Genomic DNA, 56,218 nt, shown 5'->3' on the forward strand with positions numbered 1-56,218 from the left:
GGGCTCGGCTTCCTCGCCGACCTGCTCTCGAAGCCGGTGCTGGTCGGCTACATGGCCGGGATCGCCGGGTTGATGATCTTCTCCCAGACGGGTCGCGGCACCGCTGCCGACATCCCCGAGGGTGGACCGTTGGCCGAGACGTGGTGGCTGGTGCAGCACCCGTCGGAGATCCACGGTCCGACCCTCGCGGTGTGCCTCGGCACGCTCGCGCTGCTGCTGCTGGGCGCCCGGCTCTGGCCCACCGGGCCGGTGCCGCTGGCGGGCATGCTCGCCGCGGCGGTCACCGTGAGCCTCACCGGGTTGTCCGAGGACGGGGTGGGCGTCGTCGGCACGCTGTCGTTCGCGCTGCCGGAAATCGGCCTGCCCGCCGTCTCCTCGCTGGGCTCCTGGGCGCTGCTCACGACGGCCCTGGCGATCGCCGTCGTCGGCTTCACCGACAACGTGATCGACGCCCGGGCGTTCGGGGCCCGGCACGGTGACCAGATCGACGCGCGGCGCGAGCTCCTGGCGCTGGGTGCCTGCAACGTCGCCGCCGGGTTGGTGCACGGGTTCCCGGTCAGCAGCTCCGGAAGCCGTACGGCGATCGTCGACGCCGTCGGCGGGAGGTCGCGCTGGGCCGGTCTGTCCGCGCTCGGCGCCGCACTCGTCCTCGTCGTGGCGCTGCGCCCCGTGCTCGCCAGCTTCCCCGACGCGGCGCTGGCGGCGGTCGTCGTCTACGCCGGCCTGCGGCTGATCGACGTCGGGGAGTTCGTGCGGATCGCCCGCTACCGGCGCACGGAGCTGCTCATCGCCCTCGCCACGACCTTCGGCGTGCTGGTCCTCGGCGTGCTGCAGGGCGTGCTGGTCGCGGTCAGCCTGTCGCTGATCGACGTGTTCCGCCGGGTGGCCCGGCCCCACGACGCGGTCGAGGGACTCGTCCCCGACCTGGCCGGGATGCACGACGTCGACGACTACGACGACGCCGAGGCCGTGCCCGGGCTGCTCGTCTACCGCTACGACGCCCCGCTGTTCTTCGCCAACGCCGAGAACTTCCTCACCCGCGTCCGCGAGTCGGTGACGGCGTACGACCCGGAGTGGGTGGTGCTCAACTTCGAGGCCATGGGCGAGGTCGACCTCACCGGCGCGGACGCGCTCGAGACGCTGCGCGCCGAGCTCGAGGACGAGGGCATCGTGCTGGGGCTGGCCCGGCTCAAGCAGGACCAGCGCGACGTGCTGCAGCCGAGCGGGGTGCTCGACCGGATCGGCGCCGAGCACGTGTTCCCGACCCTGCCCACCGCCCTCGACGCCTTCCGGGCGGCCACCGGTCGGGACTGACGTCCGGCTGCTACGCCTCCCCCAGCAGCTCCCCGAACAGCTCGACGTACTGGATGAGGTGCCGGTCGGCGAGGTAGCGGTCACGCACCCGGAGGTGGGCCGCCCGGCCCATGACCTCGCACCGGGCGGGGTCGGCCAGCAGCGACGACAGTGCTGCCGCCAGCTCGGAGGTGTCGCGCGGGTCGTCGAGGAGCAGCCCACTGACCCCGTGCTCGACCTGGTCCTGGATGCCGCCGATGGCGGAGGCCACCACCGGCCGGCTCTTCCACATCGGCTCGGTGACCGTGAGGCCGAACCCCTCGGCGAGGCTCTTCTGGACCACCACGGTCGACCACCGCTGGAGCGCGTTGACGGTGCGTGCGTTGAGGTCGACGTCGTCCATCGGCACCGAGACCAGGTGACTGCGCTTGCGCGCCGCCGTCGGCAGGGAGTGCCACAGCGACCGGCACTCGGCCAGCACCTCGGCCGCCTCCGGGTCGTCGGCCACCCCGGTCACCTCCGGGCCGGCGAGCACCAGGTGCACGTCCGGCGGGAGCTGGTCGAGGTTGGTGGCGAACCCGTCCAGCACGCCGGCCATGTCCTTGAGCCGGTCCCAGCGACTGACCTGCAGCACGACCCTCGCGTCCACGGGCAGCGGGCCACCCTGGACCACCAGGCCCGCACGGTGCACCAGGGCCCGGACCTCGTCGTCCCGGAGGTCGACGTTCTTGGGGCTGAACGGGTCGAGCGACGGCGGGATCACCCGCAGCCACGCGCGGTCCACCCAGTCGGGGGCGAACTGCGTGCGCGAGAAGACGCAGGCGTGCGCGGGCTCGACGAGGTCGCGGAGGAAGCCCCATGCCTCGCGCGTCCACGCGTTGTGCTCGTCGAACCCGATGTGGCAGCGCCAGACCACCCACGCGCCGCGGGCGCGGAGCGGAGCGGCGAGCCCGGCGGTCTGGGGGTCGTGCAGGAGGACCACGTCGCCCGGCTGGACGAGGTCGACGATCTCCTGGGCCTGCCGCGCCAGCGTGGCGTCGTACGTCGCGCGCGAGGCGGCGTCGAGCGCACCCGGGGCCCCGGCGACGCCGTGCAGCCGGTTGTGGATCCGCTTGGTGACGGCGAAGAAGTCGGGGTCCCCCGCCACGACCAGCCACCGGATGTCGATCCCCGTCCCGGCCGCGTAGGCGACCAGCCCCTGCAGCATCTCCGCGACCCCGCCGCCGCGCGCCGTCGAGTTGACGTTCCACACCGTCCGCCCGGCGAGCATCCGTCGGGCCGCGCCGACGTGGTGGTCGAGCCGCTCGATGCGGTCCGGCGGGAGCAGCGAGTGCAGGCGGGTGAGCGGGACCGGGACGACCCGGACCTCCTGGACGCCCCCGACGAGGGTCACGGCGTGCGCCGCGGCCGGGGCAGCTCGATCGGGCCGCCCACCCGGATCTCGAGACCCGGCGCCGTGCGCCGGGCGACGTCGAGGGCCTCGTCCATGCGGCGGATCACGCGTGCGCGCGCCGCGTGGTCGCACGGCGGCACGAACGGCTCCACGAGCTCGACGGCGCGGGCCGAGGCGCGGGCCCGCCGCGCGGCGGCCCGGACCCGCTGCGCGAGGTCGGGCACGTCCGCGACGAGGACCCGCACCGGGTCGGGCGGGCGGGGGGCTGGCGCGTGGGGGGCTGGCGCGTGGGGCATCGCAGGGTTCCTCCTGGGGTCTGTCCTCCGAGTCTGGATCCGGCGTCGTCCGGGCCGACAGGGCACTAGGTCCCCCCTCCCGGCACCCGGGGAGAGGCCCTTCGGCCCTGCCCGCCCGCACGGCCGCGAGGCGACGATCGAGGTGAAGGAGCGGCCCCTGCCGGGCACGCCCGCGCCCGGGGTCCCGCCCTTGGAGAGGAGACCCCCATGACCACCTCGACGGCTCCGCCCGCCTACCCCGTGCACGTCGACGCAGACCTCGATCCCGGCCTGAGCCGAGGCCTCTGGCTGGTGAAGTGGCTGCTCGCGATCCCCCACTACGTCGTGCTCGCCTTCCTGTGGCTGGCCTTCGCCGTGCTGAGCGTGGTCGCGTTCTTCGCCATCCTGTTCACCGGCCGCTACCCACACGCGATCTTCGACTTCAACGTCGGCGTCATGCGCTGGAGCTGGCGCGTCGCCTACTACGCGTACGCCGCACTCGGCACCGACCGCTACCCGCCGTTCACCCTCGCCGAGGTGCCGGACTACCCCGCGCACCTCTCCGTGGACTACCCCGAGCGGCTCTCCCGCGGCCTCGTGCTGGTCAAGTGGTGGCTGCTGGCCATCCCCCACTACCTGATCCTGGCCCTGTTCGCCGGCGGGGTCGCGTACGGCGTGCAGGGGGCCGACGACGACACCTGGATCAGCATCAGCCTGATCGGCGTCCTCGTCCTGGTCGCCGGGGTCGTGCTGCTCTTCACCGGTCGCTACCCGCAACAGGTCTTCGACCTCGTCCTGGGTCTCAACAGATGGGTGCTGCGGGTGGCGGGCTACGTCTCGCTGATGACCGACCAGTACCCGCCCTTCCGCCTCGACATGGGAGGCCACGACACGCCCGGCGCAGTGCTCCCGGCCCCGACCGCGCCGCCGATCGCGCCGCCGACCGCGCCGCCAGCCGCGCACCTGACCGCGCAGCCGATCGCACCGCCGACCTCGCAGCCGACTGACCAGCAGGCCCCCCTGCCCCCGTCGCCGTACGCACCGCCACCCCCTGGCCCCGGTGGCCGCACCGGCTGGACGGCCGGCCGCATCGTCTCCGTGACGGTGGGGTCCCTGCTCGTGCTCATGGGGCTCGCCTTCGCCGGCGCCGGCGGCACGCTGGCCCTGGCCGACGCGACCGAGCGTGACGACGGCTTCCTGATGACGCCCTCGACGTCGCTCGTCAGCGGCACCCACGCCATCGTCTCCGAGGACGCGGACGTCGACACCGAGGGAACCCCCTCGTGGGTGCCGTCGGTGTGGCTCGGCGACGTTCGCATCCACGCCCGGGCGGACACGAGCACCCCGCTCTTCGTGGGCGTCGCCGCGACGTCGGACGTCGACGGCTACCTCGGCGACGTCTCGCGCGACACCCTGCGCGACTTCCGCGTCGGCCGGGCCGTCCTGCGGACCACCGATGGAGGAGCGCCCGCGACGCCACCGACCGACCAGACGTTCTGGGTCGCGCAGGCCACCGGCACCGACGCCACGCTGACCTGGGACCTCGAGGACGGCGACTGGACCATCGTGCTGATGCGGGCGGACGGCACGACCGGCGTGTCGGCCGACGTCTCCACCGGGGCCGAGCTGCCCATCCTCGACGCCGTGGTCGCGGTCCTCTTCGTCCTCGCCGGCCTGTTCCTGCTGGCCGGCGCCCTGCTCATCGCCATCCCGGTCCGATCCGCAACAAGGAGACAGCAATGAAGGCAGCAGTCGTGCCCAGCCTGGGCGCGCCCCTCGAGATCCGCGACGTCCCGGTCCCCGAGCCCGGCCCCGGCCAGGTGCTCGTCCGCATCGAGACCTGCGGGTTGTGCCACACCGACATCCACGCCGCGCGCGGCGAGTGGCCCGTCCAGCCCAAGGACCTGCTGGTCCCCGGCCACGAGGGCGTCGGCACGATCGAGGCGGTCGGTCCCGGCGACGACGAGCTGCCGGTGCAGGTCGGCCAGCGCGTCGCCCTCCCGTGGCTCGGTCACGCCTGCGGCCACTGCCGCTCCTGCGTCGCCGGCTGGGAGACCTACTGCACCGCTCCGTCCTACATGGGCTACACGATGGACGGCAGCTACGCCGAGCACGCCGTCGCGTGGGCCAGCCACGTCGTGCCGGTGCCGGACTCCGTCTCCTCGCGCGACGCGTCACCGCTGACGTGCGCCGGAGTGACGACGTACAAGGGGCTCAAGGTCGCCGCGCCGCAGCCGGGCGAGACCGCGATGGTGGTCGGCATCGGCGGGCTCGGGCACCTCGGCCTGCAGTACGCCCGCATCTTCGGTTCCCGCACCATCGCGGTCGACGTCCACGACGACAAGCTGCAGCTGGCCAAGGACCTCGGGGCCGACCACGTCGTCGACGGCCGCGGCGACCAGCAGGCGGAGATCGAGGCGCTCGGGGGCGTCGACGTCGCCCTGGTCACGGTGCCGTCCCCGGCCGCCATGCGCGCCGCCCACGCCGCCCTCAACCCCAACGGTCGCCTGGTCCTGGTCGGCCTCCCAGCGGACAACCGCCTCGAGCTCCCGGTCTTCGAGACCGTGCTCAAGGGCATCTCGGTGATCGGGTCGCTGGTCGGCACCCGCAACGACCTGGCCGACTGCTTCGACCTGCACTCACGCGGGCTGACCCGCGTCGTGACGGAGGGCCGTCGGCTCGAGGACGTGAACGCCTGCTTCGACGAGGTGCTCGCGGGCGAGGTGCCCGCCCGCCTGGTGTTCGAGATGTAGGTGCCCTCTGCGACGGCCGGCTGGTCGGCTTCCTCGACGAGCACCTGGGAACGCCGGCGGCTGGGCTCCCCGGGTAGGAGTCGAACCTACGTCGCTAGTCCTGATTCAAAGTCAGGCGGGCCCTACCGGCAGACCAACCGGGGAATGTGACGCCAAGCCTAGGGCCCGCCTCGGGCGGGGCTGCCGAAGACCCATGCCCGGGACGTCATGAGAACCTCCGCCCCGGAGCGGCAATTCTCATGACGTCATGGCGTGCGCAGCGGCCCGGCAGACCGATCTTCACGACTCCTCCACACGGATCGGGGCCATCCCTGATGCCGGGGGTCGGTCGGGGCCGCTAGCGTGAGGCGCGTGACGGGGGAATTCATGGGGCGCCCGCCGGTCATCTCGACCGCGGGGCTCACCAAGCACTACGGGACGGTCCACGCGTTGACCGACCTCACGGTCGACGTCGGCGCGGGTGTGACGGGACTGGTCGGCGCCAACGGAGCCGGCAAGTCGACGCTCATCAAGATCCTGCTCGGGCTGCTCGAGCCGACCGGCGGGCACGCGAGCGTGCTCGGCCACGACATCGAGCACGAGAGCCAGGACATCCGGCGGCTCGTGGGCTACATGCCCGAGCACGACTGCCTGCCGCCCGACGTGAGCGCGAGCGACTTCGTCGTGCACATGGCGCGGATGTCGGGCCTCGGGGCATCGGCGGCGCGCGAGCGTTCGGCCGACGTGCTGCGCCACGTCGGCCTCGACGAGGAGCGCTACCGGCCGATGGGCGGCTACTCCACCGGCATGAAGCAGCGCGCCAAGCTCGCCCAGGCGCTCGCCCACGACCCCCGCCTGGTCTTCCTCGACGAGCCGACCAACGGCCTCGACCCGGCTGCGCGCACCGACATGCTGCGCCTCGTGCAGCGCATCGGCAGCGACTTCGGCATCGCCGTGCTCGTCACCTCCCACCTGCTCGGCGAGCTCGAGCAGGTCAGCGACCACGTCATCGTGCTCGACGGCGGCCACCTGCTGCGGAGCAGCGCGACCGGCGAGTTCCTGCAGCGCACCGGCAGCCTGCTGGTCGAGGTCGTCGGCACCGAGACCGAGCGCGACCGGCTCGGCGAGGCGCTCGCCCAGCGCGGGCTCACCTGCCGCCCCCGCGGGGCGATGGTCGCGATCGACCCACCGCCACCCGAGCTCGCCGAGGGCGGGGCCGTCCACGACCTGATCCGCGACGTCGCCGCCGACCTCGGCCTGGGCCTGATGCGGCTCCAGCCCGACCGGCACCACCTCGAGGACGTCTTCCTCGAAGGAGGCACCCGTGTCTGACCTCTCCCCCGGCGCCGGCCGTCCCGGTGTCATCCACGACCTCGGCTACCGCCACTTCGACGGCGTGCGCGAGGACACCCCGGCGATCGCGCGCACCCTCTTCGTCACCGGCCTGCGTCACGCCTACGGCCTCGGCCGATCCGGCAAGTCCAAGGTGATGCCGTTCATCCTGCTGGCGATGTCGCTGCTGCCGGCCACCATCGTCGTCGGCGTGGTCGTCCTCACCGGCCTCGGCGAGCTCCCGGTGTCCTACGCCGACTACACCAACCAGACGCAGCTGCTCGTCAGCCTCTTCGCGGCCTCGCAGGCGCCGGTGCTGTTCTCCCGCGACCTGCGCCACCGCTCGATCGTGCTCTACCTCGCCCGCCCGCTGCCGGCGCCGGTCTTCGCGGTGGTGCGGTGGCTCTCGCTCACCCTCGCCATCTTCCTGTTCACCGCGATCCCGACCGTCGTGCTCTTCGCCGGCGCCATGCTGTCCGGCCTCGACAAGAGCGACCAGACGACCGCGGTGCTCAAGGCGGTCGTCCTGCAGGCGCTGCTCGCGATGATGATCGCCGGCGTCAGCGGGCTGATCTCCTCGGTCTCCCTGCGTCGCGGCTTCGCCGTCGTCGGCTCGGTGATGGCACTCATCGTCCTCACCGGCATCGTCACCGTGATGCAGAACATCGCCTACTACGAGGGCGACAGCGAGACCGTCTCGGTCGGCGTCGGGCTGCTGTCGCCCTGGTCGCTCCACAACGGCCTGGCCAACGCCTGGGACGCCGGGGTCGCCACCCCGGTCCCGGTCGACGGCGCCTGGGTGCCGGCGTACGTCATCGTGGCGGTGCTGCTCGTCGCCGCCTGCCTGCTCGGGCTGGTCGCCCGCTTCCGGAAGGTGGGGTCGCGATGAGCACCCTGGTCCTCGACTCGGCCTCGCGCTGGTTCGGCAACGTCGTCGCGGTCAACGACGTCTCGCTGACCATCGGCCCCGGCGTGACCGGCCTGCTCGGCCCCAACGGCGCCGGCAAGACCACGCTGATGGCGATGATGTCGGGCTTCCTCGCCCCGTCCGCCGGCCACGTCACCCTCGACGGCAAGCCGGTCTGGCGCAACACCGAGACCTACCGCCAGATCGGTCTCGTGCCCGAGCGGGAGCTGAGCTTCGGCTACCTCACCGGGCGCCAGTTCGTCCGCGCCAACGCCGACCTGCACCGCCTCCCCGACGCGTCCGCCGCCACCGAGCGGATCCTCCAGGTCGTCGACATGGTCGAGCCGGCCAGCCGCCGCCTCGACACCTACTCCAAGGGCATGCGGCAGCGGATCAAGATCGCCGCGGCGCTGGTCCACGACCCCGCCGTCCTGCTGCTCGACGAGCCCTTCAACGGCGTCGACCCGCGGCAGCGGATGCACCTGATGGACCTCCTGCGGCGTCTCGGCGACGAGGGCCGCACGGTGCTCTTCAGCTCCCACATCCTCGAGGAGGTCGAGCGGCTCGCCCGCCACATCGAGGTCGTCGTCTCCGGCCGCCACGCCGCCTCCGGCGACTTCGGCGCGATCCGTCGGCTGATGACGGACCGGCCGGTGCAGTACGCCGTCCAGTCGAGCGACAACCGCACCCTCGCGGCCGCGCTGATGGCCCAGGAGTCCGTCCGGGCCGTCAGCCTGCTCGGCGACCACCTCGACGTCCAGGTCGGCGACCTCGGCCGCTTCGCGGTGGACCTCCCCGGGCTGGCCCGGCAGCACGACGTGACCCTGTTCGAGCTCTCCCCCAGCGACGAGTCGCTGGAGAGCGTCTTCGCCTACCTGGTGGCCCGATGATCAAGGACCCCTCATGAACGGGACCATTGCCAAGCTCGCCCTGCAGGCACTGCTGGGCCGACGCCGCTTCTTCCTCCTGCTGGCCTTCCCGGTGCTGCTCATCGGGCTCGTCGCACTGGTGACCGCGCTGGTCGACGGCGAGGCCGCCTACGAGGTCCTGCCCAACCTCGGCTACCCGCTCATCCTGCCGCTGGTGGCGATCCTCGCGGCGTCCTCGGTGCTCGGCCCCGAGGTCGACGACGGTTCGATCGTCTACCTGCTGTCCAAGCCGGTGAACCGCTACGGCATCGCGTTCAGCAAGTGGCTGGTGGCCCTCGGCGCCACGCTGGCGGCCGGTGCGCTGCCGATCCTGGTCGCCGCGCTCGTCACAGGCGACAGCACCCGGGCGACCGCATTGTTCGTCGGCGCCGTCGTCGCCGGGACGGCGTACTCCGCGCTCTTCCTCGCGATCTCGGCCGTCACCCGGCACGCCGTCATCGCGTCGCTGATGTTCGTGCTGATCTGGGAGAGCCTGCTCGGCAACCTCTTCAGCGGCATCGCCTGGCTCAGCATCGGCCAGTGGGGCCTGCGCATCGGCCACGAGATCTCCGCCGAGCTGCCCGACCCCGCCAACCTGGGCTATGCGATCGTCGTCAGCCTGGCCGTGACGGTCGTCGGGGTATGGTTCGCCGGCGACCGGTTGCGCTCGTTCTCGCTCCGCGGCGAGGACTGACGGCGTCAGCCTCGCGTCGAGCCGGCGGCCGCACGCACCCGGGCCGCGAGGTCGCCGCTGTCCACAGCCATGCCGTGGGTGGACAGCACCAGGTCGGCCGACCGGGACCGCGCCCGCCACGGGCGGGGCGTCCTCGGCGTCCGCGTCACCACGGCCGGGGCGGCGGGTACGACGTGCACCTCGCTGGTGCGCGGCACCACCTCCGCGACGTCGGAGAGCGGCAGCTCGCTGCGGAGGCCGAGATGCTCGTCGACGACCCTGGTCGGCGTGAGCCACGTGCCGCCGGCACGGAAGCGGCCGAGCAGCGCGAGCACCGGGAACCCGAGGAAGTAGGCGGCGGGCACGACGGCCAGCAGGGGCCACAGCCAGTTCTCCGCCACCGCCCCGACGACGCCCATCACGGCGAACCAGCCGCCGAGCAGGGCGAGCACGGCCAGGCCGAGGACCCGGGCACGATCGGTGGCGCGCGGGAGGAACTGCGCGCGTTCCCCCTCCCACGTGACCTCGCGCGCGACCGGAGCGGTCGGGCGGTCCGGCAGCCGGGTGGCCAAGGAGAGCAGCACGACCGTGCCGAGGACGACCGGCAGCGCCGCCCACGTCCGGCCGAACGCCGTGTCGGCACGCCCGAGCAGCGCCACGCCCACCCCGAGCGCGCCGAGCCCCGCCAGCACCGCCAGCGCGGTGGCGACCGGCCCAGGAGCCGTGCGGGCGCTCAGCTGAACCACCCGCCCACCGTCTCGACGGCCGAGCCGACGCCGTCGGCGATCGCGTCGCCGGTGTCCTCGAGGGCGTCGACACCGGCGTCGAAGGCGGCGCCGACGTCGGGGCCGTTCTCGAAGAGTGAGTCGATCGCACCGTCGGCGAAGATGGCGACCCCGGCGCCGACCGCGGTGCCGACGACGGCGCCGACCGCAGTGCCGACCCCGGGCACGACCGACCCGAACGCCGCGCCCATCGCTGCTCCTGTCGCGGCACTCGCCCCGACACCGGCGGCGATGCCGAGCGCGGTGGACGCGCCCTGGGACACCGCGATCTGCGTCGTGGACTCCCCCTCCACGTGGTCGTTGTAGGCACCCAGGCCGAAGCCGAGCGGTCCCAGGATCTTCCCGGCCCGCCCGAGGTAGCGCAGGGCGCGGGAGTCGTCGAGGTGCCGCGACTGGGCCAGCAGGTCTTCGGCCTCGTCCAGCTTGCCGGCGATCGCCAGTCGGTCGGCTTCCAGCCGCGCGTGGTCGAGGGTCTGGAAGAAGAACCACTTCCGCTTCAGGTAGCGCTCGGGGTGCGCCTGCAGATCGTCGATCATCCGGCCCGCCTCGTCGAGCAGCGCCTGGGCTCGGGTGTGCAGGGTCGACTGTCGCGACGCGATGTGGACGCCGATCGCACCGGCCGCTGCGTCACCGAGGATGTCACCGGTCGTCAGCAGCCAGGCGGCGTGCTGCCCGACGGTGTAGGCGTCCTGGAGCTCGCGGCACGCCGCGGCGTACACCCGGTCGATCCGCGCTGCCTCGGTCGCCGCGTCGTTGTAGGCCTCGATCAGCTTCTGGTGGGCGTCGTACACCGCAACCCGGCCGTTGTGCGCCTCGACCTCTGCTGGTGTGCCGACGAAGTCGTCCGGCGGGCGGGTAGGTCCAGCTCCGGGGTCCTGGACGACGAACCCGGTCACGGTCAAGCCGGCACCCGTGGCGGTCGTTCGCACGTCGGCCATCATGTCCTGGCAGCGTCGCAGCTTGGTGGCGAACGCGTCCAGGTCGCCGGCCATGTCCTTGGCCGCTGCCTCGAGGTCGTCGACCTTGCCGCGCGCGCGAGACATCACGCCGACGAACTCGTCGCCGGCCTCGGAGCTCCACGACCCCTCGGCGCTGCGCCGGGCCTCGTTGGCGCGGTCGGCCGCCTCCCCGACCTTGACCGCGAGCCGGTCCCGGAGCCAGTCCGCCACGCCCTCGATGCTGCCCGGCGAACCCAGGATCTCGGTGTCGACACTCACTGCATCGCCCTCCGGATCTCGTCCATCGACGCGGAGGCCTCGGCGTCGGCGCGCTGGTAGTAGCGCCGGCACTGGCGCACACTCTCCGCGGCGCCGGACAGGGCGACCGAGACGTTGCCGGCGCTGTCGACGACCTGCCCGAGCATGCTGGCGATCACGGCGGACATCGGCCCGGCGTCGACCCCGCTCGGGACGCTGCCGCCCAAGGCCTCCAGCCCGGCGGCGCCGCGGTCGAGCCCCTCCGCGATGCTGTCGAGGACCGAGAGGTCGACGTCGATGCCGCTCATGACGCCGCCTCGGTGCCGTCGGCGTCGCGCAGGCCGGGGTCGACGTCGAGGAACAGCAGGTCGTAGGGCGTCTCGTCGTGGATCCGCTGCAGGGCCTTGACGTCGCAGAGCACCCAGCTGTTGTCGGGCAGGTAGAAGCGGTGGAGCCGGTCGATGGCCGAGTAGGTGTAGAGGGCCGTGCGGCCGTCCTCGACCCGGTGCATCAGCACCCGGCGGGTGGCCGGGTCGGGCTCGTCGGTCGTCGGGACGTAGACGACCGGCGGGAGGGTGGGCCGGGCGGCGTCGGCGGGTGGCGTCGACACGTCGTACATCGCGGAGGTCTCCTGCCGTGCGGGGATGACGCCCTCATCCTGCCCAGCGGTGCCGGACCTCAATCCACCGCCCCGGAAATCGCTCCCAGCCGGTCGTGGCACCACCGGGCGAGGCCGGCGGCGGCGTGCCCGGTGCGACTGCAGTCGACGACGACCTCGTCGTCGACTGCGCCGCGCCGTCCGCGGCGCCACGGCCGCGGGCAGGGCCGCTGCTCGGCGGGCCGGTCGAGCCGCAGCACCAACCTCGACCCCCGCGCGGTCACTCCGACCACGGCCTCCCGCGGGCACCACACCCGCCCCCACGGCGAGTCGTGCACCACCTGGTCCGCGGTCAGCCGCAGCGTCTCGCGGCTGCGCCGACCGGCGACGGTCAGGCCGACACGGACCAGGAACCATGCCCCTGCCACGCCCACCGCCACGGCCGGCACGACCAGGTCACCGCCAGCGCCAAGGCCCAGCGCGGCCAGCCAGACGCCCAGCACGCCAAGGCCGAGATCGAGCAGGGTGGCGTGCGACCAGTCGCCCCGCCAGGCACGGAGCACCCAGGAGTCCTCCGCCTCCCCGCGCTCGAGCACCGGGAGCCGACGCGTCCCCGCCCGGACGACGGCCAGCACCAACGTGGCGGCGGCAGCGCACGCGGTGTAGACACCGAGCGCCCGCACGAAGGGGACGTCGCCGAGCGCCGTCAACGCGCCCCAGGCCAGCAGGCCGCCGAGCACGGCGAGTGCCACGTCGAGGGCGACGTCGCCCCACTTGTCCCGCCCGCGATAGGGCGAGACCGGCGGCTTCATGCGGCGATCGTAGGCCTCTGTGTGCCGCCAGCCGCTACCGTCGGGTCGTGGACCTCCCCGTGATGCCTCCGGTGCAGCCGATGCTCGCCAAGAGCGTGAGCGGCGTCCCCGACCCCGCGAAGCATGGTGGCCTGAGCTTCGAGCCGAAGTGGGACGGCTTCCGCTGCCTGGTCTTCAAGGACGGCGACGAGGTCGAGCTCGCGAGCCGCAACACCAAGCCGCTCACCCGCTACTTCCCGGAGGTCGTGGAGGCCTGCCGCCGTCAGTTGCCCGAGCGCATCGTGCTCGACGGGGAGATCTTCGTCGGCCTGCAGGGGCCTGATGGCTGGCGGCTCGAGTTCGAGACCCTGCAGGAGCGCATCCACCCGGCCGCGAGCCGCGTCGACAGGCTCGCCGCCGAGACGCCCGCGGGGTTCGTCGCCTTCGACCTGCTCGCGCTGGGCGACGAGTCGTTCATGGACCGTCCCCTCTCCGAGCGCCGCGCCGCCCTCGTGGAGGCGCTGGGCCACCTCGACGGCTCAGGTCCGTGCTTCCTGACGCGCACCACCGAGGACCCCGCAGAGGCCGAGCGCTGGTTCGAGGAGTTCGAGGGCGCGGGGCTCGACGGCGTGGTCGCCAAGCCGCTCGGGTCGTCGTACGAGCCCAACAAGCGCACCATGCTCAAGATCAAGCACGAGCGCACCGCCGACGTCGTCCTCGCCGGCTACCGCGAGCACAAGACGTCCACGCCCGAGGCGCCGCTCGTCGGCTCGCTGCTCCTCGGGCTGTACGACGACGACGGCGAGCTGCAGCACATCGGCGTCTCGGCCAGCTTCACCGCCGCGCGCCGCGCCGAGCTGTGGCACGAGCTGCAGCCGCTGGTCTGCGACATCACCGACCACCCGTGGGGCCGGTGGAACGAGTTCCTCACCGCCAACCCGGACCGCGTCCCCGGCACCCAGAGCCGCTGGAGCGCCGGCAAGGACCTCGGCTTCACCGCGCTGCGCCCCGAGCGGGTGCTGGAGGTGAAGTACGACCACATGGAGGGTCGTAGGTTCCGGCACACCGCCCACTTCAAGCGGTGGCGCCCCGACCGCGACCCGGAGAGCTGCGGCTATTCCCAGCTCGACGAGCCCGCGGGCTACGACCTCACTAGAATCCTCAGTACCGACCCCGGAGGCGAGTCATGAGCACCCCCAGCCCTGAGAACATCCCCAGCAACGACGACTCGATCCACGACGGGCAGGGCACCTACGACGTGGTGCTCCTCGTCGAGCAGGCCCTCACGCCCGCAGACGCCAAGCAGGTCCGCTCGCTCCACACCGAGATCGAGGACCCCGTCGTCTACCACGTCCTGCTGCCGCTCGAGGACGCCGCGGCCCGCATCGAGGCCTCGCTCGGCACGCTCGGCGCCGGCGATCTGATGGCCGCCCCGGCGCTGGCGATGAACGACGTCGACATCGAGGCGCTGCGCCGCGAGTGCGAGGAGCACTCCTCCTCCGACCTGCACAAGACCCTGCTCGCCATGCACGACGCCGGTGGCACCGCCCAGGGCAAGGTCACGTCCGAGCCGCCGGTCGACGCGCTGGCCGCGCTGGTCGCGGCGGTCGACGCCCGCGAGGCCATCATCCTGACCCGCTCCCACGTGGTGGCGGAGTTCTTCCACGTCGACTGGACCTCCCGCGCCCGCCGCAAGCTCGGCGTGCCGGTGCTCCACCTCATCGAGCACGAGAACTTCGACGAGCAGGCCTCCGGCTCCGGCGAGGGCGTCAGCGGCCTCTGACGCGGCGTACGACGGCCCGGCGGATGATCGCGGCCGCCTCCCGGCCGCCGACGGCGGGCGCGGGCGCGCTGCGTGCCTGCTCGAGGTCGCGGCGCAGCTGCTGCACGGTCGCCCGCTGGGCGTCGCGCGCCTGCCGGGCGGCGAGGGTGGACTCGGCCTTGGTGTGGTCGAAGGTGAGCGCGACGGCATCGGCGTAGCGCGTGCGGTAGTCCTCGTGGATCTCGTCGAGCCGCGCGAGCGTGTCGTGGTCGTGCGGGGTCGTGGTGAGCACGCCGAGCAGCTGCCAGACCTCCTCGGCCATGTCGCGCAGCCAGTCGGGCGTGCGGACGTCGTCCCAGGTGAGCTGCGACTTCCGCATCGACGGCTCGATGAAGTCGTCGACCGCGTGGTGCTCGGTGGACCCGAGGTCCGTGTTGAGCTCGAGCTCGAGCTGCTGCTGCACGGGCACCAGCGCCGAGCGCCAGTCCGCCAGCAGGTCGACGTACCTCACGAAGGAGCGCTTCGACCCGCGCCCGGCCTGCTCGGTGAGCAGCGCGGCGTGCACCCAGCCGGCGACGTTGGAGGTCTCCTTGGTGAGGCGGAGGTCCTCGGACTGGCTGGAGAGGTAGGCGATGTCGCGGGAGCCGACCACCTCGGCGGGGTGGCGCAGCGCGGTCAGCCAGCGCAGGTCGGCGCCGAGCTCGGCGCTGACCACCTCCCAGACCTGGGCGAACCAGAACGCGTGCGGGTCCTTGACGACGATCTGCGAGGCATCGAGCTGGCCTGCGAGCCACTCGTGGAGCTCCGCCGTCGGCGCGCCCGTCTCGACGTGGCGCGCGACGATGTCGACGGCCGCGGGACGGCTGTCGATGTTGAAGAGCGCGAGCTCCTTGAGGTGCCGCTTGTGGAAGTCGATGACCCACTGCGGCTCGTAGAACCCGCGCGGGTTGGTCTCCGAGGCCTCGACCTCGGGCTGCGGCACGTGGAGGCCGAGCCGCTTCAGCGTGCCGGCGAGGGAGCTGGTGCCGCTGCGACCGGACCCGGAGACCAGGACCAGCGGGGTGGACGAGGTCGGCATGCGGGTCACCCTAGCGGCCGGTGCCGCTCCCCCTAGGATCGTGGCGACCCGCTCCCGGACAGGACTGAGGACCACGTGGCACTGACCGACAGGCTCGGCGGGAAGGTGCGCTCCGCGATGCGCCGGACGCGTGGCGACGGTCCGCTGGACGTCGTCTACGTCCTCTTCAACGCCGACGGCATGGGTGGCACCGCCCGGTCCGGCATCGAGCAGGCCAACGCGCTGGTCGGGCTCGGCGAGGGGCACCGCGTGCGCATCCTCAGCGTCACGCGCAGCGGCGACGCGACCCACTACCCGCTGGCCGGTGGCGTCGACGTCACCTACCTCGTCGACGTACGCCCGGAGCGTCCCGTCGCGATCGCCGGGGACCACCCGGCCGAGCTGGGGCAGCGGGAGTCGACGATCGTGCCGCGCAGCTGGGACGCGCTCTACAACGGCCTCACCGACGCGACGATGCGCGAGGCGCTCGGCAGCATCGATGCCGACGTGCTCGTCACCACCACTCCCGAGCTGCTGGCCGCCGTCGCCCAGCTCGCACCGGCCGACGTCGCGCTGCTGCACCAGGAGCACCGCGCGTCCTCCAGCCGGGTCAACGACCTCGGCGCGCTGCTGCAGTTCGCGCCGCGCGCCGACGTCGTGGTGTCGCTGACCGAGTCGATGTCGCGCTGGCTGGCGGGGCGTCTCGGCGGCGCGGCGCCCGAGCTCCAGGTGATCCCCAACCCGCTCCCCTCCCGCCCGCAGGACCGTTCCTCGCTCGACCAGCGGACGTTCGTGACGGCCGGGCGGCTCGCGCCGGAGAAGCAGTTCGAGCACGTCGTCGACGCCTTCTGGCGCATCCACGAGCAGGTCCCGGGCTGGACGCTCACGATCTGGGGCGACGGGCCGCGCGCCGACAACCTCGCCGCGCAGGTGCGCAAGCTCGGTCTCGAGGACCGCGTGCACCTGCCCGGCTCGACCGACGACCTGGCCGCCGAGTGGGCCCGCACCAGCGTCGCCGTCCTCGCCTCCCGCGGCGAGGGCTACCCGCTCGTGCTGCAGGAGGCGATGTCGGCGGGCGTGCCGCCGGTGTCGTACGACTGCCCGTCCGGCCCGCGCGAGATGATCACCCACGACGTCGACGGGCTCCTCGTGCCCCCGGGGTCCAAGGCGGCGCTGGCCGCGGCGATGCTCCGGATCGCGACCGACGACGACCTGCGGGCACGTCTGGGCGCCGCCGCGCTCGAGCGCTCGCACCGCTGGGACGGCGAGGTGCTGGCCCGCCAGTGGGTCGAGACCTTCCGCACCGCCGTCGCCCGCCGCGCCGACCCGCTCGCCCCGCGCCGGGTGCTGCACGGCCTGCGGCCGGGGCCGCTCGGCGACCTGCCCGAGACCACGGGAGCCGCGGGCGTCACCCCCGCCCAGGCGCGTACGACGTCGCTGCGGGCGCTGACCTCCGCGGCCGCCGCGACCGGCGACGGCTGGTTCGTGCTGCCGGCCCGCGGGCTCGACCCGCACCCGGTGGTCGTCGTCCCGTCCTCACGGCGCGACGCCTTCCTGTCCGCGCTGGCCGCCGGCTCCGTGCCCGACTGGCTGTCGGTGCGGGAGCCGGCCGAGCGAGGCTGGCCCGAGCGCCGCGGCACGGTCACGGTGATGACGTCCGAGCTGGCTCGCACCCGGACCGCCACGCTCCTCCTCGAGCCGTGGCCGATGCGCGGCGGCCACGACGGCGTGCTCGGCGAGGGCGTCGAGGTCGGCGTGCAGTTCTGGGAGGAGTCGCCCGACGGCGACCTGCTCGCACCCGGTCCCAACCGCTGGGGCGACCGCGTGCCGGCCGGAACGCCTCGCACGACGATCCGCGTCGAGGACGTCGAGGTCCCGACCCTCGAGGTCATGGCGCTGCCGACGATCGACGACGTCCGCTTCGACGTCGACGTCGTCTACACCTGGGTCGACGGCGACGACGAGGCGTGGCTCGCCGCCCGCGACGAGCGGATCCGCGAGCTCGGCGGCACCCCGAGCGACCGCGCCGGCGGTGCGTCTCGCTACCGCAGCCGCGACGAGCTGCGCTACTCGATGCGCAGCATCCACCTCTTCGCGCCGTGGGTGCGGCGCATCCACCTCGTGACCGCCGGACAGGTGCCGTCGTGGCTCGACACGACGCACGACCGCGTCAGGGTGGTCGACCACCGCGAGATCCTTCCCGGGTCGGCGCTGCCGACCTTCAGCTCGCACGCGATCGAGACCCGGCTCCACGCCGTGCCCGACCTCGCCGACCACTTCGTCTACGTCAACGACGACGTCTTCCTCGGCCGCCCGCGACGCCCCGAGCACTTCTTCGCCCCCGGTGGGCAGTACGCCGCCTTCGTCGCCGACCACCGCGCCGTCGGGCTGCCGGGCACCGACGACCGGCCCTACCTGACCGCCGCGCAGAACAACCGCCGCGTGCTCGCCGAGGCCTTCGGGGTGACGCTGACCCACACGATGATGCACAGCCCGCACCCGCAGCGGCGTACGACGCTGGAGGAGATCGCGGCCCGCTTCCCCGAGGAGGTCGAGCGCACCACCCACGCGCCGTTCCGCTCCGAGACCGACCTGTCGATGCTGTCGTCGTTCGCGCAGAGCTACGGGCTCGTCACCGGCCAGGCGTTCCGCGCCGACGCCCACCACGGCTACGTCGACCTCGGCCACCAGCAGCTGCCCGTGCAGCTCAAGCAGATGCTCAGGCGCGACCGCGACTTCTTCTGCATCGCCGACAACCTCCTCGCCGCCTTCGACGAGGAGCGCGCCGACGCGCTGCTCCACGACTTCCTCGAGCAGTACTTCCCGGTCCCGGCCCCCTGGGAACTCGGATGAGCGGTGCGTGAGACACGTTCTCGGTCCCCGGAACCTGCGTCATCCACCGCTGCCCGTGCGAGCGGTGCGTGAGACACGGTCTGGGCCGTCAGAACCTGCGTCACACACCGCTCAGGTGCCGTCGATCCGGTTGCCGTCGGCGTCCCAGTGCTCGGCCACCTTCTTCGACGGCTGCACGCGAGGCGGCTCGCCGGGCATCTTGGGGTGGTCGGGCGGGTAGTTGAGCTCGACCGGGTGCTCCTCCCACAGGTCGAGCAGCGGCTGGAGCGAGTGGTGGACGTCGTCGATGGTGGCCCAGGGGTCGCCGTCGACGGCGAGCCGCGACGGCACCGAGAACAGGTTGAGGTCCGCCGGCGAGGTGAGCGAGGCCAGCTCGTCCCACCCGAGCGGCGTCGACACGGGCGCGCCCGGGAGCGGTCGCAGCGAGTAGGCCGAGGCGATCGTGCGGTCGCGGGTGTTCTGGTTGAAGTCGACGAAGATCCGCTCCCCGCGCTCCTCCTTCCACCACGCCGTCGTGACCCCGTCGTCGCGCTTCTCCAGCTCGCGGCCGAAGGCGATCGCGGCGTGGCGCACCTCGCCGAAGTCCCAGCGCGGCTCGATCCGGACGTAGACATGGATCCCGCGGTTGCCCGACGTCTTGGCGAACCCGGTCATCCCGAGGTCGGCGAGCAGCTCGCGTGCGACCCCGGCCACCCGTACGGCGTCGGCGAACGTCGTGCCCGGCTGCGGGTCGAGGTCGATGCGCAGCTCGTCGGGGTGGTCCACGTCCGTGCGGCGCACCGGCCACGGGTGGAAGGTCAGCGCACCCATCTGCGCGCACCACACGGGCACCGCGATCTCGGTCGGGCAGATCTCCTCGGCCGTGCGACCGGACGGGAAGGTGATCTCGACGGACTCGAGGTAGTCGGGGGCGCCCTTGGGGACCCGCTTCTGGTAGAACGCGTCGGCGTTGCGGTCCTGCGGCCCGGTCGCGAGCTTCATGCCTTCGCGGACGCCGGAGGTCCAGCGCTCGAGCGCCGTCGGCCGGTCGCGCAGGGCGCGCATCAGGCCGTCCTCGACGCTGGTGACGTACTCCGCCACCATCAGCTTCGTCACCGCGGGCGTGCGGTCGGTCGCCTCGTAGATCACGCGGTCGGGCGAGGAGATCCTGACCTCGCGCTCCCCCGCCCGGACGTACGCCTCCGACGCCTTCGCCATGTCACGACCCTAGCCGGGGTGGCCGCTGGAGCGCCTCCGTAAACTGGCGGCATGGCCTACGACGTGCAGAAGACCGATGAGCAGTGGCGCGAGGAGCTCACCCCCGAGGAGTACGCCGTGCTCCGCCAGGCCGGCACCGAGCGAGCGTTCACCGGTGAGTACACCGACACCGAGACCCAGGGCACCTACTCCTGCAAGGCCTGCGGGTCGGAGCTGTTCACCAGCGACACGAAGTTCCACTCCGGCTGCGGCTGGCCGAGCTTCTACCAGCCGATGACCGACACGGTGGAGTACATCGAGGACACCTCCCACGGCATGAAGCGCGTGGAGGTCCGCTGCGCGAAGTGCGGCTCGCACCTCGGCCACGTCTTCCCCGACGGCTTCGGCACGCCCACCGGCGACCGCTACTGCATCAACTCGATCAGCATCACGCTCAACGAGAAGCAGTAGTCAGCCCTTGACCGGGACCAGAGCCGAGCTGACCCGCACCAGCCCGTCGCCGTACGTCGCGTCGGCCCACTCCTGCACCGTGCCGTCGTCGTAGACGACCTGTGCGTCGAGCGAGTCGGGCGAGAGCGAGCCGCTGGTCAGCAGCTGCTCGCCGAGCGCGGCCTGCAGCTCCTGGCTGACCGCGTTGAGGTCGGCGTCGGTGCGCTCGACGGTGGTCACACAGAGCATCCCGCCCCAGGTCTCGCGCAGCTTCTCCTCAGCACCCCGGGGGTCCTCGGTCACGGCGACGTTGATGGTGTTGCCGGTGAGCCACGCGGAGGCGTACGACGGCAGCGCGGAGGCCGCGGCCAGCGTGGCGTCCAGGTCCTCCGGCGTCGCCTTCGCCGTGTCGGTCGTGGTCGGCTCCTCGCACGCGGCCGCGAGCGGCTGCACCTCGGGCTCGGCCATCGTGTCGTAGAGCGCGGCAGGGATGGAGTCGGTGACGGTGAACGTGGAGCCGTCGTAGGTGCCGGTCAGGGCGTAGGAGCCCCAGCGCACGCCCGAGGCCTCCTCGGAGCCCACGTCGCCCCAGTCGAAGTCGGCGAGCCCCGGGCCACCGCACTGGGGCGGGTAGGACTCGGCGACGCCGGCCAGGCACATCTCCGGGCCGTCGCCGTCGTCGAGCACCATCACCAGGCCGCTGGTGCGCACCTCCCCGTCGGGCACGGGCGTCGGAGCCTCCCCCGCCTCCCCCGACGACGCGTCGGCGGCCGCGTCCGACCCGGACGGGTCGACGGCCTTCATCTCCGCCTCGGTGGAGCAGGCGGTGGCGACGCCCAGGACGGTCAGCACGGCAGCAGCGGCGAGGATCCTCATGATGCTCCGACGCTACTGCGGTCCGAGCCGTTCCCGCGTCAGCACCAGCCGCGTCAGGGCAGGCGGTCGAGCAGCTCCTTCGGCGTGACGCGGGCGCCGGTGTAGAACGGCACCTCCTCGCGCACGTGGCGGCGGGCGTCGGAGGCACGGAGGTCGCGCATCAGGTCCACGATGCGGTGCAGCTCGTCGGCCTCGAAGGCCAGCAGCCACTCGTAGTCGCCGAGCGCGAAGGAGGCGACGGTGTTGGCGCGCACGTCGGCGTACCCGCGGGCCTGCTGGCCGTGCTGGGCGAGCATCCGGCGGCGCTCGGCGTCGTCGAGGAGGTACCACTCGTAGGACCGGACGAACGGGTAGACGCACACGTGGGCCCGGGGCTCCTCGTCGGCGAGGAACGCCGGGATGTGCGACTTGTTGAACTCCGCCGGACGGTGCAGCGCCATCTGCGACCAGACCGGGTCGAGGCGACGACCGAAGGCGGTGCGCCGGAACGCGTTGTAGGCGCCCTGCAGCTGCTGGGAGTCGGCGGCGTGCCACCACACCATGACGTCGGCGTCCGCACGCAGGCCGCTGACGTCGTAGATGCCGCGCACGACGACGTCCTGCTCGGCGAGCACCTCGAGGAGCGCCTCGAGGTCGGTCGCCTCTGCGGCGCGGTCGGCGTCGTCGCCCAGGACGTCGCGGAGCCGGAAGACCGACCACATCGTGTAGCGGATGGTGTCGTTGAGCTCCCGGGTGCGGGCGGCGTTGGTCTGCGTCTCGGCAGAGGTCGGGGTGGACTCGCTCATGGGGTCATTCTGCCCGTGTGACCGAGGCCACGGCCTGCCGGGCCGAGCCGATCACCGCGGGGATGCCGACACCGTCGTACGCCGCCCCGCAGACCGCGAGCCCCGGCTGTCCGTCGACGGCGGCACGGATCCGCGCGACCCGCTCGAGGTGGCCGACGGCGTACTGCGGCAGGGCGCCACCCCACCGCTGCACGTGGGTGTCGACGGGCCGGGCGGTGATGCCCGCGAGCGCGGCGAGGTCGGCGAGCGAGACCCGCACCAGGCCCTCGTCGCCGGCCTGGAGGGTGGCCTCCTCGCGGTGGCGTCCGAGGGAGGTGCGGAGCACCACGACGTCGGGGTCGAGGTCGCGCACCCACGCCCACTTGGCGAAGGAGAAGGTCGAGGCCTTGATGGTGCGCCGCTCGACCGGCGGCACGAGGAAGCCGGACCGGTCGAAGAGCGCGTCGGGCACGTCCTGGGCCCGGAAGGCGAGCGTGACGACGGCGACGCTGGCGGCCTCGACCGCGGCGAGCTCCGCCGCGGCGTCCGGGAGCACCTCGCCGAGGAGGCGGGCGGTGGCCGCGGCGGGCGTGGCGAGCACGACCGCGTCGGCCTCGATCGTCTCGGCGCTGGTGGTGGGGCCGACGGTCAGTGCCCAGCCGGTGGACGTACGGCGCAGGGCCCGGACGGTCGCCGAGGTGCGCACCTCGAAGCCACCGCCGTCGACGACGAGGCCGGGCAGGCGCCCCATGCCGCCGGGGAGGGAGGCGAAGACCGGGGCGGTCGAGGTGGGCACGGCCGCGGCCTGCTCGAGCAGGCTGCCGCGGCGGGCCATGGCGAGGAGCTGGGGGACGGCCGCGGCGGCGGAGATGCGACGGGCGTGGCCGGCGTACACCCCACCCAGCAGGGGCTCGACGAGCCGGTCGACGAGCTCGTCGCCCAGGCGTGCCGCCACCAGGTCGCCGACCGAGACGTCGACGTCGACGGAGGCGTCGGTCTCGGCTCCGGCGCGGGCCAGCCCCTCCGGGCTGAGGAGACCGCTGGCGGCCAGCTGGTCGAGGTCGAAGGGGACGCCCATCAGCGAGCGCGGCATCGCGCGGAGCGCGCCCCGCGACCAGACCGCCGACGTGGCGGGCGTCGGGTGCACCACTGCGGCACCGACCTCCTCGGCGAGCGCCAGGCCTTCGGGCCGGCGGGCGAGCATGGCCTCGGCGCCGACGTCGACGGTGAGCCCGGCGACCTCGGCGCTGCGCAGCTTGCCGCCGACCTGGGGGGAGCCCTCGAGGAGGAGGACGTCACGCCCGGCGGCGGCCAGTCCTCGAGCCGCGACGAGCCCGGCGACGCCTCCACCGACCACGACCGCGTCCCATCCCACGTGATCAGCCTAGGGTGCTGGTGTGGACGCCACCGTGAGCTCTGACCGGATCGCCGTCATGATCGACGCCGACAACACCAGGCCCTCCTACGCGGAGGCGTTGCTGAGCGAGGTCGCGAAGTACGGCACGCCGACGATCAAGCGCGTCTACGGCGACTGGACCAACCCGCACCTGACCCAGTGGTCCCGCAAGCTCAACAGCATGGGCCTGCGCGCCATGCACCAGAACGCCTTCACCATGGGCAAGAACTCCACCGACCTGGCCCTGGTCATCGACGCCATGGACCTGCTCTACGACGACAACGTCGAGGCGTTCGCGCTCGTCACCAGCGACAGCGACTTCACCAGCCTCGCGCACCGGCTGCGCGAGTCGGGCAAGACCGTCTACGTGCTCGGCGAGAACAAGGCACCCGACGCGCTGAAGTACGCCTGCGACAAGTTCATCGACCTCGAGGTCGTGCAGAGCGAGGAGCAGTCGAGCGACGACGAGGGTGACGACGACCGCGACGACGACCGCGACACCGGTCGTACCGACGCGGGTCTCGACGACGCCGAGGTCGCGCGGCCGCCCAGGATCAACCTGCAGAGCGCCCTGACCCGCGCCCTCAACGCCGTCTCGGACGACGAGGGCTGGGCCAGCCTCGGCGCCCTCGGCAACCAGCTCAACCGCACCCATCCCTCCTTCGACGCACGGACGTTCGGCGGCAGCGCTGCCCGGCTCAGCACGCTGGTGGCGGACCAGCCCTACCTCGAGACGTCCGGTACGGGCAACAGCATGCGCGTGCGCCGCAAGGGAACGGCGTCGACGAAGGCTCCCGGCAAGACCGCTGCCAAGACTGCCGCCAAGACCGTTGCCAAGACCGTTGCCAAGACCGCCGCCAAGACCGGCGCGAAGTCGGCCTCCACAGAGGCTGCGGCGCCTCCTGCGCAGGCACCGAGCAGGAAGCGGACCCCAGCGAAGCGGACCGCGGCGAAGAAGGCGGCCACCGACACCGTGGCACCTCCCGAGAAGGCCGCGCCCGCCAAGAAGGCCGCCCCTGTGAAGAAGACCGCGGAGAAGCCGGTCGTGCGACAGACCCAGCGCTACTGACGGGTCACGGTTGCATCACGGCTGCGCCGGGACCGGAACCGGCGCCTGTCGCGTCGGCGTCGGACGGCCATGACCCTCACCGCGACCCGCTCCCGCACCGCGGGGCTCCTCACCGGACTCGTCACCGCCCTCACCATGACGGCCCTCCTGGCCGCCTGCTCCTCCAGCGACAGCGAAAGCGGCGGCGACGCCGTCTCCGGGGAGGCGTCGAGCGAGACGTCCAGCGACTCCGGGGGCAGCTCGGCCGGCAGCTCGGCGGACACCTCGTCCGGGGCGGACCGGTCGACCTCGCAGGGCGAGGACTCCGGTGCCGCCGACGGCCCGACCACACCGGAGATGCAGCGGTCGGTCATCTCCAGCGGGACCGTCTCGCTCGCGGGCGAGGACGTCCGGGATACCCGCCGCGACGTGCAGCGCGTCGTCGACGCGCAGGGCGGTGAGATCACCGACGAGACCACCGAGACCGACTCCGAGGGCGACACCTCCTACGTGCGGATGGTCGTGCGCGTGCCGAGCGCGAAGTTCGGGGAGACGATGTCGGCGCTCGAGCAGGTCGGGGTGCTCCGCTCGTCCGACCGCGGCTCGGAGGACGTGACCACCCAGGTCATCGACAACGGCGCCCGGGTCCGCGCCCAGGAGGCCAGCCTGCGCCGGGTCGAGCTGCTGCTCGCCGACGCCCGCGACCTCAAGGACGTCATCTGGATCGAGTCCCAGCTCACCGGCCGGCAGGCCGAGCTCGACTCCCTGAAGTCGCAGCAGTCGTGGCTGGCCGACCAGACGTCGCTGTCGACCATCACCGTCGACATCTCCACCCAGCAGGTCGTCGAGGACGAGCCCGAGGAGGAGCGGCCCACGGGCTTCCTCGCCGGGCTCGACGGCGGTTCGAAGGCCCTCGGTGCGGTGGTGACGGTGCTGTCCACCGTCCTCGGCGCGCTCCTCCCCTTCGCAGCGGTCGCCCTGGTGCTCGGGCTGCCGGTCTGGCTCGTCGTACGACGCCGCCGCACTCCCGCGCCGCGGGTGGCGGCCGACAGCACCGAGTGAGCGGTGACGCCGATCAGCAGCCGTGCACGAAGTCGGTGAGCGCCGTGAGCTGACCCGGGTCCGTCGAGGGGATGACACCGTGGCCGAGGTTGAAGATGTGGCCCTTGGCGGCGCGGCCCGCCTCGATGATCTCGGCCGCCCGGGCGGTCATCACCTCGGTGGGCGCGAAGACCAGGGTCGGGTCGAGGTTGCCCTGCACGACCCGGTCGCCGACGAGCGGGATCGCCTGCTCCAGCGGCGTACGCCAGTCGACACCGACCACGTCGGCGCCGGCCTCGCCCATCAGGCCGAGCAGGTTGCTGGTGCCGACACCGAAGTGGATCCGCGGCACCCCGAGCTCGCCGGCCGCGGACAGCACCCGCTCGGAGTGCGGCATGACGGAGGCGCGGTAGTCGGCAGGCGTGAGGGCGCCGGCCCAGGAGTCGAAGAGCTGCACGGCCGACGCGCCCGCCTCGACCTGGATGCGGAGGTAGGCGGAGGCGATCCCGGCGATCTTGCGCATCAGCGCGTCCCACACGTCGGGAGCGCCGAACATCATCGCCTTGGTCTTCGCGTGCTCCTTCGACGGACCGCCCTCGACGAGGTACGACGCGACGGTGAAGGGCGCACCGGCGAAGCCGATGAGCGGGGTCGCGCCGAGCTCGGCGACGAGCTGGCGCACCGCCTGGGAGATGAACGGCACGTGCTCGGGCGTCAGGTCGGGGATCGCCTCGACGTCGGCGAGGGTGCGCACGGGTGCGGCCACGACCGGACCGACGCCCGGCTTGATGTCGAGGTCGACGCCGACCGCCTTCAGCGGCAGCACGATGTCGGAGAAGAAGATCGCCGCGTCCACGCCGTAGCGGCGCACGGGCTGGAGGGTGATCTCGGTGACCAGGTCGGCGTCCATGCAGGACTCCAGCATCCCGATGCCCTCGCGGACCTTCAGGTACTCCGGGAGCGAACGACCCGCCTGCCGCATGTACCAGACCGGGGTGTGGGACGGGACCTCCCCGCGCGCCGCCGCGAGGAAGGGGCTCTGGGCCAGTCCGGGATGGGGCGTGGGTACGGCGTCGGTCACCCGCGAATCTTCGCAGGTCAGGCGGCGTGGCGGCACATCGGCAGAGCCGGGCGCTGGCCTACTCTGACCTCATGGTGGCCCGTCACGAGACCCACCCGGGCAGTGCTGCCGCGGCTGGGCCCGCGGAGTTCCGCGCGGCTGTGGAGTCGATGCGTCGGGCCTCGCTGCGCCCGGAGGTCTTCTGCGAGGAGATGCCCGCGCCCCAGCGCATCGCGCCGTGGTCGTCGGCGCTCAGCGGTGACGTCACGGTCGACGAGGAGGACCTCGGCACCGGTCGCCTGATCCTGCTGCACGACCCCGCCGGCAACGACGCGTGGGACGGCACGTTCCGCTGCGTGGCCTACGCGCGCGCCGACATCGACCCCGAGCTCGGCGCCGACCCGATGCTCGCCGCCGTCGGCTGGTCGTGGCTGGTCGAGGCGCTCGACGCCCACGGCGCCGGCCACCACGCCGCCTCCGGCACGGTCACCTGCGTCACCACCGAGAGCTTCGGCGGGATGGCCGACGAGGACGGCTCCGCCCAGGTCGAGATCCGTGCCTCGTGGACGCCCGACGTCGACGAGGACGGCGGGCTCGACATGACCGCCCACGTCGAGGCGTGGGGCGAGCTGATGTGCACGGCCGTCGGCCTGCCCCCGGTGCCCGAGGGCGTCACGGCCATCCCCAGCCGACGCGGACAGCGCGGCACCTGACCCGATGCCCGACATCGCTGACCACTCCCCCGACGGCGGGCCCGAGCCCGACGCCGCTCCCGACGCCGTGGCCGACAACGCTCCCGACGCCGCTCCCGACGCCGCTCCCGACGTTGAACCCGAGGCGCCGCCCGCCCCGCTCCTCGAGCTGCGCGACGGCCTCCCCGACGTCGTCGACACCGACGCCGGCCTGCTCGAGGCGTGCGCCGCGCTGGCGGGCGCGACGGGACCGACCGCCATCGACGCCGAGCGGGCCTCGGGCTACCGCTACTCCAACCGCGCCTACCTCATCCAGCTGCGCCGCGAGGGCGCCGGCACGTGGCTCGTCGACCCCATCGGCATGTCGACGCTGGCACCCCTGCAGGAGGCCCTCGCCGGCTCCGAGTGGATCCTCCACGCCGCCACCCAGGACCTCCCCTGCCTGCGCGAGGTCGGCCTCACCCCGACCAGCCTGTTCGACACCGAGCTCGCCGGCCGCCTGCTGGGCTACCCCCGCGTCGGGCTGGCCACGCTGGTGGAGACGGTGCTGGGCCAGCGGATGCGCAAGGAGCACTCGGCCGCCGACTGGTCCACCCGCCCGCTGCCGGAGTCGTGGCTGGAGTACGCCGCACTCGACGTCGAGGTGCTCCTCGAGCTCCGCGAGCACATGGCCACCGAGCTCGAGCGGGCCGGCAAGACCGAGTGGGCGCGCCAGGAGTTCGAGAACCTGCTCGGCTTCGAGCCGGCCGTGCGGGTCGACGCGTGGCGTCGTACGTCCGGCGTGCACCGGCTGCGCGGTCGCCGCGCCCTCGGCGCTGCCCGCGCGCTGTGGGAGGCGCGCGACGAGATCGCCGCCGAGCGCGACGTCACACCGGGGAGGATCCTGCCCGACTCCGCGATCGTGGTCGCCGCGACGGCCATGCCCACCGACCGCCGCGCGCTGCTCGCCACCCAGGGCTTCCACGGTCGAGGCGCCAGCCGCTACGCCGCGACCTGGGTCGAGGCCCTGCGCCGGGTCCGCGAGATGGACGAGGACGACCTGCCCACCCGGGCTCCCCGCGGCGAGGGCCCCCCGCACCCGCGCACCTGGGCCGAGCGCGAACCGGTCGCCGACCGCCGATTCAAGGCCGCCCGCGAGGCGATGCTCAACCTCGCCGAGGTGCACCACCTGCCGGTGGAGAACCTGCTCACCCCCGACTACCTCCGGCGGCTGATGTGGGCGCCCCCGGCGACCCGCGAGCCGGCCGAGCTGGCCGAGGCCGTCCGTGCCCAGCTGGCGTCGTACGGCGCCCGCGCCTGGCAGGCCGAGCTGGTCACCGGCGCGCTGGTGGGCGCGATCCTCGGGGCCGAGCGGGAGTAGGGCCCCCTACTCCGACGGGGACTCCGTCGGTTCCGGGGTCTCGGTCTCGGTCTCCTCGGGGGACAGGATGGTCCGCGAGACCTCGTCGATCTGCTCCGTCGTCGTCTCGAGGTCGAGCACCCCGGGCGCGGTGACGAGCTGGTCCAGCAGCGGCGTCACGGCATCGACCAGTTCCTCGCGCTGGTCGATGAAGGGCGGCACGACCATGTAGCGGATGCTCGAGTTGAACGCGGCCGCGTTGGCGGGCTCCTGGCCGGGCGCGAGGAAGTCGTCGGAGGCGGCGACCGACGTGTTGGCCGGGACGATGTAGCCCGTCGAGGCCACGGTCGCGATGGCCTCGTCGGAGACGGCGTAGGCGATGAAGTCGGCGGCGTCGCCGGTGACCTCGGAGTCCGCGGACAGGCACAGTCCGCTGATGTCACCCACCGTGGCGCGGTCGTCGATGACGGGCATCGGCAGGACGTCGAAGTCGAGGTCCTCGGCCTCGCGCATCTCCGGCACGAGGTTGCGGAAGCCGGCGACCATCGCGAGCTCGCCGCGCTTGAACAGCTGCACCGGCGTCGCGCGCGCGAGCTGGGCGTTGGTCGGCGTGAGCGTGGCGTTGCGCAGGATGGCGAGGGTCTCGCTGAGCGCCTCGCGCGTCGAGTCGTCGCTGAAGGCGAGGGACGTGGGCGCGTCGTCGTCGTCGAAGACCTGCCCGCCACCGGAGTAGATGAAGGGCGCCAGGCCCTGCAGCGTCGGGTCGATCCAGACGCCGCGGCGGTCGCCGCGGCGCGAGGCGAACTGCGCGGCGGCGCCGAACTCCGCGAGGGTCCACCGCTCGCGGACGCCCTCGTCGTTGGCGGTCGGCACGTCGTACTCCCGACGCTCCATCTTGTCGAAGTCGACGACGTCGGTGTTGTAGTAGATGACCATCGGGGACACCGAGTAGGCCATGCACTGGAGCTCGTCGTCCATCGCGAAGGCGTCGACGGCGTCGCGCGAGAAGCGGTCCCCGAAGTCGACGCCACGCTCGTCGAGCAGCAGGCTCACCGGCTGGAGCGCCTCGGCGTCGACGAGCTGGTCGAGGTCGATGCGCGAGGTGAGGAACGCGTCCGGGGCGTTGCCGGCGAGCACGTCCTCGAGCGCCGACTCGTGGTCGGGCCACGACTGCAGGGTGACCTTGCGGGTCGTGGACTCGGCGTTGAAGGAGTCCACGACGCTCTGGAAGGCCGCGACCTCCTCCTCGGTGCCGTAGGCGCCGAAGGTGACCTCGCGCGGCTTCTCGGTCGGCTTGCCGGACTGACCGGCGCTCGGCGACGGGGTCGGCTGCGGGTCGGGCTCGGCGTCCCCGGTGCACGCAGCCGTCGTCAGCGCGACCGTGAGGGCCGTCGCGAGCAGGGCACTGCGGCGCAAGGAGGAGCGAGACACGGCCAGACCCTATCGGGAGAGACCACGCCGAGCCTCCACGACGGACGTGAAGATCGTCTCGTCGAGCGCGGCCCCCTCCCGTCGTACGGCGCCGCGCTCGAGGCGGACCAGTCGGTCGAGGCGGACCTCGCTGGGCCGGCCCTGGGAGTCCCAGCCGCCGGTGCCGACGTCCATCCAGTACCGACCCCACCGGGCCTCGTCCTCGGCGTCGCGGTCGTGGTCCTGGCTGCTGAGCATCAGCCCGACCCAGCCGTCGTCCGGCCCGTCCCCCGCGGTGTCGAGGACCAGCACGGGCCGGTCCTTGCCCTGGCTCGGGTCGTCCTCGTAGGGCACCCACGCCCACACGACCTCGCCGGGGTCGGGCTCGCCGTCGATCTCGGGGGCGTACGACGACCCGGCCGCGGTGCCGCCCGGGGGCGTGCTCCCGGTGCTGCTCGGGGTCGAGGTGCCGGAGAAGAACGCGCTGATGCGCTTGGCGATGCTCACCCGGCGAGCCTAGTGGCGGACCGGGCGGGTGAGTGAGTGCGCCGGACCGGGAGCGCCTCACGGCGCGTGGCCGCTCGTAGCGGCTTATTTTGGGACCCGGGGCTGCCACAGCCCGGCGCACTCACGGACATTTTAACGCCTCAGGCGAGCGTGTCCCTGATTTCCACCTGTCCGGCTGCCTCGAGCTGCTCCGACAGGGCGAGCATCCGGGTGATCTCCTGGTGCGTGGCGCTGCCGAGGGTCGCGCGACCGGCCGCGACGATGCGGGCGAAGGCGGCGGCGCGGAAGAGGGTGACCGCGAAGTCGCCCCGGGTGATCCCGCGCAGCACCTCGTCGACCATCCGGCGCAGCTCGTCGGGACCGGGCGGGTCGGCCACCCCGGCGACGACGCGGGCGACGTCGACGCGGCGCTGCCCGGCCTCGTAGTCGACGGCGACCCGGTCGGGGTCGGCGTGCACCCAAGAGCGCAGCAGGAACAGCCGCCACAGGCTTCCCGCGAGCGAGTCGGCGGGGGCACCCGACCACACCTCGGCCAGCGTCTCGAGCCCCTCGGTCTCGGCGAGGTGGACCACGCGCTCGGCGAGCTCGGGGTCGTCGGACGCGCGGGCGCCGCGCACGAGCACGGTCGCGGCGAGGTCACCGGCCTCGCGCACCTGCGCGGGGTCGGCGCCGCCCACGATGTCGGCGAAGAACCCGTCGCCGGGCGTCATCGGGCGGTGGTGCTGGCGGCCGGTCACCGCTCCACCCTAGGTCGAGTGCACAGCCTGGTGGCGACCACTACCGCGAGCGCACTCAACCGGTGCGCGCCATCACCTTGCGGATCCGCTGGTCGCTGACCTTCGTGGCCGTGCCGAGCTGCTGGGCGAAGAGCGAGACGCGGTACTCCTCCAGCAGCCACCGCGCGTCGCGCAGGTGCTGCGGCACGGGCTGCCCGTCGGGGACCGCAGCGACGGCGTGCAGCCACGCCTCCTGCAGGCCGGCGAGCTGGTCCATCAGCTGGCGGTCACGGGCGACCTGGCCGTCGAGCCGCTCGCGGCGGTGGGTCACGGCGGAGAGGTAGCGCGGATAGTCACGCAGCCGACGGACGCCCGCCTCCCCCACGAAGCCGGGCGCCATCAGGCGGCCGACCTGCGCGCGCATGTCGGTCAGGGCCGGGAGGGTCGCCAGGTCGGCGCGCCCGGAGATCGCCTTGTCGGTGGTGCGCCAGGCCTCCAGCACCCGCATCACGTCGTGCACTGCAGGCCCCAGCCCCGACGCGACCGCCTCGCGGGAGGCGGTCACCACGTCGTCGTACGCCGCCTCGTCCCGCACGGTCGGCCGCTGGTCGACGACCTCGCCGACGATGCCGGCGCGCAGGTCGTCGAGGAGGTCGACCACCGACGGGTACGGCGACCCGACGAGGGCCAGCTTGGCGCGCTGGTCGAGGCCCGCGGCGGCGAGCACCTCGTCCACCGGGGCGGCCGGACCGAGCGCGAGGAGCACCAGACGACGTACGCCGAGGCGGTGCTGCGCGGCGGCCTCGTCGGCCGTCGCGAGCACCTGCAGGCCGACGGTCGTCCCCTCATCGACGAGGGCCGGGAAGCCCCGGACCTCGTGGCCGGCGCGGCGCTGGACGAAGGACTCCTCGACGGTGCCGAAGGTCCACGCGGTCTGGCCCGTCGCGGTGACGCCCGAGTCGGACGCGACGTCGGCCATCGCCTGCTCGAAGGTCGGCCGCAGCGGCTCCTTGAGTGCGTCGAGGTCCTTGCCGCGACCGGCCTCGGCGCCCTCCTCGGTGACGACCCGGTAGGTCGGGCGGAGGTGGGCCGGCACCTTGGACCAGTCCCACGCCTCGCGCGGGACGACCAGGCTCCGGGTGCTCCGCGCGAAGCGCTCGAGGGCGTCCAGCAGCGGCTCCGCCCCGGGCGGGGTCGCGGCGAGGAACTCGCGGGCGGTGTTGGGCGCGGGCACCATCGCGACGCGGAGGTTCTTGGGCAGCGAGCGGATCAGCTCGGTGACCAGCTCCTCGCGCAGGCCGGGCACCAGCCAGGAGAAGTCGTCGGCCTCGATGCGGTTGAGGGTCGCGACCGGGACGTCGATGGTCAGGCCGTCGTCGGCGGCACCGGGCTCGAAGTGGTAGCTGATCGGGAAGGTCAGCCCCGCCTCGTCCGAGTCCTGCCACGCCATGGGGAAGTCGGTGGCCCGGACGTCGTCGGCCGTGTCGTGGGTGAGCATCGCGGGGTCGAACGTGAGCAGGTCGGGCTTCTTCTGCCGTGCGCGCTTCCACCACTGGTCGAAGTGCTGCCCGCTCACGACGTCGGCGCCGACGCGGGCGTCGTAGAACTCGAAGAGCGTCTCCTCGTCGACGACGATGTCGCGGCGCCGGGCGCGGTGCTCGAGCTCCTCGGCCTCCTCGAGGAGGCGGGTGTTCTCGGCGAGGAACCGGTGCCGGGAGTCCCATTCACGCTGGACGAGGGCGTGGCGGATGAAGAGCTCGCGGGCCAGCGGCGCGTCGATGCGGCCGTACTGCACGAGGCGGTCGGCGACCAGCGGGACGCCGTAGAGGGTGACCCGCTCGCGCGCCATCACCGCGGCGCGCTTGCGCGACCAGTGCGGCTCGGAGTAGCTGCGCTTGACCAGGTGCGCACCGAGACGCTCGGCCCACTCGGCCTTGATGGCGGCGTTCTGCCGGGCCCACAGCCGCGAGGTCTCGACGAGCTCGGCGCTCATCAGGAAGTCGGGGTTGCGCCCCTTGAGGACGCTGCCGGGGAAGACCGCGAAGCGGGCGTTGCGGGCGCCGAGGTACTCGCGCATCGGACGCCGCTCCCCCGGCTTCCCCTTCTCGCGCTCCTCGAGCGCGCCGACGTGGCTGAGCAGGCCGGAGAGGAGGGCCTGGTGGATGCCGTCCTCGTCAGGGGTGTCGGACGGCTGGCCGACGTGGAGCTTCATCTCCTTGGCGACCTGGCGCAGCTGGGACTCGTAGTCCTGCCACTCGCGGATGCGCAGGTAGTTGAGGTGCTCGCGCTTGCACATCCGCCGGAAGGCGCTCGACGAGAGCTCCTTCTGCTGCTGCTTGAGGTGGCGCCACAGGTTGAGCCAGGTGAGGAAGTCGCTGGTCTCGTGCTTGAAGCGGGCGTGCAGCTGGTCGGCCTGCGCCCGCTGCTCCTCCGGTCGTTCGCGCGGGTCCTGGATGGACAGGGCGGCGGCGATGACGAGGACGTCGCGCAGGCAGCCGAGGCGCTCGGCCTCGAGGATCATCCGGCCGAGCCGCGGGTCGATCGGGAGCCGGGCGAGGCGCCTGCCGACGTCGGTGAGGCGGACGCCCGGACGGGACGTCATGGACTTCCCGGGTTCGGACCGACGATTCTCATGACGTCCGGGGTCGGGGGCGGTCGTCACCGCCCCGAGCTCCTCCAGCAGGTCGGTGCCGGCCTTGACGTTGCGGCGGTCGGGCGGCTCGACGAAGGGGAAGCGGGCGATGTCGCCGAGCCGGAGGGAGGCCATCTGGAGGATGACGCTGGCGAGGTTGGTGCGGAGGATCTCCGGGTCGGTGAACTCCGGCCGTGCCTCGAAGTCCTCCTCGGAGTAGAGCCGGATCGCGATGCCCTCGGACACGCGGCCGCAGCGCCCGGACCGCTGGTTGGCCGAGGCCTGGCTGATCGGCTCGATCGGCAGGCGCTGCACCTTGGTGCGCACCGAGTAGCGGCTGATCCGCGCCACGCCGGTGTCGACGACGTACCGGATGCCGGGCACCGTCAGCGACGTCTCGGCGACGTTGGTGGCCAGCACGACGCGGCGCACCAGCGAGGAGTGGCTGGAGAAGACCTTGTGCTGGTCGGCCGCGCTGAGGCGGGAGTAGAGCGGCACGACCTCGAGCCGGTCGCCCCGTCCCGATGCGCCCTTCAGCGCGTCGAACGCGTCGGCCGTGTCGCGGATCTCCCGCTCGCCCGGCAGGAAGACCAGCACGTCACCGGGTCCCTCGGCCGACAGCTCGCGCACGGCGTCGAGGATCGCCTCGGTCTGGTCGCGCTGGACCGGCTCTCCCTCCTCGTCGTTCTCGGGCAGCTCGAGGAGCGGGCGGTAGCGGACCTCGACGGGATACGTACGTCCCGAGACCTCCACCACGGGCGCCTTGAAGTGGGCGGCGAAGCGGTCGACGTCGATCGTCGCGCTGGTGATGATGACCTTGAGGTCGGGCCGGCGCGGCAGCAGGCGCCTGAGGTAGCCCAGCAGGAAGTCGATGTTGAGGCTGCGCTCGTGGGCCTCGTCGATGATGATCGTGTCGTACTTGCGCAGGTCGCGGTCGCGCTGCAGCTCCGCGAGCAGGATGCCGTCGGTCATCAGCTTGACCCGGCTGGCGCGGCTGGTGCGGTCGGTGAAGCGGACCTGGTAGCCCACGACGTCGCCGAGCTCGGTGCCCAGCTCCTCGGCGATCCGCTCCGCCACGGACCGGGCGGCGATGCGCCGCGGCTGGGTGTGGCCGATCAGCTTGCCGCCGTCGGCCGACCCGAGGCCGCGGCCCAGCTCGAGGCAGATCTTCGGCAGCTGGGTGGTCTTGCCCGACCCGGTCTCGCCGGCGACGATGACGACCTGGTGGTCACGGATGGCAGCGGCGATGTCTTCGCGGCGCGCGGAGACCGGGAGCTCGGCCGGGTAGGTGATCTTCACAACGGGCGCCATTCTCGCCCACCGCGGCAACCGGGTTTCCGCTGGCCGGGTCAGGAGGCCGGGTCAGGAGGCCGAGCCCTCGTCGTCCTCGGGCGCGGTGGTGGGCGGCAGCTGGCCCGGTACGCCGCGGGGACCGCCGTGCATCCCGCCACGACCACCCGGACCGCGGTCGTCGTCGCGCTGCACCCAGCCGCCGCGGTCGCCCGGTCCGTCGTCGGTCACGGCCTGGACGGTCGCCAGCCCGAGGCCGCCGACGATGATCCCGGCGAGGGCCGAGGCGATCAGCGCACCGAGGCTGTAGGCGCGCTGACCGTCCGACTGCCGGGCGGCCCGGAACCGCTCCCGGAACCCGCGGCGTCCCGACCCGGTCGCGACGGGTGCGTCGGCCGCGTCGGCCGTGTCCTCGGACGGCGGCGGTGTGGGCAGCGCGGCCTGCGCGCCCGCGGGCCGCACGGGCTGGGTCTCGTCGTGGTCCCCGGGACGGGGCGTGTCGTCGCTCATGGACCGAGCGTGCGCCTCGCACCTGTGCGGGGGCTGTGGGCGACCCCAGAGGCAGCCCAGAGAGACCACAGAAAAGTTCGTGCCGAGGATGTCGAGGAGCCGCGCGCGGCTCCGTCCCCGGGGTGGACGCGGCCACAATGGGCCGCACCTGACAAGGAGCACCGACATGCCGAAGTACCTGATCCTCAAGCACTACCGCGGCACCCCCGCCACCGTGAACGACGTCCCGATGGACCAGTGGGCTCCCGAGGAGGTCGACGCGCACATGCAGTTCATGACCGATTTCGGCACGCGGCTGGAGGAGAGCGGCGAGTACGTCGACGCCCAGGCGCTGTCGCCCGAGGGCGCGTGGGTGCGGGCCGACGACCAGCGCCAGCCGGCCACCGACGGCCCGTTCGCCGAGACCAAGGACCTCATCGCCGGGTGGTACGTCGTCGACGTCGACGGCTGGGACCGCGCCGTCGAGCTCGCCGGCGAGCTGTCGCTGGCCCCGGGCAAGGACGGCAAGCCGATCCACGAGTGGCTCGAGGTGCGTCCCTTCTACGGCGCGCCGTCGGCCACCGGGGACTGACCGCGGTCGTGGCCCACCCCTTCGACGGCGCGTCACTGCGACCGCTCGTGCCGGCGGTCATCGGGGTCCTCGTCCGTCGCGGAGCCGACTTCGCGACGGCCGAGGACGCCGTGCAGGAGGCGCTGGTCGAGGCGTGGCGCACCTTCGGCGCCCCCGGCTCCGTCGACCGCGCGGAGCCGCCGCGCGACCTCAAGGGCTGGCTGGTCACCGTCGCCTGGCGGCGCTTCCTCGACGTCGTACGCTCCGAGACCGCGCGGCAGCGGCGCGAGCTCGCCGTCGAGCTCGAGCCGGAGCCGGGTCCGACCGGGACGGCCGACGACACGCTGCAGGTGTTCTTCCTGTGCGCCCACCCGGCGCTGACACCCACGTCCGCGGTCGCGCTGACCCTGCGTGCGGTGGCGGGCCTGACCACGCGGCAGGTCGCCGAGGCCTACCTCGTCCCCGAGGCCACGATGGCGCAGCGGATCAGCCGCGCGAAGCGGACGGTGGCCGGCGAGCCGTTCGACACGCTGGGTGACCTCGCGACCGTGCGGCGGGTGCTCTACCTCGTCTTCAACGAGGGCTACTCCGGCGACGTCGACCTCGCTGCCGAGGCGATCCGGCTGACCCGCCAGCTCGCCGCGCTCGCCGGCCCCGACGGCCAGGACCCCGAGACAGCCGGGCTGCTCGCGCTCATGCTGCTCCACCACGCGCGGCGCCCCGCGCGCCGGCGTGACGACGGGACGCTCGTCCCGCTCGCCGACCAGGACCGCTCACAGTGGGACACCGCACTCATCGAGGAGGGCGTCGCGGTCCTGCAGGCCGCGCTCGCGCGGCAGCGCCGCGGCGAGTACCAGCTCCAGGCGGCCGTCGCCGCCCTCCACGCCGACGCCCCGAGCGCGGCGGAGACCGACTGGGTACAGGTCGTGCAGTGGTACGACGAGCTGCTGGCGCTGACCGGCAGCCCGGTCGTACGGCTCAACCGGGCCGTTGCCGTGGGCGAGGCCGACGGTCCCCGGGCGGGCCTCGCGGCGCTCGCCGAGGTGGACCCCGACGTGCCCCGTCACCGCGCGGCAGCGGCGTACCTCCACGAGCGGGCGGGCGACCGCGACACCGCGGCGCGGCTCTACGCCGAGGCCGCGGAGCTCGCGATCAACCTCCCCGAGCGCACCCACCTGACCCGGGAGGCGGCCCGCCTCAACCGGGCAGCCCGCTGACAGGCGGCCCACAGCAACCGCACAGCAAGCCGCGGCAGGATGTCGCCCGTGCAGCTCACCCGCCCCGACGGCTCCCCGGTCCGCGTCCTCGTCGTCGACGACGAGGTCAACATCGCCGAGCTCCTCGCGATGGCCCTGCGCTACGAGGGGTGGGAGCTGCGGATGGCCCACAGCGGGGGCGACGCGGTCGCCGCGGCGCGTGACTTCCGACCCGACGCCGTGGTCCTCGACATCGGGCTGCCCGACTTCGACGGCCTCGAGGTGCTGCGCCGCATGCGAGCCGACGGCAGCGACGTGCCCGTCCTCTTCCTCACCGCGAAGGACGCCGTCGAGGACCGCATCGCCGGCCTCACCGCAGGAGGCGACGACTACGTCACCAAGCCGTTCTCCCTCGAGGAGGTGGTCGCGCGGCTGCGCGGGCTGATCCGGCGCGGCGGCACCGCGGCCCAGGCCGAGGCGGGCAACGTGCTGGTGGTCGGTGACCTCACCCTCGACGAGGACAGCCACGAGGTGCGGCGCGGCGACGACGAGATCACCCTGACCGCGACCGAGTTCGAGCTGCTGCGCTTCCTGATGCGCAACCCGCGGCGGGTGCTGAGCAAGGCGCAGATCCTCGACCGCGTCTGGCAGTACGACTTCGGCGGCCAGGCCAACGTCGTGGAGCTCTACATCTCCTACCTGCGCAAGAAGGTCGACGCCGGTCGTGAGCCGATGATCCACACCATGCGCGGCGCCGGGTACGTCCTGAAGCCGGCGCCGTGACCACGCTCGCCGCCCGGGCCCCGCGCACGCTGACCGCGCGACTGGTGGCCGTGGTCGTCCTGCTCGTCGCGGTGACCGCCGCGGTCATCGGCACCGCGACGGCGCTCGTGATGAAGGACTACTTCACCGACCGGCTCGATGACGAGGTGCGCGGCTCGCTCGCCCGCGAGTTCGGTCCGCCGACCGACTTCGGCCCCGGGCCGCGCGGCGACGATCGCGGACCCGGCGGCCAGCGCATCGGCACCCTGACCGCCGTCCTCCCGAGCACGACGGGCGGCCCGTACGGCGTCGTGGTCGAGGACTCCTCCCGGGGAGGCGTGGACGAGCTGCCCGTCTCGGCCGAGGTCCTCGACCGGCTCGAGGACGTGCCCGCCGACGGACGGGTGCGGGAGGTGGACCTGCCCGGGCTCGGCACCTACCGGGTCATCGCCGCCGGCGACGGCAGCACCAGGGCCGTGGCCGGCCTCCCGACCGACGAGGTCGACGAGACACTCGCCTGGCTGGTGACCATCGTCGTCGTCGTCGGGGCGGGAGCGGTGGCAGCCGCCGGCGCCGCGGGCACGGTCGTCGTACGCCGTCAGCTGGCGCCGCTGCGCGAGGTGGCCGCGACCGCGCACCGGGTCGCGGAGCTGCCGCTGGCCTCCGGCGAGATCGAGATGGCCGAGCGGGTGCCGCAGCGGCTGACCGACGAGCGCACCGAGGTGGGGCAGGTCGGCTCGGCGCTCAACGCGATGCTCGACCACGTCGAGGACTCCCTCGGCCAGCGCCACCTCAGCGAGCAGCGGGTGCGGCAGTTCGTCGCCGACGCCTCGCACGAGCTGCGTACGCCGCTGGCCACGATCGCGGGCTACACCGAGCTGGCCCGCCACCGACCCGAGACCAGCGGCACGGCACTCGCCAAGGTGGAGACCGAGTCCGCCCGGATGACTGCCCTGGTCGAGGACCTGCTGCTGCTCGCCCGCCTCGACTCCGGCCGTCCGCTGGAGCGACAGCCGGTCGACCTGTCCCGACTCCTGCTCGAGGCCGTCGACGACGTACGCGTGGTGGACGCGGAGCGGTCCTGGCGGCTCTCCCTGCCCGACGAGCCCATCACCGTCACCGGCGACGCGGCCCGGCTGCACCAGGTCGTCAGCAACCTGCTGGCCAACGCCCGCACGCACACGCCTCCGGGCAGCACCGTGACCGTCACCGCGACCGGCCACGGCTTCACCGTCCACGACGACGGCCCGGGCTTCCCTCCGGAGCTGGCGCCGCACGCGTTCGAGCGCTTCACCCGCGGCGACGCCGCCCGCACCCGCGGCGACGCCGCCCGCACCCGCGGCGGCGCGGGCCTCGGCCTGTCGCTCGTGGAGGCGATCGTCGGCGCGCACGGCGGGGCGGTGACGCTCGAGAGCCGGCCCGGTGACACGACGATCGCCGTCGCCCTGCCCCCCGCTCCTGCGTAAACGCCGGTTACGGTGCTGGCATGAGCCTGACCACCCTCACCGACAAGGTCGTCGTCATCACGGGTGCGGGGTCCGGCATCGGCCGCGCCCTCGCCATCCGCAGCGCGCGGGCCGGCGCCCTCCTCGCGCTCTCCGACCGGGACGCCGACGGCCTCGCCGAGACCGTTGGACTGGCGGAGCGGGCGGGCGCCACGACGGTCCGCCACGACGTCGTCGACGTCTCGGACCGCGCGGCGGTCGCGACCTGGGCCGCCGGCGTCGTCGAGGAGCTCGGCCGGGTGAACCTGGTGATCAACAACGCCGGCGTGAGCGCCACCGGGGACTTCACCGACCTGACCTACGACGACATGGACTGGATCGTCGGGATCAACTTCTGGGGCGTGGTCCACGGATCCAAGGAGTTCCTGCCCCACCTCATCGCGTCGGGCGACGGCGCCCTGGTCAACATCTCCTCGCTCTTCGGCCTCGTCTCCGTGCCCGGGCAGTCGGCCTACAACGCCACCAAGTACGCCGTCCGCGGGCTGACCGAGGCGATCCGCGGCGAGATGCTCGTGGCCGGGCACCCCGTCACGGTCACGTGCGTCCACCCCGGCGGCGTCCGCACCGGCATCAGCCGCCACGGGCGCAAGGCCGCCGGACTCGACGCCGCTCGCATCGACAAGCTCTTCGACACCAAGCTCGCCAGGATGTCGCCCGACCGGGCCGCGGAGATCATCCTCGACGGCGCGCTCGCCGGGAAGCCGCGCGTCCTCGTCGGCCTCGACGCCCACGTCATCCACCAGCTCGGCCGCATCCTGGGCGCGCGCTACCAGGACGTCGTCGCCCGCTGGACCGCCCGCATGCCCCTCCGCTGACCTAGGTTGGGCGGGTGAGCACGCACGATCCCGGGACCCCGATCCGTTGCGAGATGACCAAGTGGGGCGACCGGCCGCACTGGCGGTTCGACGGCGTGTTCCTCGGTGCTGACGAGCACGGCGAGTGGCTCGGCTTCCCGGCGGGCACGCACAACCAGCGACCCGGGCACCAGTTCCACTCCGCCGTCGCGGCGGTGACGCTCGTCCAGCCCGACCGCTGGCACCTCCCGACCTTCCAGGCCCCCGGCATCTGGTGCGACCTCTACATCGACGTCACCAGCCCGGCGACCTGGGACGGCCACGTCCTCCGGGCGGTCGACCTCGACCTCGACGTGATCCGCCTGCCCGACCCGCTGCCGACCGTCGAGTCCGCGCCGTGGGACGTCCACCCGGTCGGCCCGGGCGAGGTCTTCGTCGACGACGAGGACGAGTTCGCCGAGCACCAGGTGGTCTACGGCTACCCCGCCGACGTGGTCGCGAGCGCGCAGGCCAGCTGCGACGAGCTCGTCGCGGCCGTGCGGGCCGGCCTGCCGCCGTACGACGGTGCGCACGAGAAGTGGCTCACCCGTCTGACGTCCGCCTGAGCGCCCGCCGCTCGGCGCGGGTCATCGCCCGGAACGGGCCGACGAGCCGCGGCCCGGCCAGCCGGCTCTCCAGCTTGCGCGCCTCCCGCTTGAGCGGCTGGGCGACGTACTCCCCGAGGATCACGCCGGAGGCCAGCGCGATCGCGACCGAGATCGCCGTCATCAGCGCGAGGATGCCCTGGGAGACGAAGGCGCCGCCCTCGGCGAGGAACGCCAGGCCGCGGTAGATCGACAGGCCGGGCAGGAACGGGACGATCGCCGGCACCGCCACGACGAGCGGAGGCACCCGCACGCGCCCGGCGACGGCGTAGGCGACGAGGCCGATGAAGAACGCCGCCCCGCCCGCGGCGGTCGCCCGCCCGAAGCCGGCCACCGAGATGCCCTGGGAGATCAGCGCCGCGACGGCGGTGATGAGCGCGATCGGCACCACGGCACGCCGCGGGGCGTACGACGCCACGCTGAAGGCGGCCGCCGACACCGCGGCCCCGGCGAGCACCGCCGGCAGGTCGGAGATGCCCAGCGCGCCGGGCACCAGCTGGCCGAGCTCCAGGCCGACGCCCCCGGCGACCGAGATGCCGAGCGCGACGCCCGCGATGATGCCCGCGGTGGCCATCATCGCCTCGATGAGCCGGGCGCTGGAGGTCAGGTAGAAGCCGGTGAGCGCGTCCTGCACGGCGCCCATCAGGCCGATCCCGGCGAGCAGCATGATGATGTTGGCAGTGACGACGAGCGACGGGTCCACCTCGATCGGGGTGGCCGCCACCGCCGCGGCCAGCAGCGTGGCGATCGCCCCGCCCGCGACCTGGAGGTAGAAGAACGGCAGCCGTCGGCGCGCCAGCACGATCTGCACCCGGTCGATGAGGGCGGCCGCGACCGCCGCGACGACCGAGACGACCGGCCCGCCGCCGAGGAAGACGCCGACGGCTGCGGCCATCACCATCCACGCGACGGTGACCCCCCAGCGCGGCAGGGCGTGGCCCAGCGAGACGATCGTCGCCATCCGCGAGCGCGCGAGGTAGAGGTCGGCCTGGTCGGTGAGGATGTCGCGCACCAGGTGGTCCACCGCGGTGAGGTCCTCGTAGTCGATGTCGCGCTGCTGGACGTGACGCAGCATCAGGGTGGGTACGTCGTCGGGCGAGCGCTGGTGGCTCATCGAGAGGGCCGTGAAGGTCACGTCGATCTCGGCCGAGCGCAGCCCGAGGTGGTCGGCGACCGACCGCATCGTCGCGGTCACGTCCGCGGCCCCGGCGCCCGAGGACAGCAGCATCTCCCCGATGCGCAGGCAGAGGTCCATCGTCAGGTGGATCTCGCGCGCCCGCTCGGCCTCGAGCTGGGCCTCCAGCTCGGCCTGCGGATCGTCGTCGTCCGGGGTGCGTGATCGTCCGTCCAGCTGGTCCACCCGGCCATGGTGGCAAAGGCCGGATCCCACCCGGCACAGGGGTGAGCCCGCGCCGCGGGGGCGTCCCTAGACTCGAGGCATGCGCATCGACTTCCACGCGTCGCCGGAGCCGACGCTCGGGGTGGAGTGGGAGTTCGCGCTCGTCGACCGGACCAGCCGCGACCTCGTCAGCGTCGCCTCCGAGGTGCACGAGCTCGCCGGCGGTCGGCTCGACCGGCCCGAGCGGCTGCACAAGGAGCTGCTGCGCAACACCGTCGAGGTGGTCACCGGCATCTGCGACACCGTCGACGAGGCCGTCGCCGACCTGCGCGACACCCTGGCCGTCGTCCGTCCCGCGGCCGCCGAGCTCGGGGTCGACCTCCTCGGCGCCGGGTCGCACCCCTTCGCCGACTGGTCCCACCAGCAGCTCACCGAGGGCCACCGCTACGCCGAGCTCATCAACCGCACGCAGTGGTGGGGCCGGCAGATGCTGATCTGGGGCGTCCACGTGCACGTGGGGATGCCCGAGCGCGACCGGGTGATGCCGGTGCTGGCGTCGATGCTGACGACGTACCCCCACCTCCTCGCGCTGTCGGCCAGCTCCCCCATCTGGGCCGGCCAGGACACCGGATACGCGTCCAACCGGGCGCTGATGTTCCAGCAGCTCCCGACGGCCGGGCTTCCCTTCGCGTTCGACACGTGGGCCGAGTTCGAGAAGTGCATCGCCGACCAGACCACGACCGGGATCATCGACTCGATGTCCGACGTGCGCTGGGACGTGCGCCCCGCTCCGCACCTGGGCACCCTCGAGCACCGGGTGTGCGACGGCATGTCGGACCTCGGCGAGCTCGGCGCCCTCACCGCGCTCGTCCACTGCCTCGTCGTCGACCTCGACACCCGGCTCGCCGCGGGCGAGCAGCTGCCGACCCTGCCGCCGTGGCAGGTGCAGGAGAACAAGTGGCGCGCCGCCCGCTACGGCCTCGACGCGATCGTCATCCTCGACGACAGAAACCGCGAGCGGCTGGTCACCGAGGACCTCGACGACCTCCTCGAGCACCTCACCCCCGTGGCCAAGCGGCTCGGCTGCGAGGCCGAGCTGCGCACCGTCGCCGACATCCCCGTCCGCGGCGCGTCCTACCAGCGCCAGCGGGCCGTCGCCCGCGAGTCCGGCGGCGACCTCGTCGCGGTCGTCGACGCCCTCGTCGACGAGCTGGCCCACTCGCTGGAGTCCTGAGCTTCTTTCCGGGAGCGGGCCCGTCGCCCGCCCTTGTGGCGCTCGCCGGGGGACGAGAGGATGCCCGGACCTCCCGCCTCGCTCGGCGCCGAGGCCGAGACGGAGGAGCAGCCAGTGGTGGACCCGATCGACCCGACCGCGACCGGCTTCCTCCTCGCCGAGAACCGCAACATGCCGATGCACGTCGGCGGGCTCCAGCTCTTCGAGAAGCCCGAGGGCGCGGGCCGCGGCTACGTCCGCGAGATGTACGAGCAGATGCGCGGCGTCGAGCAGGTGGCGCCGCTGTTCCTCAAGCACCCGCACCGCTCCGCGCGTACGGCGGGGCAGCTGGTGTGGGTGCCCGACGAGCAGTTCGACATCGAGCACCACGTCCGCCACAGCGCGCTGCCCAAGCCCGGGCGCATCCGCGAGCTGCTGGAGCTCTGCTCGCGGCTGCACAGCACCCGCCTGGCCTGGGAGCGCCCGCTGTGGGAGGCCCACGTCATCGAGGGCCTGCGCGACGGTCGCGTGGCGATGTACACCAAGACCCACCACGCCCTCGTCGACGGCGTCTCGGCGATGCGCCTGCTGGCGAGCGTGCTGTCCACCGACCCCGACGAGCGTGACATGCCCGCTCCCTGGGCGATGCGCCCGCGTCCGCCGCGCGACGAGCCCGCGCCCACCGGGGACGCGTCACTGTCCGACGTCACCTCCGCCACCCTGCGTACGGCGCTCGCGATCGCGTCGGAGGCCGCCGGCATGCCCGGCGCGCTGGTCCGCACCCTCAACAAGAGCGTGCGCAACGAGACCTCCGCGGTCTCGCTCTACGCCCCCCGCACGATGCTCAACCAGAACATCACCGGCTCGCGCCGCTTCGCCGCCCAGGACTGGCCGGTCGAGCGGCTGCGGGCGGTCGGCAAGGCGAGCGGCACCACCATCAACGACGTGGTGCTGGCGATGGTCAGCGGCGCCATGCGGACCTACCTGCTCGACCTCGACGCACTGCCCGAGACGACCCTGATCTCGATGGTGCCGGTCGGGCTCAACGCCAAGCAGTCGCAGCTCGCCTCGGCCGACGGCGGCAACGCGGTCGGCGCGGTGATGGTGCAGCTCGGCACCCACCTGCCCGACCCGGCCGACCGGCTCGAGGCGATCCACCGCTCGATGAAGGACGGCAAGGACAGCCTCTCGGTGATGACGCCGACGCAGATCCTGGCGATGAGCGCGCTCGGGCAGGCGCCCGCCATCCTCGGCCCGTTCCTGCGGATGCAGGGCATCGTCCGCCCGCCCTACAACCTCATCGTCAGCAACGTCCCCGGCCCCCGCACCACCCACTACTGGAACGGCGCGAAGCTCACCGGCACCTACCCGCTCTCCATCCCGATCAACGGGATGGCGCTCAACATCACCTGCACCTCCTACGACGGCAAGATGTGCTTCGGCCTCACCGGCTGCCGTCGCACCGTCCCCCACCTGCAGGTCCTGCTGCAGTACCTCGACGAGGAGCTGATCGCCCTCGAGCGCGCCGCCGGCGCCTAGGCTGTCGCGCGTGCCCGACGAGCCCGTGTGGAACACCCTCCATGTCGGTGACAACCTGGACGTCCTGCCGACGCTCTCGCCGGGGTCGGTCGACGTCGTCTACACCGACCCGCCCTACAACACCGGCAACGACTTCGCCTACGCCGACCGCTTCCGCGACGGGTCGCACGCCGACCCCTACGCCGGGCGGCACGGCGCGTGGACCGCGATGATGCGCCCCCGGCTCGCGGCCGTCCGCGATGTCCTCGCCCCGCACGGGGCCGTCTTCGTCAGCATCGACGACAACGAGGTCGCCCACCTGAGGCTGCTGATGGACCAGGTCTTCGGCGAGGCCAACTTCATGGCGCAGGTCGTGGTCAACCTCAACCCCAAGGGCCGCCAGCTCGGCCGCGGGTTCGCGACCAGCCACGAGTACGTCCTGGCGTACGCGCGCCACCTCCCGGACTGCCTGGTCGACGGGTCGACGACCGAGGCCGTCGACGAGGCGGACTTCCCGCTGACCACCCCCGACGGACGCCGGTTCCGCTACCTCCCGCTGCGCAACACCAACAAGAAGTTCAACCCCGTCAGCACGCCGACGCTCCACTACCCGCTCCACGGCGACCCGGTGACAGGCCGGGTCTCGATCACCGAGTTCGACGGCAGCACCGCCCTCACGCCCGTCTTCGGCGACGGGCGTCCGGCGGTGTGGCGGTGGTCGCGGCCGCGGGTCGAGGAGCGACCCGACGACCTCGAGTGCCGGGTGATCCGCGGCCGCAGCGGGGAGCGCGCCGACATCTTCCAGCGCGACTGGCTGCACCGCGAGGGCGGGCGCCGCAAGAAGCTGCGCACCATCTGGCTGGCCGAGGAGATCGGCTCCACCGACACCGCGGTCGCCGAGCTCAAGGCGCTCGTCGGCCACGTCTTCGAGTCGCCCAAGCCGACCGGCCTCGTCCGCCGGATCCTGTCCACGCTGCCCGCCGACGCGGTCGTGCTCGACCCGTTCGCCGGCAGCGGCACCACCGGTCACGCCGTCGCGCTCGCCAACGCCGCCGACGGCGGCACCCGCCGCTGCATCAGCATCAACTCCGCCGAGCCGACCCGCGAGGCCTCCAACGCCCGGCTCGCGGGCCTGGCCACGGTCGCCGACATCACCCACGCCCGCCTCGCAGCGGTGAGCGCGAGCGTCGGCGGGGGCCTGGAGGTCCAGTATCCGCCGCCCGCCGAGACGGGATCGGGGAACGACAGCTCGCCCTGAGCGAGCCGGGACTCCCCGTTGGTCGACCGGACGCCCGTGCTCGGGGTTCCCGGAATCGCTCATCCCAATTTTCCCACCAGCCCCACGACGTCCTTTACTGTGGAGCGCGTGTCTTCCTCCACGCGTCGTACCCAGCCCTCCGCACGCCGCCCGGTGCCCGCTCGCGGGCGGGCGCTGACGCTCGCCACCGCGGGCGTGCTGGTCGCGGGCCTCGCGCTCAACGTGGGCGTCGCTCCCTCGGTCGCCGACGACGGCGAGCGCGGCGGTGACGTGCAGGGCCGCGGGCTGAGCCACGGCGCGGACAGCGGCTACCGCGGTCGCAACCAGACCTCCGACGGCAAGCCCGGTCTCGTGGTCGGCCCTCCGATCAACGCGCGCGGTCGCGCGGTGCGGGTGCTCAACGACGTCAGCTACGAGATCGCGCCCGGCGTCGTGCTGCGCGAGTGGGACCAGGTCGACGGCCGCCAGCCCATCGGGCAGGTCCGGATGAACCTCGTGACCGTCAGCCTCGACGCCCCCAACATCTCCTTCGAGGAGTTCTCCCCCACCTACGTCACCAGCCGCAAGAAGGTCAGCCAGCTCGGCGGGTGGAACGACGCGCTGACCGCCGTCAACGGCGACTTCTTCGACATCGGCAGCACCGACGCCCCGCTCGGCGTGACGGTCAACCGCGAGGAAGGCGTCCTCACCGGGTCGCGCGAGGGCTGGATCCCGGGCGTCAACTCGTCCCTGTGGTTCGACGACTCCGGTCCGCACGTCAGTCCGCTGGCCCTCGAGTGGACGATCCGCCAGCGCCGGGCGTGGACCGTCAGCGGGGTCAACCACCCGATCGTCCCGTCGGGCCAGATCGGCGTCTTCACCTCCGACTGGCACCGCACCGAGGGCTACAAGGTGACGGCCGGCAAGAAGCGCGCGCGCGAGGTCATCCTCCACAAGAACCGGGTCGTCTCCAACCGGCCCAAGCTCTCCGACGGTCGCAAGATCAAGAAGAAGGAGCGGGTGCTCATCGGCACCGGCCCCGCCGCCGCGAAGCTCAAGAACCTCAAGCGCGGCAAGAAGCTCACGATCTCCCAGCGCATGGCGGGCGGCAAGCCGACGGTCGCGATCAGCGGCGACCGCCCGCTGCTCGTCAACGGTCTCCGCACCGTCGTCAACAACACCATCGCCCACCCGCGCACGGCGGTCGGCATCGACGCCGACGGTCGCAAGCTGCTCATCCTCGTCGTCGACGGGCGCTCGGCGGCCAGCCGCGGCTACACGATGGTCGAGCTCGCCGACATCATGACCAACCTCGGCGCGGAGAACGCCATCAACCTCGACGGCGGCGGCTCCTCGGCGATGTACACCCGCACCGGCACCGGCGGCTTCGGCATCGTCAACGAGCCGTCCGACGGCAGCGAGCGTCTGGTGCCCAACTCGTTCGGCGTGGTCTACCACGGCGCGCTTCCGCCGGTGGTGCCGATCCTGCCGCCCGCCCCGACGCCCACGCCTACCCCGACGCCGACTCCCGCGCCGACGCCGACCCCCTGACGGAAGCGACCGCTCAGGCGTCGGGCGCCGCGAACACCACGACGTAGGTGACCGGCGCGAAGCACTGCACCGTGTTCTTCGGCAGCGCCGGGACGACCTGGAAGCCGGCCTCGCCGGCGTCGACGGCCACGCTCCTCGGCGGCTCGCAGCCGGTGGACACGACGGCGCCGTAGGGCGTCGCGCCGGGCGAGGTCACCTCGTCCACCGCGGTCGTGACCAGCTCGGGCAGGCCCGCCCCGAGCCCGACCACGAAGTCGGCCACGGCCTGCTCGGTGTCGAGGGCCATGGCCATCGTCGACGGCGACCCGCCGCCCTCGGTCGCCTGGACGAGGACCGCCTCGGTGACGCCGGCGGACCCGGTCGTCCGGATCGGCGCGGAGTCGGGCGGGGTCGACGTGGACGGGGTCTTCGTCGGCGACTCGGCGGGGGTCTCGCTGGGCGTCTCGCTGGAGGTCTCGGACGGGCTGGGCGTGCTCGTCGTGGCCGCCGGGTCGGTCGCCGTCCCGGCGTCGTCGTCCCCGCAGGCCGCGAGCCCGCCCGCCAGGGCGAGTGCGGCGAGGACGGCGGAGGCGGACCGGGTGCGTGCGCCCGAGCGGCGCGATGAGGTGCTCAAGGAGGTGGGCATGGAGGTGGGCATGGTGCTTCGACGATAACGACGCGCGTCCGGCTCCCCCGGAAGGCTCGCACGCGGGGCGTCGCATCGACTCCGTGCCGACGGTGCTGGCAGGCTGGCGCCATGAGTGGCCCCGAGAACCCGCCCGAGCCGGTCCGCGAGGCCGTTCGCGCGTACGCCGCCCGGCAGCCGCAGCTCGTCGCGGCCACCGCCGCGTGGGTGACCCTGGTCCGCACCCTGCTCGACGACGCGGGCATCGACTACCTCAGCGTCACGGGGCGCACCAAGAGCGTCGCGTCGTTCTCGGCCAAGGCCAACCGCACACAGGACGGCCGCCCGTTGTACGCCGACCCGCTGCAGGAGGTGACCGACCAGATCGGCGTCCGGGTGATCACCTACGTCCACAGCGACGTGGCCGCCGTCGCCGAGCTGCTCGACGAGGAGCTCGCCATCCTCGACGACCGCGACCTCGGTGAGGAGACCGCCCGGGCCGGCCGGTTCGGCTACGCCAGCCGCCACCTGCTCGTACGCACCGACGCCGAGGACGACCAGCACCCCGAGCTCGTCGACGAGCGGGCCAGCATCCAGGTGCGCACGGTGCTCCAGCACGCGTGGGCGGAGTTCGAGCACGACATCCGCTACAAGGGCAACGTCCCCGAGGACGCCGCCGCCGACCTCGACCGCCGCTTCACCCTCGCCGCGGGGCTGATCGAGCTCGCCGACCGCGAGTTCGCCACGATCCGCGAGCGCATCCAGGCGGCCGCTCCCGGGAGCTCCGTCGAGGCCGACGCCGACCACATCGTCGGTCAGGAGCTGGCCACCTTCCTGGCCGGCCACTACAGCGACGCCGGCTGGTCGCACACCGACCACTACGACTGGATCGCCGGGCTGCTCACCCAGCTCGGCATCGACAGCGTCGACGACCTGGCCGACCTGCTCACCTCCGTGGACGCCGACGCGGTGATCCGGCGGATGGGCTACCGCTACCCCGCCGGCGCCGTACGCCGCCTCGACGACGCGCTGCTGGCGATCTTCGGCGAGCAGTACGTCACCCTCGAGGGCAACAGCCACCGGGTCCCGCTGCTGCGCGCGCGTCTGGAGAAGCTCAGCACGCCCGAGGGCTGACGCGCGGCCGGGGCCCGCTGGCGCCGCGCCCCTAGGGTTGGGCCCATGCGCCGGCTGTCGTGGACCACCCTCACTCCCCTGCTGGCCGCGGTGGCACTGGCGATCGCCTGGCCCCTGCACCCCGACAGCGCCCCGGTGCTCGGGGCCCTGTCCGTCCTGCTGGTCGGGGTCGTGCTCGCGGCCGTGCACCACGCCGAGGTCGTCGCCCACCGTGTCGGAGAGCCCTACGGGTCGCTGGTGCTGGCGGTCGCGGTGACGATCATCGAGGTGGGGCTCATCGTCACGCTGATGGTCACCACCGACAAGGACACCGCCGGGCTGGCCCGCGACACCGTCTTCGCAGCGGTGATGATCACCCTCAACGGCATCGTCGGGATATCGCTGCTCGTCGGCGCGCTCAAGCACCACCTTGCGGTCTTCAACCCCGAGGGCACCGGCGCGGCGCTGGCCACCGTCATCGCGCTCGCCGTGCTGTGCCTGGTCGTCCCCTCGGTCACGACGTCCGAGCCCGGCCCGGAGTTCACCGGCGCCCAGCTGGCGTTCGCCGCGATCGCGTCGCTCGCGCTCTACGGGATGTTCGTGTTCACCCAGGCCATCCGGCACCGCGACTTCTTCCTGCCGGTCACGCAGGACGCCCACTCGCCCCTCGTGACGTCGAAGGCGGCCGAGCACGCAGCCGCAGAGCGCGCCGCCGCCGACGCCGGCTCGTTCGAGCACGACCCCGTGGACCTCGACCACGACGGGCACGCGGACCCGCCCACCGACCGGGCCGCCGTGGCCAGCCTCGGCCTGCTCGTCGTCTCCCTGGTCGCCGTCGTCGGCCTGGCCAAGATCGAGTCCCCGGCCATCGAGTCAGGCGTGGCGGCGCTCGGCTTCCCGCCCGCGGTCGTCGGCGTCGTCATCGCGCTGCTCGTGCTCGCCCCGGAGACGATCGCCGCCGTCCGGGCCGCGACCCTCAACCGCGTCCAGGTCAGCCTCAACCTCGCGCTCGGCTCGGCGATGGCGTCCATCGGCCTCACCATCCCCGCCATCGCGATCGCCAGCATCTGGCTCGACGGTCCGCTCGAGCTCGGGCTCAACCAGCTCCAGACCGTGCTGCTGCTCCTCACCGCGGCCGTCGCGATCCTCACCGTCGTACCCGGCCGGGCGAAGCCGCTGCAGGGAGGCGTGCACCTCGTGCTGCTGGCGGCGTTCCTGTTCCTCACGATCGCGCCCTGACGACCCCGCCCGGCGACACGCCGGTGACACGCCGCCGGACGCACACGAGCGGTGGCCCACCCACACCCCGGAGCGCCGGAACGTGGGTGGACCACCGCTCGGGCGGAGGTCGGGCGATCAGCCGAAGTAGGTCGCGTAGATCTCGTCGTAGGTGCCGTCCTCGCGGAGGTCCGCGAGCGTGCTGTTGATGGAGCGCAGGAGCGGGATGTTGCCGTCCTTCTTCACCGCCATGCCGTACTGCTCACCGGTGTCGAACTCCCGCGACAGCTTGAGCTTGCGGTTGTCGGAGACGAACTGGCCCGACACCGTGTTGTCGAGCATCGCCGCGTCGAGCTCGCCCGCCGCCAGCGCGGCCTGCAGGCCCGCCGCGTCGTCGTACGCCACGACCTGCGTGGACTCCGGGGCGAAGTCGCTCAGGTAGGTCTCGCCGGTGGTGTCCTTCTGCACGCCGACCCGCTTGCCCGCGAGCTCCGGGAGCTGGTCGAGGCCCGAGCCGCGCGGCGTGATGAGCGCCTGCTTGGCGTCGAAGTAGGGGCTGGAGAAGTCGAGGACACGGGCCCGCTCGCCGGTGATCGTCATCGCCGAGATGGCGACGTCGCACACGTCGTTGTTGAGCGAGTTGCCCGAGGTGATGTCGTCGAACGACACGTCGATCACGTCGAGGTCTGCGTCCAGGCTGTCGGCGACCTTGCGCACCAGGTCGATGTCGAAGCCGGTGGGCTTGCCGCCCTCCTCGTACTCGAACGGCGCGTAGGGCATGTCGGTGCAGACGGTGAGCGCGCCGCTGAAGACCAGCGACACCTCGCTCAGCGCGTCGGCCTCGTCGGCGCTGGCGCTGCCGCCGCAGGCGCTCAGCGTGGCCATGAGGGCCGCGGAGGACAGGGCGGCGAGCGCGGTGCGGGCCGGGCCCGGTCGTCGGGCCGGCCGTCGGACGGTGCGGGTCATGGCGTCAGTTCGCATTCACGGTGAGCGACTCGCGCAGTCGCATGAGGGCGTATTCGGTGATCTTCACGAGCGCACCCTTGGCCTGCTCGCGGTCGCGGGCGTCGAGGCTGATGATCGGTACGTCGGCGGGCAGGGCCAGCGCGGCGGCGATCTCCTCGGCGGGGTAGCGCGGGACGCCGTCGAACTCGTTGACGGCGACGATGAACGGGATCCCCTTGGACTCGAAGTAGTCCAGCGGCGAGAACGACTCGTCGAGGCGCGCCACGTCGACCAGCACGATGGCGCCGATGGCGCCCCGGCACAGGTCGTCCCACATGAACCAGAACCGGCGCTGCCCGGGCGTGCCGAAGAGGTAGAGCACGAGGTCCTCGGCCAGCGTCAGGCGGCCGAAGTCCATCGCCACGGTCGTGGTGGCCTTGGTGGGCACGGCAGCGAGATCGTCGACGCCCTCGGACTCGTTGGTGACGAGTGCCTCGGTGCGCAGCGGGTCGATCTCCGACACGGCGCCGACGAGCGTCGACTTGCCGACGCCGAAGCCGCCTGCGATGACGATCTTCGTCGACGCGGCCGCGCGCTGTGCCTTAGTAGTTTCGAAGTCCACGGAGGGTCCTTTCGATGAGCTCGAGCCGCTCATCTGTCGACGTGCTGTCGGTGATGGTGGCCTGGATGCGGACCAGGCCCTGCTCGATCAGGTCACCCAGCAGCACCCGGGTCACGCCGATCGGCATCTTGGTGAGGGCCGACACCTCGGCCACGGAACGCCTGTCGCAGACCTCGAGAACCTGCGCAGCAGAAGGAGAGAGCACGGGTGCTTCCGCACCCGCCTGGAGGCGGAGCGTGGCCTCCATGGCCAGCTCGACCTTCGCGGCCGTCCGACCTGCGGTCAGGGTGTAGGACCGGATCAGTCGCGGGCGGTAGCCCTCGTCCTCCGGCTCGGGTGGCGGCGTCACGGCACGAGTCCGGCTCAGCCGCCCGTACCGACGCGGGCCTGGGCCTCGACGGTACGTCCCACGCGGTCCACCAGCAGGGCCATCTCGTAGCCCACCTGGCCGATGTCGGCCTCCTCGGTCGTGAGCACGGTGAGGTTGGAGCCGTCACCGACGCTCATGAGCATCAGGAAGCCCATCTCCATCTCGACGATGGTCTGCATCACCGAGCCGCCCTCGAAGAGGCGGGCGGCGCCGACCGCGAGGCTGGCCAGACCGGAGGAGACGGCCGCGACCTGCTCGGCGCGCTCGCCCGGGATGCTGGTGCTCGAGGCCATGAGGAGGCCGTCGGCGGACACGAGGATCGCGTGCGCCGCGTCGGGTACGTCGTCGACGAAGCGCGACATCACCCAGTCGAGGTCTCGGTCGTCGCCGGCCGTGCTGGCGACGGGGGCGGCGGAGGTGTCGTGAATCATGAGGGGCCTGCTTCCGTGTGCTGGGTGGAACTCTGGGCTGCTCGTCGACCGCGGGAGACCCCCGCGGTGTGAGCCTGGAGACGGCGGCGGATCGCGTCGGGGTCGCGCGTCTTGGCTGCCGTGGGCGGGGTCACGCTACCGGGGACGAGGCGCTCACCGGGGGCACGTCGCGGGAGTCCGACCGGCGTGGACTCGACGACCGGCGCCGGCTCGGTGACGTGCTCGGCGATCTCCCAGCCGCGGTCCACCTCGGTCTCGTGCCACTCGCCCTTGCCCTCGCCTGCGAGCCACCCGGAGCGCATCGACTTGAAGATCGGCGACTCGCCACCGGCGCGGGCCGGCTCGGCGCCGTGGGACAGGCCGTTGCTCCCGTGACCGTTGCTCCCGTGGCCGTTGGAGCCGTGCCCGTTCGTCCCGTGGCCGTTGGTGCCGTGGCCGTTGGTGCCGGGGAGGCCGCGGCCGTCGGTGAGCAGCGCGGCGGCGTCGTACGACGGCACCGGCTCGAGCTCGGGCTCGGGGCGCTCCTCGGGCTGGGACTCGGGCTCGGTCACGGGGTCGGCCGCTACCTCGCTGACCGGCTCCGGTTGGCTGACCGGCTGGGCCGGGGTACCGAGACCCAGCGGGTCGGCAGCGTCGACCTGGACCTCGTCGACGCGCGCCGCCGGCTCGGACTCAGCGACCGGCTCGGGCTCCGCCACCGGCTCGACCTCCGCGACCGGCTCCGGCTCCACCTGGGCGGCGGGCTCGGTCTGCTCGGGGGCGGTCGGCTCGTCGAAGGCGTCGGCAGGCAGCGGGTCGGACAGGGGGTCGGACAGCGGGTCGGACGCCCGGGAGGGCTGCTCGGCGGGCTGCTCGGTCTTCTCCGCCGGCTCCTCGGCCACGGGCTCGGTGGCCACCTCGGCGCTCCGCGCCTCCTGCTCGGCCTGGGCGCGCTGGCGCGAGGCAAGGGCGGTGATCGGGACCACGCGAGCGACCTTCTCGGCACGCTCGCTCGCGGCGCCCTCGACGCCACCGGCGTCGGCGGCGGGCGCAGCGGTGTCGGCACGCTTGCCGAAGAGCGGACCGGTCGCGCCGGAGGTCTCCGGCGGCAGGAAGGCCTCGGCCCCCGTCTTGGGCATGTTGGCCCCCGGGTCGCGGCGCGGCAGGAGGCTGCCGAGCGGCGGACGGTCCGGGGTCGGCTCCGACGACGAGGAGGCGGTGGCCGCGGGTGCGGCGGCCGGGGCGGCGGGGGTCACGGCCGTGGCGGCAGCGTCCGTCGTACCGGACGTGGCAGGCACAGGCTCCAGCTCGGCGTCCGCCTTGGCGGCCTTCGCCCGTGCCTTCGCCTCGGAGGCGGCGGCGCGCTCGGCGGCCTTGGCCTCGGCCTTCTCGGCGCGGGCGCGGTTGCGGGCCTCTCGCTTCGACAGGACCGGCTCGGCTGCGGCGCCAGCGCTCGCGCCGACCAGCTCGGCGGAGTCGGCGGCGGACGCGCTCGACGTCGTGGACTCGGCGGGGGCGGCAGGCGCACCGGACTGGGTGACGTCGGGCAGCACGGACGGCGGGAGCAGCACGGTTGCCGTCATGCCGCCACCCGGGTTGCGGGCCAGGTGGGCCTCGATGTCGTGGCGCTCGGCCAGGCGGGACACCACGAACAGGCCCATGCGCCGGGCGGTGTCGGGCGTGGCCTCGGCGCCGTGCTGGAGGTCGGCGTTGAGCTGCTCGAGCTCGGCCGGCGGCACGCCCAGGCCCGCGTCGGTGATCGTGATCGTCACGCCCTCGGGGCCCTGCTTGGCGGCCAGGCGCACCGGCTCGGCGGGCGGCGAGAAGCTGAGCGCGTTGTCGACGAGCTCGGTGAGCAGGTGGACGACGTCGGGCGCGGCCTCGTCACCGACACGGGTATTGAGGTTGGAGAGGATCTGCACGCGCTGGTAGTCCTGCACACCGGACGTCGCGGCCTGGAGGGCCTCACCGACGGTCAGGCTGAACTGGCCGGCGGCACGGTTCGGCGCATCGGCCAGGATCAGCAGCGAGTCGGCCGTACGACGCATGCGCGAGGCGAGGTGGTCGAGGCGGAACAGCGACTCGAGGCGCTTGGGGTCCTCCTCGTCGTGCTCGAGGCGCTCGATCTGCGCGAGCTGCTGGTTGACCAGCGAGGTCGAGCGGCGCGAGAGCGTCACGAACATCGCGTTGACGGTCTGGCGGAGCTGGGCCTCGCCGGACGCGAGGTGGATGGCCTGGCGGTGGAGGTCGTCGACCGCTCGCGCGACCTGGCCGATCTCCTCGTTGGTGTGGACGTCGATCGTCTTGATCGGCTCCGGCTCCTGACCGGCCCGGATCCGGGCGACGGCGTCGGGCAGGCGGTGCCGGGCGACGGCGAGGGCGCCGTCGCGGACCTTGCCGATCGGCCCGAGGAGGCTGCGAGCGATGAAGAAGGCGAGAGCGATCGCCGCGGCGAGCGCGAGGAGCGTGAGCACCGCGCCGACGAGGGCGTTGCGCTGGGCGGCACCGGCCGCCTCGTCGAGCGTCTCGGTCACACCGGTGACGAGCGTCTGGGTGATCTCGTCGTACGGGGCGTAGGCGTCGCGTCCGTCGAGGTCGGTGGCGGCGTCGTCGCGGATCTGCCCGGCGTGGCGGGTGTTCTGCTCGCGCAGGAGCGCGGTCTGGTCATCCGCGCCGTCGACGGATCCGGCGAGACGGTCGATGGCCGCGGCCTCGACGCCGAGCTCGGAGAAGAGCTCCTGGGAGCTGGACTGGGACAGCGAGGTCGCGACGAGGCCCTGCTGGAGCGCGAGGGACAGGCGGCCGCTCATCGCCTGGGAGAGCTGCTCGAGGCGCGGCTCGGGGGTCTCCTGGGCGGCGTTGACGCTGGTGATGAGCTGGCTGACGCTCGACTCGAGCTGCCGGACGAGGGCGATCCAGGTCGCCGGGCCGAGCGACTCGGCGCCGTCGCCCCGCATGGCCTGGCTCAGGTCGAGCAGCGCGTTCACGTGGGCGGTCTGCAGCTCGTCGAGCTCTGCGGTGTCGCGCGTCTGGACCAGGGTCTCGGCGTTGCTGGAGATGTCGCTGATGGCGTCGATGAGGTCGCCCTGGCTGGCGGCACTGTCGGACTGCGCCGCCACCATCGCGGCCTCGGAGGCGGTCAGGTAGTCGACCGCGGGCTGGATG

The 56,218-nt window shown here is 73.1% G+C and carries 52 protein-coding genes and 1 tRNA gene (2 of these 53 cut by a window edge); 27 read left to right on the plus strand and 26 right to left on the minus strand.

The genetic code is table 11. The features are described from left to right. Nucleotides 1–1,314, plus strand: the 3' portion of a protein-coding gene (locus Q1B24_RS07645) for a SulP family inorganic anion transporter (RefSeq protein ID WP_299925777.1). It extends 354 nt beyond the left edge of the window; only the last 1,314 of its 1,668 coding nucleotides appear in the window; the start codon falls outside the window, past its left edge; the stop codon is at nucleotides 1,312–1,314. Between the two features lie 10 nt (nucleotides 1,315–1,324). Here Q1B24_RS07645 and Q1B24_RS07650 read toward each other — a convergent pair whose 3' ends face one another. Together Q1B24_RS07650 and Q1B24_RS07655 are read right to left on the minus strand one after the other, a co-directional pair. Then, complete coding sequence (locus Q1B24_RS07650) at nucleotides 1,325–2,686, minus strand: glycosyltransferase (RefSeq protein ID WP_299925780.1); 1,362 nt, start codon at nucleotides 2,684–2,686, stop codon at nucleotides 1,325–1,327. Continuing rightward, nucleotides 2,683–2,982: a hypothetical protein gene (locus Q1B24_RS07655; RefSeq protein ID WP_299925783.1), complete on the minus strand. Its 300-nt coding sequence runs from the start codon at nucleotides 2,980–2,982 to the stop codon at nucleotides 2,683–2,685. The genes Q1B24_RS07650 and Q1B24_RS07655 overlap by 4 nt, the downstream gene beginning before the upstream one ends. Before the next feature lie 207 nt (nucleotides 2,983–3,189). On the opposite strand from Q1B24_RS07655, the gene Q1B24_RS07660 reads away from it, so the two are divergent. Beyond that, nucleotides 3,190–4,704 carry a DUF4389 domain-containing protein gene (locus Q1B24_RS07660; RefSeq protein ID WP_299925786.1) on the plus strand — a complete coding sequence of 505 codons (1,515 nt, stop codon included), beginning with the start codon at nucleotides 3,190–3,192 and terminating at the stop codon, nucleotides 4,702–4,704. Then, nucleotides 4,701–5,714, plus strand: a complete 1,014-nt coding sequence (locus Q1B24_RS07665; RefSeq protein ID WP_299925789.1) for a zinc-dependent alcohol dehydrogenase — start codon at nucleotides 4,701–4,703, stop codon at nucleotides 5,712–5,714. The genes Q1B24_RS07660 and Q1B24_RS07665 overlap by 4 nt, the downstream gene beginning before the upstream one ends. Before the next feature lie 65 nt (nucleotides 5,715–5,779). On the opposite strand, the gene Q1B24_RS07670 is transcribed toward Q1B24_RS07665, so the two are convergent. Further along, nucleotides 5,780–5,858, minus strand: a tRNA-Gln gene (locus tag Q1B24_RS07670). A gap of 207 nt (nucleotides 5,859–6,065) precedes the next feature. Here Q1B24_RS07670 and Q1B24_RS07675 point away from each other — a divergent pair. Genes Q1B24_RS07675 through Q1B24_RS07690 form a run of 4 tightly spaced genes read left to right on the plus strand, consistent with a single transcriptional unit; the run spans nucleotide 6,066 to nucleotide 9,534 of the window. Beyond that, the gene (locus Q1B24_RS07675; protein WP_299925792.1) at nucleotides 6,066–7,025 is read left to right on the plus strand and encodes an ABC transporter ATP-binding protein; all 960 of its coding nucleotides are present in this window, start codon (nucleotides 6,066–6,068) and stop codon (nucleotides 7,023–7,025) included. Continuing rightward, entirely contained in the window at nucleotides 7,018–7,914 is an 897-nt protein-coding gene (locus Q1B24_RS07680) for an ABC transporter permease (protein WP_299925795.1), read from the plus strand. The genes Q1B24_RS07675 and Q1B24_RS07680 overlap by 8 nt, the downstream gene beginning before the upstream one ends. Beyond that, the gene (locus tag Q1B24_RS07685) at nucleotides 7,911–8,822 is read left to right on the plus strand and encodes an ABC transporter ATP-binding protein (protein ID WP_299925798.1); all 912 of its coding nucleotides are present in this window, start codon (nucleotides 7,911–7,913) and stop codon (nucleotides 8,820–8,822) included. The genes Q1B24_RS07680 and Q1B24_RS07685 overlap by 4 nt, the downstream gene beginning before the upstream one ends. Nucleotides 8,823–8,835: 13 nt before the next feature. Further along, entirely contained in the window at nucleotides 8,836–9,534 is a 699-nt protein-coding gene (locus tag Q1B24_RS07690) for an ABC transporter permease subunit (protein ID WP_299925801.1), read from the plus strand. A gap of 5 nt (nucleotides 9,535–9,539) precedes the next feature. Here Q1B24_RS07690 and Q1B24_RS07695 read toward each other — a convergent pair whose 3' ends face one another. From Q1B24_RS07695 to Q1B24_RS07715, 5 genes are read right to left on the minus strand one after another with little or no spacing between them, the layout of a single operon-like run. Further along, nucleotides 9,540–10,259, minus strand: coding sequence for a hypothetical protein (locus Q1B24_RS07695; RefSeq protein ID WP_299925804.1), 720 nt, complete (start codon nucleotides 10,257–10,259; stop codon nucleotides 9,540–9,542). Beyond that, nucleotides 10,247–11,515 (minus strand): hypothetical protein, encoded by a 1,269-nt coding sequence (locus tag Q1B24_RS07700; protein WP_299925806.1) that lies wholly within the window; start codon nucleotides 11,513–11,515, stop codon nucleotides 10,247–10,249. Before Q1B24_RS07700 ends, Q1B24_RS07695 begins: the two co-directional genes overlap by 13 nt. Beyond that, nucleotides 11,512–11,802 carry a hypothetical protein gene (locus tag Q1B24_RS07705; protein WP_299925808.1) on the minus strand — a complete coding sequence of 97 codons (291 nt, stop codon included), beginning with the start codon at nucleotides 11,800–11,802 and terminating at the stop codon, nucleotides 11,512–11,514. The genes Q1B24_RS07700 and Q1B24_RS07705 overlap by 4 nt, the downstream gene beginning before the upstream one ends. Then, on the minus strand, nucleotides 11,799–12,113 hold the full coding sequence (locus Q1B24_RS07710) for an SAV_915 family protein (protein WP_299925810.1): 315 nt from the start codon (nucleotides 12,111–12,113) through the stop codon (nucleotides 11,799–11,801). Before Q1B24_RS07710 ends, Q1B24_RS07705 begins: the two co-directional genes overlap by 4 nt. Before the next feature lie 59 nt (nucleotides 12,114–12,172). Beyond that, nucleotides 12,173–12,904: a hypothetical protein gene (locus tag Q1B24_RS07715; protein ID WP_299925812.1), complete on the minus strand. Its 732-nt coding sequence runs from the start codon at nucleotides 12,902–12,904 to the stop codon at nucleotides 12,173–12,175. A gap of 47 nt (nucleotides 12,905–12,951) precedes the next feature. On the opposite strand from Q1B24_RS07715, the gene Q1B24_RS07720 reads away from it, so the two are divergent. Both Q1B24_RS07720 and Q1B24_RS07725 read left to right on the plus strand, forming a co-directional pair. Continuing rightward, nucleotides 12,952–14,073 carry an ATP-dependent DNA ligase gene (locus Q1B24_RS07720; protein ID WP_299925814.1) on the plus strand — a complete coding sequence of 374 codons (1,122 nt, stop codon included), beginning with the start codon at nucleotides 12,952–12,954 and terminating at the stop codon, nucleotides 14,071–14,073. After that, nucleotides 14,070–14,666, plus strand: coding sequence for a hypothetical protein (locus Q1B24_RS07725; protein WP_299925816.1), 597 nt, complete (start codon nucleotides 14,070–14,072; stop codon nucleotides 14,664–14,666). Before Q1B24_RS07720 ends, Q1B24_RS07725 begins: the two co-directional genes overlap by 4 nt. Here Q1B24_RS07725 and Q1B24_RS07730 read toward each other — a convergent pair. After that, complete coding sequence (locus Q1B24_RS07730) at nucleotides 14,653–15,723, minus strand: sulfotransferase family protein (RefSeq protein WP_299925818.1); 1,071 nt, start codon at nucleotides 15,721–15,723, stop codon at nucleotides 14,653–14,655. The genes Q1B24_RS07725 and Q1B24_RS07730 overlap by 14 nt on opposite strands. Nucleotides 15,724–15,798: 75 nt before the next feature. Between Q1B24_RS07730 and Q1B24_RS07735 the strand changes: the two genes are divergently transcribed. Beyond that, nucleotides 15,799–18,555 carry a stealth conserved region 3 domain-containing protein gene (locus Q1B24_RS07735; RefSeq protein WP_299925820.1) on the plus strand — a complete coding sequence of 919 codons (2,757 nt, stop codon included), beginning with the start codon at nucleotides 15,799–15,801 and terminating at the stop codon, nucleotides 18,553–18,555. Nucleotides 18,556–18,666: 111 nt separating this feature from the next. Here Q1B24_RS07735 and Q1B24_RS07740 read toward each other — a convergent pair whose 3' ends face one another. Next, nucleotides 18,667–19,752: a DNA polymerase domain-containing protein gene (locus Q1B24_RS07740; RefSeq protein WP_299925822.1), complete on the minus strand. Its 1,086-nt coding sequence runs from the start codon at nucleotides 19,750–19,752 to the stop codon at nucleotides 18,667–18,669. A 51-nt stretch (nucleotides 19,753–19,803) separates the two neighbouring features. Between Q1B24_RS07740 and msrB the strand changes: the two genes are divergently transcribed. Further along, the gene (gene msrB / locus Q1B24_RS07745; RefSeq protein WP_299925824.1) at nucleotides 19,804–20,202 is read left to right on the plus strand and encodes a peptide-methionine (R)-S-oxide reductase MsrB; all 399 of its coding nucleotides are present in this window, start codon (nucleotides 19,804–19,806) and stop codon (nucleotides 20,200–20,202) included. Here msrB and Q1B24_RS07750 read toward each other — a convergent pair whose 3' ends face one another. From Q1B24_RS07750 to hemG, 3 genes are read right to left on the minus strand one after another with little or no spacing between them, the layout of a single operon-like run. Then, a complete protein-coding gene (locus Q1B24_RS07750; RefSeq protein ID WP_299925826.1) occupies nucleotides 20,203–21,057 on the minus strand; it encodes a hypothetical protein in 855 nt (284 codons plus the stop codon). A gap of 53 nt (nucleotides 21,058–21,110) precedes the next feature. Beyond that, entirely contained in the window at nucleotides 21,111–21,842 is a 732-nt protein-coding gene (gene hemQ / locus Q1B24_RS07755) for a hydrogen peroxide-dependent heme synthase (RefSeq protein ID WP_299925828.1), read from the minus strand. 4 nt (nucleotides 21,843–21,846) lie between these two features. Further along, nucleotides 21,847–23,196 (minus strand): protoporphyrinogen oxidase, encoded by a 1,350-nt coding sequence (gene hemG / locus Q1B24_RS07760; protein ID WP_299925830.1) that lies wholly within the window; start codon nucleotides 23,194–23,196, stop codon nucleotides 21,847–21,849. Between the two features lie 22 nt (nucleotides 23,197–23,218). On the opposite strand from hemG, the gene Q1B24_RS07765 reads away from it, so the two are divergent. Both Q1B24_RS07765 and Q1B24_RS07770 read left to right on the plus strand, forming a co-directional pair. Further along, nucleotides 23,219–24,286, plus strand: coding sequence for an NYN domain-containing protein (locus Q1B24_RS07765; RefSeq protein WP_299925832.1), 1,068 nt, complete (start codon nucleotides 23,219–23,221; stop codon nucleotides 24,284–24,286). A 69-nt stretch (nucleotides 24,287–24,355) separates the two neighbouring features. Continuing rightward, a complete protein-coding gene (locus Q1B24_RS07770) occupies nucleotides 24,356–25,327 on the plus strand; it encodes a DUF4349 domain-containing protein (RefSeq protein ID WP_299925834.1) in 972 nt (323 codons plus the stop codon). A gap of 13 nt (nucleotides 25,328–25,340) precedes the next feature. On the opposite strand, the gene hemE is transcribed toward Q1B24_RS07770, so the two are convergent. After that, nucleotides 25,341–26,387 carry a uroporphyrinogen decarboxylase gene (gene hemE / locus Q1B24_RS07775; RefSeq protein ID WP_299925836.1) on the minus strand — a complete coding sequence of 349 codons (1,047 nt, stop codon included), beginning with the start codon at nucleotides 26,385–26,387 and terminating at the stop codon, nucleotides 25,341–25,343. Between the two features lie 71 nt (nucleotides 26,388–26,458). Here hemE and Q1B24_RS07780 point away from each other — a divergent pair, with 71 nt between their 5' ends. Together Q1B24_RS07780 and Q1B24_RS07785 are read left to right on the plus strand one after the other, a co-directional pair. After that, nucleotides 26,459–27,079 (plus strand): DUF3000 domain-containing protein, encoded by a 621-nt coding sequence (locus Q1B24_RS07780; protein WP_299925838.1) that lies wholly within the window; start codon nucleotides 26,459–26,461, stop codon nucleotides 27,077–27,079. Between the two features lie 4 nt (nucleotides 27,080–27,083). Further along, complete coding sequence (locus Q1B24_RS07785; protein ID WP_299925840.1) at nucleotides 27,084–28,418, plus strand: ribonuclease D; 1,335 nt, start codon at nucleotides 27,084–27,086, stop codon at nucleotides 28,416–28,418. A 6-nt stretch (nucleotides 28,419–28,424) separates the two neighbouring features. Here the strand turns inward: Q1B24_RS07785 and Q1B24_RS07790 are convergent, their stop codons facing one another. The 5 genes from Q1B24_RS07790 to Q1B24_RS07810 all read right to left on the minus strand — a co-directional run bounded on the left by Q1B24_RS07790 (nucleotide 28,425) and on the right by Q1B24_RS07810 (nucleotide 35,462). Beyond that, on the minus strand, nucleotides 28,425–29,828 hold the full coding sequence (locus Q1B24_RS07790; protein ID WP_299925842.1) for an extracellular solute-binding protein: 1,404 nt from the start codon (nucleotides 29,826–29,828) through the stop codon (nucleotides 28,425–28,427). A gap of 9 nt (nucleotides 29,829–29,837) precedes the next feature. Beyond that, entirely contained in the window at nucleotides 29,838–30,314 is a 477-nt protein-coding gene (locus Q1B24_RS07795) for a type II toxin-antitoxin system PemK/MazF family toxin (protein ID WP_299925844.1), read from the minus strand. A gap of 140 nt (nucleotides 30,315–30,454) precedes the next feature. Continuing rightward, the gene (locus Q1B24_RS07800; RefSeq protein WP_299925846.1) at nucleotides 30,455–31,051 is read right to left on the minus strand and encodes a hypothetical protein; all 597 of its coding nucleotides are present in this window, start codon (nucleotides 31,049–31,051) and stop codon (nucleotides 30,455–30,457) included. A 55-nt stretch (nucleotides 31,052–31,106) separates the two neighbouring features. Beyond that, entirely contained in the window at nucleotides 31,107–34,973 is a 3,867-nt protein-coding gene (gene hrpA / locus Q1B24_RS07805) for an ATP-dependent RNA helicase HrpA (RefSeq protein ID WP_299925848.1), read from the minus strand. Nucleotides 34,974–35,024: 51 nt separating this feature from the next. After that, entirely contained in the window at nucleotides 35,025–35,462 is a 438-nt protein-coding gene (locus Q1B24_RS07810; RefSeq protein WP_299925850.1) for a hypothetical protein, read from the minus strand. Between the two features lie 166 nt (nucleotides 35,463–35,628). Here Q1B24_RS07810 and Q1B24_RS07815 point away from each other — a divergent pair, with 166 nt between their 5' ends. From Q1B24_RS07815 to Q1B24_RS07840, 6 genes are read left to right on the plus strand one after another with little or no spacing between them, the layout of a single operon-like run. Further along, a complete protein-coding gene (locus Q1B24_RS07815) occupies nucleotides 35,629–36,033 on the plus strand; it encodes a YciI family protein (RefSeq protein ID WP_299925852.1) in 405 nt (134 codons plus the stop codon). A gap of 8 nt (nucleotides 36,034–36,041) precedes the next feature. After that, nucleotides 36,042–37,229: a sigma-70 family RNA polymerase sigma factor gene (locus Q1B24_RS07820; RefSeq protein WP_299925855.1), complete on the plus strand. Its 1,188-nt coding sequence runs from the start codon at nucleotides 36,042–36,044 to the stop codon at nucleotides 37,227–37,229. A gap of 39 nt (nucleotides 37,230–37,268) precedes the next feature. Continuing rightward, the gene (locus tag Q1B24_RS07825; protein ID WP_299925862.1) at nucleotides 37,269–37,991 is read left to right on the plus strand and encodes a response regulator transcription factor; all 723 of its coding nucleotides are present in this window, start codon (nucleotides 37,269–37,271) and stop codon (nucleotides 37,989–37,991) included. Next, complete coding sequence (locus Q1B24_RS07830; RefSeq protein ID WP_299925865.1) at nucleotides 37,988–39,436, plus strand: HAMP domain-containing sensor histidine kinase; 1,449 nt, start codon at nucleotides 37,988–37,990, stop codon at nucleotides 39,434–39,436. Before Q1B24_RS07825 ends, Q1B24_RS07830 begins: the two co-directional genes overlap by 4 nt. Before the next feature lie 20 nt (nucleotides 39,437–39,456). Next, nucleotides 39,457–40,290, plus strand: coding sequence for an SDR family NAD(P)-dependent oxidoreductase (locus Q1B24_RS07835; RefSeq protein WP_299925868.1), 834 nt, complete (start codon nucleotides 39,457–39,459; stop codon nucleotides 40,288–40,290). Between the two features lie 14 nt (nucleotides 40,291–40,304). Further along, complete coding sequence (locus tag Q1B24_RS07840) at nucleotides 40,305–40,874, plus strand: DUF402 domain-containing protein (protein ID WP_299925871.1); 570 nt, start codon at nucleotides 40,305–40,307, stop codon at nucleotides 40,872–40,874. Here Q1B24_RS07840 and Q1B24_RS07845 read toward each other — a convergent pair. After that, entirely contained in the window at nucleotides 40,852–42,273 is a 1,422-nt protein-coding gene (locus Q1B24_RS07845) for a threonine/serine exporter family protein (protein WP_299925874.1), read from the minus strand. The two genes, Q1B24_RS07840 and Q1B24_RS07845, sit on opposite strands and share 23 nt — an antisense overlap. 79 nt (nucleotides 42,274–42,352) lie before the next feature. Between Q1B24_RS07845 and Q1B24_RS07850 the strand changes: the two genes are divergently transcribed. The 4 genes from Q1B24_RS07850 (at nucleotide 42,353) to Q1B24_RS07865 (ending at nucleotide 47,771) form a co-directional block, all read left to right on the plus strand. Next, entirely contained in the window at nucleotides 42,353–43,486 is a 1,134-nt protein-coding gene (locus Q1B24_RS07850; RefSeq protein ID WP_299925877.1) for a glutamate--cysteine ligase, read from the plus strand. 60 nt (nucleotides 43,487–43,546) lie between these two features. Further along, a complete protein-coding gene (locus tag Q1B24_RS07855) occupies nucleotides 43,547–45,004 on the plus strand; it encodes a wax ester/triacylglycerol synthase family O-acyltransferase (protein ID WP_299925880.1) in 1,458 nt (485 codons plus the stop codon). A 10-nt stretch (nucleotides 45,005–45,014) separates the two neighbouring features. Then, entirely contained in the window at nucleotides 45,015–46,241 is a 1,227-nt protein-coding gene (locus tag Q1B24_RS07860; RefSeq protein ID WP_299925883.1) for a site-specific DNA-methyltransferase, read from the plus strand. 108 nt (nucleotides 46,242–46,349) lie between these two features. Then, nucleotides 46,350–47,771, plus strand: a complete 1,422-nt coding sequence (locus Q1B24_RS07865; RefSeq protein ID WP_299925886.1) for a phosphodiester glycosidase family protein — start codon at nucleotides 46,350–46,352, stop codon at nucleotides 47,769–47,771. 13 nt (nucleotides 47,772–47,784) lie between these two features. Here the strand turns inward: Q1B24_RS07865 and Q1B24_RS07870 are convergent, their stop codons facing one another. After that, the gene (locus tag Q1B24_RS07870; RefSeq protein ID WP_299925890.1) at nucleotides 47,785–48,396 is read right to left on the minus strand and encodes a hypothetical protein; all 612 of its coding nucleotides are present in this window, start codon (nucleotides 48,394–48,396) and stop codon (nucleotides 47,785–47,787) included. Nucleotides 48,397–48,507: 111 nt separating this feature from the next. On the opposite strand from Q1B24_RS07870, the gene Q1B24_RS07875 reads away from it, so the two are divergent. Both Q1B24_RS07875 and Q1B24_RS07880 read left to right on the plus strand, forming a co-directional pair. Continuing rightward, nucleotides 48,508–49,509, plus strand: coding sequence for a (p)ppGpp synthetase (locus Q1B24_RS07875; RefSeq protein WP_299925893.1), 1,002 nt, complete (start codon nucleotides 48,508–48,510; stop codon nucleotides 49,507–49,509). A gap of 45 nt (nucleotides 49,510–49,554) precedes the next feature. Next, entirely contained in the window at nucleotides 49,555–50,727 is a 1,173-nt protein-coding gene (locus Q1B24_RS07880; RefSeq protein ID WP_299925896.1) for an ionic transporter y4hA, read from the plus strand. 117 nt (nucleotides 50,728–50,844) lie between these two features. On the opposite strand, the gene Q1B24_RS07885 is transcribed toward Q1B24_RS07880, so the two are convergent. The 5 genes in view from Q1B24_RS07885 to Q1B24_RS07905 are tightly spaced (at most 14 nt apart) and all read right to left on the minus strand, a layout consistent with a single transcriptional unit that may run on beyond the window. Further along, nucleotides 50,845–51,672 carry an ABC transporter substrate-binding protein gene (locus Q1B24_RS07885; protein ID WP_299925898.1) on the minus strand — a complete coding sequence of 276 codons (828 nt, stop codon included), beginning with the start codon at nucleotides 51,670–51,672 and terminating at the stop codon, nucleotides 50,845–50,847. A 4-nt stretch (nucleotides 51,673–51,676) separates the two neighbouring features. Next, the gene (locus Q1B24_RS07890) at nucleotides 51,677–52,273 is read right to left on the minus strand and encodes an ATP/GTP-binding protein (protein WP_056906137.1); all 597 of its coding nucleotides are present in this window, start codon (nucleotides 52,271–52,273) and stop codon (nucleotides 51,677–51,679) included. Further along, the gene (locus Q1B24_RS07895; RefSeq protein WP_299925912.1) at nucleotides 52,254–52,622 is read right to left on the minus strand and encodes a DUF742 domain-containing protein; all 369 of its coding nucleotides are present in this window, start codon (nucleotides 52,620–52,622) and stop codon (nucleotides 52,254–52,256) included. Before Q1B24_RS07895 ends, Q1B24_RS07890 begins: the two co-directional genes overlap by 20 nt. Nucleotides 52,623–52,636: 14 nt before the next feature. Next, entirely contained in the window at nucleotides 52,637–53,074 is a 438-nt protein-coding gene (locus Q1B24_RS07900; protein WP_191193113.1) for a roadblock/LC7 domain-containing protein, read from the minus strand. After that, on the minus strand, nucleotides 53,071–56,218 hold the 3' portion of the coding sequence (locus Q1B24_RS07905) for an ATP-binding protein (RefSeq protein WP_299925921.1). It continues 188 nt past the right edge of the window; the window shows 3,148 of its 3,336 coding nt (coding positions 189–3,336); the start codon falls outside the window, past its right edge; its stop codon occupies nucleotides 53,071–53,073. Before Q1B24_RS07905 ends, Q1B24_RS07900 begins: the two co-directional genes overlap by 4 nt.

Source organism: uncultured Nocardioides sp. (genome assembly GCF_947488025.1).
Taxonomy (GTDB): Bacteria; Actinomycetota; Actinomycetes; order Propionibacteriales; family Nocardioidaceae; genus Nocardioides.

Excerpts from the sequence above, each read along its gene's own strand:
- Q1B24_RS07715 (WP_299925812.1), bottom strand. The coding sequence starts at position 12,904 with ATGAAGCCGCCGGTCTCGCCCTATCGCGGGCGGGACAAGTGGGGCGAC.
- Q1B24_RS07655 (WP_299925783.1), bottom strand. The coding sequence starts at position 2,982 with ATGCCCCACGCGCCAGCCCCCCACGCGCCAGCCCCCCGCCCGCCCGAC.
- Q1B24_RS07785 (WP_299925840.1), top strand. The coding sequence starts at position 27,084 with ATGCCCGACATCGCTGACCACTCCCCCGACGGCGGGCCCGAGCCCGAC.
- Q1B24_RS07900 (WP_191193113.1), bottom strand. The coding sequence starts at position 53,074 with ATGATTCACGACACCTCCGCCGCCCCCGTCGCCAGCACGGCCGGCGAC.
- Q1B24_RS07730 (WP_299925818.1), bottom strand. The coding sequence starts at position 15,723 with ATGCCGACCTCGTCCACCCCGCTGGTCCTGGTCTCCGGGTCCGGTCGC.
- Q1B24_RS07725 (WP_299925816.1), top strand. The coding sequence starts at position 14,070 with ATGAGCACCCCCAGCCCTGAGAACATCCCCAGCAACGACGACTCGATC.
- Q1B24_RS07710 (WP_299925810.1), bottom strand. The coding sequence starts at position 12,113 with ATGTACGACGTGTCGACGCCACCCGCCGACGCCGCCCGGCCCACCCTC.
- Q1B24_RS07835 (WP_299925868.1), top strand. The coding sequence starts at position 39,457 with ATGAGCCTGACCACCCTCACCGACAAGGTCGTCGTCATCACGGGTGCG.
- Q1B24_RS07740 (WP_299925822.1), bottom strand. The coding sequence starts at position 19,752 with ATGGCGAAGGCGTCGGAGGCGTACGTCCGGGCGGGGGAGCGCGAGGTC.
- Q1B24_RS07870 (WP_299925890.1), bottom strand. The coding sequence starts at position 48,396 with ATGCCCACCTCCTTGAGCACCTCATCGCGCCGCTCGGGCGCACGCACC.
- Q1B24_RS07880 (WP_299925896.1), top strand. The coding sequence starts at position 49,555 with ATGCGCCGGCTGTCGTGGACCACCCTCACTCCCCTGCTGGCCGCGGTG.
- Q1B24_RS07855 (WP_299925880.1), top strand. The coding sequence starts at position 43,547 with ATGCCCGGACCTCCCGCCTCGCTCGGCGCCGAGGCCGAGACGGAGGAG.
- Q1B24_RS07750 (WP_299925826.1), bottom strand. The coding sequence starts at position 21,057 with ATGAGGATCCTCGCCGCTGCTGCCGTGCTGACCGTCCTGGGCGTCGCC.
- Q1B24_RS07850 (WP_299925877.1), top strand. The coding sequence starts at position 42,353 with ATGCGCATCGACTTCCACGCGTCGCCGGAGCCGACGCTCGGGGTGGAG.
- Q1B24_RS07810 (WP_299925850.1), bottom strand. The coding sequence starts at position 35,462 with ATGAGCGACGACACGCCCCGTCCCGGGGACCACGACGAGACCCAGCCC.
- Q1B24_RS07660 (WP_299925786.1), top strand. The coding sequence starts at position 3,190 with ATGACCACCTCGACGGCTCCGCCCGCCTACCCCGTGCACGTCGACGCA.
- hemQ (WP_299925828.1), bottom strand. The coding sequence starts at position 21,842 with ATGAGCGAGTCCACCCCGACCTCTGCCGAGACGCAGACCAACGCCGCC.
- Q1B24_RS07705 (WP_299925808.1), bottom strand. The coding sequence starts at position 11,802 with ATGAGCGGCATCGACGTCGACCTCTCGGTCCTCGACAGCATCGCGGAG.
- hrpA (WP_299925848.1), bottom strand. The coding sequence starts at position 34,973 with ATGGCGCCCGTTGTGAAGATCACCTACCCGGCCGAGCTCCCGGTCTCC.
- Q1B24_RS07685 (WP_299925798.1), top strand. The coding sequence starts at position 7,911 with ATGAGCACCCTGGTCCTCGACTCGGCCTCGCGCTGGTTCGGCAACGTC.
- Q1B24_RS07770 (WP_299925834.1), top strand. The coding sequence starts at position 24,356 with ATGACCCTCACCGCGACCCGCTCCCGCACCGCGGGGCTCCTCACCGGA.
- Q1B24_RS07815 (WP_299925852.1), top strand. The coding sequence starts at position 35,629 with ATGCCGAAGTACCTGATCCTCAAGCACTACCGCGGCACCCCCGCCACC.
- Q1B24_RS07885 (WP_299925898.1), bottom strand. The coding sequence starts at position 51,672 with ATGACCCGCACCGTCCGACGGCCGGCCCGACGACCGGGCCCGGCCCGC.
- Q1B24_RS07875 (WP_299925893.1), top strand. The coding sequence starts at position 48,508 with ATGAGTGGCCCCGAGAACCCGCCCGAGCCGGTCCGCGAGGCCGTTCGC.
- msrB (WP_299925824.1), top strand. The coding sequence starts at position 19,804 with ATGGCCTACGACGTGCAGAAGACCGATGAGCAGTGGCGCGAGGAGCTC.
- Q1B24_RS07665 (WP_299925789.1), top strand. The coding sequence starts at position 4,701 with ATGAAGGCAGCAGTCGTGCCCAGCCTGGGCGCGCCCCTCGAGATCCGC.
- Q1B24_RS07825 (WP_299925862.1), top strand. The coding sequence starts at position 37,269 with ATGTCGCCCGTGCAGCTCACCCGCCCCGACGGCTCCCCGGTCCGCGTC.
- Q1B24_RS07690 (WP_299925801.1), top strand. The coding sequence starts at position 8,836 with ATGAACGGGACCATTGCCAAGCTCGCCCTGCAGGCACTGCTGGGCCGA.
- Q1B24_RS07780 (WP_299925838.1), top strand. The coding sequence starts at position 26,459 with ATGGTGGCCCGTCACGAGACCCACCCGGGCAGTGCTGCCGCGGCTGGG.